Origin of the sequence: Spongiactinospora sp. 9N601 (assembly GCF_044326295.1) — a bacterium.
GTDB lineage: Bacteria > Actinomycetota > Actinomycetes > Streptosporangiales > Streptosporangiaceae > Spongiactinospora > Spongiactinospora gelatinilytica.
Genome location: NZ_JBIRBB010000032.1, coordinates 1 through 50,893, shown reverse-complemented (window position 1 = coordinate 50,893; position 50,893 = coordinate 1). Strand labels below are relative to the sequence as shown.

Here is a 50,893-nt window from a genome sequence, read left to right as displayed (position 1 = left end):
GGCCGGGTGGGCCGGGTGGTCGGGATCGGATGGGTCCGGGCCGGGTGGGGTCGGGCCGGGTGGGCCGGGCCAGATGGGTCGGGCCGGGTGGGGCCGACCGGTCGGGTGGGCCGGGTGGTCGGGATCGGGTGGGGCCGGGTGGTCGGGATCGGATGGGTCCGGGGCGGGTGGGTCGGGCGCGTTGTTTTAGATGCGGCTCAGTGTCAGCATCGCGTCCTTTTCGATGCGGGCGAGGTTGAGCAGGAGATCGCCGGCCTGGTTCAGGTAGGCGTCGTCGCCAGCCTCGCCGGTCTCGCCGGCCTTTGCGATCAGGGCGGCGACGTCGGTCCACAGGGCGGCGGCCTCGCCGTACAGGCGGTGGGCGGTGCGGATTTCGCTGCTTTCCCCATGGTCGGTGCATTCGCCGAGGAAATCGCGGTAGAGATTGCGGAAAAGCGCGCCGCCGGTGCCGCCCCGTTCCATGAGCAGTGCGGCGTGCGGCAGGTGCCGCCGAGGATCGTCGGTGCGCAGCAGCCATTTCCGTACCTGGCCCGCGGCCTTTTCGATGCCGCGATGCCCCAGGTTGGCGATGGGGGCGGCGAGAAAGGCGGTGGCGCACGAACGGATCGCGGGCACGATGCCCGCCTGCCAGGAAACGGCGGCGGCGGGGCTGTTCGGGGCGGTTATGGTGAACGACCGGTTCTTCGCGGTCATCGGGCCGCGCTCGGATCTGGCCAGGGCGAGATTGTCCAGGGTGGTACGGACCGCGCCGCCCTGCTGGTCGGTGTCCACCAGGTAGGCGTGGTCGTCGTCGTAGCCGTACATGGCGACGACGTGGCCGCCGAAATGAATCCTGGTCGTGAAGTAATCCAGGTGATAACTGTCGAGTTGCAGGCCCACCGGCCAGCCGGAATCGATGGGGGCGGCCACGTTGTGCCATGCCTTGCGGGCGGAGGAGGTCTCCGCGACCGAAAGGTCCAGGCCCAGGGTGGTGGACAGGTTCTTGGTCAGTTCGAAAGGCTTCACCCGGCCCCCGAGAAGGGGGAGGTCCATGCCCTTGGCGTCCCAGTAGATGAACGAAAGTCCGGAGCCGAGGCCGAAGAGCATCGGCTCGGAAAGGTCGAGCCCGGCGTGCCTCAGCAGCACGCCGAGCGTTGTGGTCTCGCAGTGCCGCATTCCGCGGGCGTCGATGTTCTCAACAATGGTCATGCGAGATCTCTTCTTCAGGTACTTCTGGTGCTTGTGGCGCTTCAGGTACGGCGGGCGCGGTGCAGGATGTCGGCCTGCTCGGCGAGCGCGGCCACCAGATCGTCTCCGGTGAGGCGGGCGAGTTGGTGGTGTACGCCGAGCGCCCGCTCCACCGTGTCCGGCGGACGGTGCCGGGTCGCGAACCACACGCCCTTGAGGACGGTGATCCGCCAGCCGGGATAGGTCTGCCGGATGACCTCCAGCCGCCGATCGTCCGGCATCATGCGGCTGCCCCCCAGGCTGTGGGCGTGGCCAGGCATAACGCGGGCAGCGCGGGCAGCGCGGGCAGCGCGGGGAATGCTGGTAGTGCGGCACCAGCCTGCGATGACACCCGCAGCGGGCCCGCGTCCGTCGGGGGGAACACCGGCCGGAACATCAGCGGGGACATCAGCGGGGACATCGGCTCACCGGGGCGGGAGGCTCGGCCGCACCGGTGCCGCAGTACGCCGGGGGGCCTGTCCTGCGGCAGCGGAGGGGCGTTGCACAGCACTCCGGCAGTGTAGGTCAACTGACCGACGGTGGACGGCCCGCCGGGCGGACGAGCATGGGCCCAGGTGGTGCGGCGAGTCGATATGTGTCATCGATGCCTTACTCTCCGTAGCTGAAACTGCTAGGGTCATGCTCGTATCCCCAAAGCGTTTTTGCAAGACGGAGCCCCACGTAATACCTCAATCGCAAGGCAAGCACATTGCTCCCGCGCTACGACCCCCTCAACAGGAGATCCCGTGCCCTACAGCCCGACGGTGCGCCGCCGCCGACTGTCCTCGCTGCTGCGCCGGCTCCGCCAGGACGCCGGGCTCCACGCCGACGAGGTGGCCCGGCGGCTCGAATGGACGGCGTCCAAGCTCACCCGGATGGAACGCAACGAGTGGAAGCTGCCGAGCGTCCGTGACGTGCGCGATCTCCTCGACGTCTACGGTGTCACCGACCCATCCCTGCGGGAGTCCGTAATCGCCCTCGCCCGGGAGGCGCGCCAGCGCGGGTGGTGGGAGGAGTACAAGGACGTGTTCCTGGTCGGCGCGCTGCCCGAGTTCGAGACGGAGGCGAGCGAGATCCGCACCTTCCAGGCACTGCTCGTCCCCGGCCTGCTCCAGACGGCCGACTACGCCGCCGCGGTGTTCCGCGGGGGCGGCCGGGTGACCGACGACGCCAAGGTCGCGCGGCGGGTGGAGGCCCGCATGGCCCGTCGGCAGATCTTCGACCGGCATGATCCTCCGGCGTTCAAGGTGGTGATCGACGAGGCGGCGCTCGCCAAGCACGTGGGCGGGGCCGATGTGATGCGCAGGCAGATCCTGCACATCACCGAAATGGCCGCCCGGCCGCACATCGACCTCCAGGTGGTCTCGAACGGCACAGGCGCACACGCCGCCCTCGACAATCCCTTCACGATCCTGCGATTCGCCGCGCCGGAGGACCCGAGCCTGGTCCACGTCGGGACGGTCGCCGGTGACCTGTTTCTGGAGAAGCCGGAAGACGTGCGGAGTTATACGCTGGCATATGACCATGTGCGCGCGTCGGCATTGAGCCCGGAGGCGTCGCTGACGTATCTGGCCGAGCTGGCGGAGCGATTTCGATAGAGGCGAGGGACGGTCATGGCTTTCGTGGAGTGCGGCGCGCTTTCCTGGCGCAAGAGCTCATACAGCGGGGCCAACAATTCCGACTGCGTCGAAGTCGCGACCTTGCCTGGCGGAGGGCGAGCGATTCGCGACAGTAAGGACGTGCGGGGGGCGGTTTTGCGGTTCTCCGCCGCGGAATGGGCGTGGTTCGTCGGCAATATCAAGACCGGCGAGTTCGACTGACCACCTGAAGTACGACAAGTCCCGCCAAGCCGCGACAACGGTGGCCGTCGGAGCTACCGCCCGCCCCTGGAAGGCGGGCGGACGCGGCGCCCGTTCCGGGTCATCGAGGATGGCGTGCGTGGCGGCGCGTTCGGCCTCGGAGTTGACCGATCCCACAGAACCGGGCTTGTTGGCCGGGCCGGAACGGCGGGCGGCGAGAGTGGGCTTGCCGTACCGGCCCCGGCCAACAGATCGCGGGGGTCGGACGCCAGGCCCTGGCCGCTGGACCTGGTTGGGTAGTTTTTCAACGTGAGAAATGCGAGCGACGCGACGATCGTCAATCAGAAGCGATGGGATGCGCTGGCCGAGCGGCATGGGCGTGGGGATGATGAGTACTACGACGTGGCCGGGTTCTTGGCCGGCGGGTCGTCGCTGACCGACCGGGAGCGGGCGGAGGTGAACGCCGCCGTCGGGGATGTCGCCGGGCTGGAGCTGCTGCACCTGCAGTGTCACTTCGGGCTGGACACGTTGTCGTGGGCGCGGGCCGGGGCCAACGTCACGGGGGTGGACTTCTCGGCGGTCGCGGTGGAGCGGGCGCGGCGGCTCGCGGCGGAGGCCGGGCTGGCGACGGAGGTCCGGCCGGCCACACTGCCGCAGACGAACGCACAAGCTGGGCCAGACGCGCAAGCCGGGCTGGCGGAAGAGGCTCAACCGGCCGCCCAGGTGCGATCGGGGGCACAAGCCCGGCCGACCGTGGGGTTCGTGCAGGCCGATGTGCTGGCGCTGCCGGCCGGCTTGGCCGGGCGGTTTGATGTGGTGTTCGCCTCCTATGGGGTGCTGTGCTGGATTCGGTCGGCCGCTGAGTGGATGGCGTCGGCGGCGGCGTGTCTGCGGCCCGGTGGGGTGTTGGTGCTGATCGACATGCATCCGCTGGTGAACATGATCGACTCGGCGCAGCCCCTGGTCGTGGACTTCCCGTACGCGGGGGAGAAGCCCGTCCGCTTCGACAGCGGTACTTCCTACGCCGTGGCCGGGCTGGACGCCGAGGTGAGCGAGACCGTCCAGTACGCCCACGGCCTGGGTGAGGTGGTGAGTGCGGCGGCGGGGGCAGGGCTGCGGGTGGAGTCGCTGACCGAGTGGTTCGATGAGGAGATCGACCCCAAGCTGGTCCGGAGCCCGGACGGGCGCATGCGGTTCCCGCTGGGCGACCAGTGGGCCCCGACCTCATACGGCCTGCGCGCCCGCCGTCCCTGAGATCAGGTCGCGCACAGTACGGACTCGGCGGACTTGACCATCGCCGGGCCGATCGCCGCCGTGTCCGCGACGCTGTGTGTCGTGGACACGGCGTACTGGGTGCGCCCGTCGAACGACGCGAAGGTCATGGCGGTGAACCCCGCCGTGCCGCCGAACACCAGCGCCCCCTTGAGCGCGCCCCCGCACAGGCCGCCGCCCCCGCCATTCTGCGCGGGGCCGCCGGGCCGTTCGGTGAGCACCTGCCGCAGTTCCGGTGGCAACAGCCCGTCCTGGTGGAACGCCCGGAAGAACGCGCTGACGTCACGCGTGGTGGAGACCACACCGCCCGGCGCGCCTGCCGTCCACGTAATGTCCGGCGATCGCGCCGACCACGCCGGGGGTCCGGGCCAGTTCGTCCATGGCCCGCCGTACGTCGCCCGCCGGGCGTCCGTCGTGAGCGGCGGCGGGCGTGCCGCCGAGGAGGGTGAGCATCGCGCAGGCCAGCCCGGCGGCTCCAGTCCCTTTCCGCAACTTCATCCGCATGGTCCTCTCATCGCGGTCATGGTTCGAGGACCTTTGTAGGAGTATCGCCGTTTCCTCCGTGTTACCGGCCCGGTTTGTCCCATACCAGCAGGTAGCGGCGTAGCAGCAGGCGGCGCCAGTGGCAGCCGGGCAGGGTGGCGCGGGCCGCTCTGCCCACATCGCCCCAGCTCATGGTGGGGTCCATGACGGGCATGCCCGCTCCGCTCTTGGGGCCGTGCCGCAACTGGTGCAGGCGGGTGACGACCTGGGCGGTGCCGCTGATGATCCAGTCGAGGGGGGAGCGGTTCTGGGCGAGGCCGATCACCACGAGCCGCCCGCCCGGAGCGAGCAGGCGGGTCAGGGCGGCCGTGGCCTGGCCGAAGTCGGCGTGGTGGACGACGGCGACCGCGCTGACGAAATCGAACTTGCCCTCCGGCAGCAGCCCCGCCGGGTCGTCGAGGTAGTCGGCCTGGACGAAGGACAGGCCGGGGACGTCGCCGTGCTGGGCGCGGGCGGTCTCGATGGCGCCGGGATGCCGATCCGCCCCGGTGACCGTGCCCGCCCTGGCGGTCAGCTTGCCGGCCAGCAGGCCGTCACCGCAGCCGACGTCCAGGGCGTGCGCGCAGCCTTCCGGCACGAGCTTCAGGACGAGCCGCTGGTAGTGAACGTTGTGATTCCAGTACGGATCGGCCATCCGATCACAATAGGGGCGGCCCTTGGCCGGTGTGGCGGAGTACGACGTCGGCCTGCTCAGGCTCCTCCCCCGACAGGCGCTCATCCCACCAGGTGATGCCCGCGTCGGCGAGCGGCCCGACAACGCCACGCCCCGCCGGACCGGCCGGGCTACGACGTCGATCAGCCGGACGGCCAGACTGCACTCCGCACGACACACCCGACACACGTCGCGAGCACGGATCGGCCATCCGGTCACAACAGGGGCGGGCCTTCATCGATGCGGCGGAACACGGCGTCGGCTTGCTCGGCCTCTTCCCAGGGGAGGCGCTCGTCCCACCAGGTGATGCCCGCGTCGGCGAGCGGCCCGACGACGTCATGCCCGGCAGGGCCGGACGGGCTGCGCCCGCCGGTCACGATGTCGAACGGCCGGTCGGCCAACCCGTATTCGGCGCGGCATGCCCGCAGGAAGGTGACCAGCTCGGTCACCTCGGTGAGGGTCGGTGTGCGCGCCACGTCGGCGCCGGCCATGGTGGGCATCGCGCCGTCCCAGCGGGCCGCGCGGCGCATCGGGGCCTTGTTGGGCCAGAAGCCGCCCACCCAGATCGGCACTCTGGGCCGCTGCACCGGGGTCGGCAGGAAGGTGACGTCGTCGATGGTGACCTGGTTGCCGTGGTAGCTGACCGGCTCGCCGGACCACAGGAGGTCGAGCGCGTGCAGGCCCTCGTCCAGCCGTTCGGCCAGCACCTTGGCATCGGTCGTGTCACCGAACGAGCCGTACTCGTCGTCGAGCGGCGCGCCCAGCCCCACCCCCAGGGTCACCCGGCCGTCGGTGAGCCGGTCGAGCGTGGTGACCTCCCTGGCCAGCTTGGACGGCCTACGCCGGGCCACCGGCGTGATCGAGGTGCCCAGCCGGATGCGCGAGGTGGCCAGGGCGGCGGCGGTGAGCAGGATCCACGGGTCGGCGATCATGCGATGCAGCGCCTTGGTCTCCACCACGTGGTCCCAGACGAAGAGCGCGTCCCAGCCGGCCTGCTCCGCCCGGCGCGCGAGGTCGGCGAAGACCCGCGGCGATGCGAAATCTCCGAAGTTGGGGACGTTGAACGAGTAACGCATGGCCCGCACTATGCCCTTTCCAACGACCCTAGGTGCCCGCGGAACCACTCGGTGGCCAGCGCGTCCACCTCCTTGGCGTGCGTGGTCTGTGGCGCGGGCTCGATGCCGGGCTCGTCGGCGAGCGCGTGGCCCATGCCGGGGATGGTCGCCACCTCGGCGCTCTCGCCCCGTGCGGCACGCAGCTCCGCCGCCGGGCCCTGGAACCCCTCCTGGTCGTCGAGCTCGCCGACGACGGCCAGGATCGGCGTGTCGCCGAACTCGCCCGCGCGGGCCACGAAGTCGAGCCGCCGCGCGACCTCGTCGGACTCCGGCGACCATGCGTACGTCATGCCGTACTGCCGGGCCAGGCCGGTGATGGTGGCCCGCAGCCGGATGACCGGGCTGATCAGCACGGCCGCGCCGACCTCCAGCCCGAGCGCGGGCGCGCTCTCCAGCGCGGCGAGCTGGGCCGCCGCCGCGCCCGCCGACCCGCCCATGACGCCGATCCGCGTGCCGGTGAAACCGAGCTGGTCGCGCAGCTCCGGCCAGGCCGCGCGGAACTCCTCGGCCGCGCCGTACGCGACCGGGCGATGGACGTTGAGCACGGCGTCTTCGGCCGCCAGCCGGCCCAGCTCCTCGAACCCGCCCTCCGGCAGCCGCGATCCGCTGAGCGGCAGCCCGAGGTAGATCCGCCACGCGTCGAGCCCGTCGAGCGGCACGGCGGCGGCGAAGGCGGCCTCGGTGCGGGGCGAGTCGAGCAGGTGCCAGCCCACCACCACGGGAGCGCCGGGCGTCGAGGCGGGCAGCGCGAGGTAGGGCACGCCGGCCGCGATGCCGGTGATGGCCATTGCGGATCTCCTTTGTCATTGGACAATGTCCAAAAGCCATTGAACACTGCCCCACCGACAGAAGCGCTGGTCACGCGCCAGCCACGGCGATATACCCGGATATGCCTGTGATGCCAGGGAGGATGCATGAGTCGCACGGTGATCGACCCGGACGATCAGTTGCCGGCCGATGTCGCCAAGGCCCTGGGCACGACCACCAAGAGGGAGACCGTCAACAGCGCCCTCCGCGAAGCGCTGGAGAACCGGCGTCGTGCGCTGGCGCTGACCCGGCTGCGCGAGGCCGCCGAGGGCGCGTTCGACCTCGGGTTGCTTGAGGACAAGCGAAACTACCGCCGCTGAACGCGGCCGAGTTCCGCGGCCTAGTTCCTGATCGACACGAGCGCGCCGGCCAGGCTGTTGCCCGACGACCCCGATCGGTTCGGCTGGGACCGCGCGGCGGCGGCCGGGCCGCGGGCGCGGCATCGACCGGCTACGGGAGCTGTTCGGCCGGGTGCCGGTGGACGATCGCGCGTACGCGCGTGCCTGGGAGGTCCAGGACGCGCGCACCCGGCGTGGCCGGCACCGCAGTGCGGGGCCCGTCGATCTGATCATCGCCGCGACCGCCGAGCTTCAGGGGTTGACCCTCCTGCACCGCGACCACGACTTCAAGTGCATCGCGGAGGTCACCGGGCAGGCCGTCCAGTGGTACGGCCCCCCGCCCGGCAAAACGGCCTGAAGGGTCAATGGGTGGTGAACCAGGCGCAGGCGAGGGCGGCGACGGCTTCCAGGGCGCCGGGCTCCTCGAAGAGGTGAGTGGCACCGGGGACGATCTCCAGGTGGGCTTCGGCGTGTTCCAGGCGGCGCAGCGCGGCGCCGTTCAGTTCGACGACCTCGGGGTCGTCGCCGCCGACGATGAGCAGGGTCGGGGCGCGCACCCGGCCGAGCCATTCGGCGGCGAGGTCGGGACGGCCGCCCCGGGAGACGACGGCGGCGATGTCGGTGCCGCGCTCACCGGCGGCCTGGAGCGCGGCGGCGGCCCCCGTACTCGCGCCGAAGTAGCCGACCCGCAGGTCGGGGGCCTGTGCGCGGAGCCAGTCGGTGACCAGGTCGAGCCGGTAGGCCAGGAGCTGGATGTTGAAGACGTTCAGCCGGTCGGCGCTCTCCTCCGTGGTGAGCAGGTCGAACAGCAGGGTGCCGAGGCCGGCTTCGTTCAGCGCCTCGGCGACGTACTGGTTGCGCGGGCTGTTCCGGCCGCTGCCGCTGCCGTGCGCGAAGGCGACGACCATGCTGGAATCCGGCGGCAGGGCGAGCTGCCCGGGGAGCCTGAGCCGCATTCCGGGTAGCGCGATCTGGACATTGTCCTCCACGGGCCTCCCCTTCCCCACATATGAGAGGTGACACGGCGTTTGCCGAGGCAGTACGGGGCAGAGGGGACGTACCTAGCCGAGAAGGGGGGTGTCCAGGTCATGACCGAGAAGCACTGGAACATCGAGGTCAACGTGGTCGAGGACGAGGTCAACACGACCGCGCAGGCCATCTTGACCATGCCGACCGGCGAGGAGCACATCGGCATCGGCAACGCCCGCCGCAACCCGTCCGACCGGCCGGTCGCCGTGATCGGCGACGAGCTGGCCGTCGGGCGTGCGCTCGCGGACCTGTCCGGCCGGCTGCTCGGGCAGGGCGCGCGCGACGTGGCACGGGTGTCCGGGCACGGCTCGGGAACCACCGACCGGGGCTGGTGAGCAGCCCGGATGGCGGTCGCGCGGGTGACGGTGGTGGTGGTGAGCCGGGATCGGCGGGCGGATCTCGCGCGGTCGCTGGCCTGCCACGAAGGGCCGGTGATCTTGGTGGACAACGGCTCGTCGGACGGCACGCCGGGCTTCGTGCGGGAGCGGTTCCCGCACGTCACGGTGATCGAGGCGGGCCGCAACCTGGGCGCGCCCGCGCGCAATCTGGGCGTACGGCTGGCCACCACGCCGTACGTGGCCTTCGCCGACGACGACTCCTGGTGGGCCCCCGGGGCGCTGGAACGCGCCGCGGACCTGCTCGACGCCCATCCCCGCCTGGCGCTGCTCGCCGGGCGGCTGCTCGTCGGCCCCGCCGAACGGGTGGACCCGATCTGCGCGGAGATGGCACGGGCGCCCATCGGCCGCGAGTCCGACCTGCCCGGACCGAACGTGCTGGGCTTTCTGGCCTGTGGCGCGGTGGTGCGCCGCGCGCCGTTCCTGACCGTGGGCGGGTTCGACGACGTGGTGTTCTTCTTCGGTGAGGAGGAACGCCTCGCGCTGGACCTGGCGGCGGCCGGCTGGGGCCTGGCCTACGTCCCCGGCGTGGTGGCCCATCACCATCCGTCGCCCTCCCGCGATCCGGCCGGACGACGGGCGCTCGCCGCCCGCAACGCGGTGCTGACCGCCGTGCTGCGGCGTCCGTGGAGGGTGGTCGCCCAGGTGACCGCCACGACGGCGCTGCGCGGCGGCCGGGCCGGCCGGCGCGGGCTGCGGGACGCGGTGGCCCGGCTGCCCCGGGCCCTGGCCGCGCGGCGGCGGCTGCCACCGGCGGTGGAGGCCGCCCGCCGTACGCTCGACCCGCGCTTCACCTGAAGACTCAGCGGGCCGTACGACGGGCGAACAACACACCCGACAAGACCACCGACACCACCAGAATCCCGGCACACCACGCGAGTGCCACCATGGGCCGCGTACCGACCGCCTCGCCCAGCATCAGGCCGCGCACACTGTCGATGATCGGCGTCACCGGCTGGTGCGTGGCGAACCCGTGAATGGCCTCCGGCATCGTCTCGATGGGCACGAACCCACTGCTCATGTACGGCAGGAACAGCATCACGAACCCGAACCCGCCCGCCGCCTCCGGCGTCCTGGCCAGCAGCCCGATCGCCGCCGACAGCCACGACATGGCCAGCACGAACGCCAGCAGCAGCCCCACCGCCACCAGCCACCCCACCAGGTCGGCCCGGGGCCGGAACCCGATCGCGAACGCCGCCCCGAACACCAGCACCAGCGACATCGCGTTACGCGCGGTGCCCGCCAGCACATGGCCCGCCATGATGGCCGGGCCGCCGACGTCCATGGACCTGAACCGGTCGATGATCCCGTCCTTGATGTCCTGGCTGAGCCCGACCGCGGTCAGCGACGCGCCATATCCGGCACACAGGACGAGTACGGCGGGCAGCACATAGGTCACATATTCCGTGCCGGTCTCGATCGCCCCGCCGAACAGGAACACGAAGACCAGCATCAGCATCACCGGCAGCAGCAGCGCGATGATCAGCGCGTCCACGCCGCGCAGCGACAGCCGCAGGCACCGCGTGGCCATCACCGGCCAATGCGCGCGAGCGGGGCGGATGGCGAGGTCAGACATGCGCGGGCTCCTTCTCACGAGCAGAGCGGCCGGTCAGGGTCAGGAAAACGTCGTCAAGGGTGGCGCTGTGCACACCGAAGGTCCGTACCGCGCCCCGCTCCGGGTCCACTTCGTCGAGTACGGCGCGTACGTGCGCGGCGCTGCCGTCCGTCGCCACCGACAGGGTCAGTTTGGCCGGATCGCCGTGCGCGACCCGCCCGCCGAGCACCCCCGCGGCGGCCGAGTACGCGGCCGGGTCGGCCATGACCAGGTCCAGCCGCTGGGCGGAGACCTGCCGCTTGAGGTCGTCGGCCGTGCCGTCGGCGATCACCGTGCCCCCGTCGATGACGCTGATCCGATCCGCCAGCTTGTCGGCCTCCTCCAGGTACTGGGTGGTGAGGAAGACGGTCACCCCGGTGCCGACCAGGTCGGTGATGACCTGCCACATGGCCTGCCTGCTGCGCGGGTCGAGGCCGGTGGTCGGTTCGTCCAGGAAGATCACCGAGGGCGGGACGACCAGGCCGGCCGCGAGGTCCAGGCGGCGGCGCATGCCGCCGGAGTACGTGGCGACCCGCCGGCCGCCCGCGTCGGTGAGGTCGAAGCGGTCGAGCAGTTCGGCGGCGCGGCGGCGCGCGGCCGATCCGGACATACCGCGCAGCCTGGCCATCATGCGCAGGTTCTCCGCGCCGGTCTGCAACTCGTCCACGGCGGCGTACTGGCCGGTCAGGGTGATGCCGCGGCGAACCTCGGCGCGCTGCCGGACCACGTCGAACCCGGCCACCCGCGCCTCGCCACGATCCGCCCTGATCAGCGTGGTCAGGATGCGGATCGTCGTGGTCTTTCCAGCGCCGTTGGGCCCAAGCAGGGCGAACACGGTGCCCGCCGCCACCTCCAGGTCGACTCCGGCGAGCACGCTCACCTCGCCGAACGATTTCTCCAGGCCGCGCGCTTCGACCGCAGGCCGCATGTCGTCCCCCTAACTGCGTATTGAGTACGCGCTACTGCGTATGGCGTATATCTCTTTGCGTAGGATATACACAGAAGGAGTGCGACGGTCAAGGAGAGCAATGGTCGACGAGAACGGCGGCACCGGGCTCCCGGCGAGCATCGAGGCGGCCTGGGGCATCCGCAGACGTCCCGGCAAAGGCCCCCGGCCAGGGCTGACGCTGTCCCGGATCGTCCAGGCCGCGATGGACGTGGCCGAGACCGAAGGGCTGCCCGCCGTCTCGATGAGCAGGGTCGCCGCCGAGCTGGGCGTCTCCACCATGTCGCTCTACCGCTACGTCGCCGCCAAGGACGAACTGCTCATGCTCATGCTGGACGCGGCTGCGGGCCCCCCGCCGGAGCCGCCGCCGGGGCTGGACTGGCGGGGCGGCCTGACCTGGTGGAGCCGGCAGATGATGGCCGCCCACCGGCGCAGTCCGTGGACGGTCCAGATCCCGGTGTTCGGGCCGCCCACCACGCCCAACCAGTTGCGCTGGATGGAGCAGGGGCTGCGCGCGCTGGCCGGCACCCCGCTGCGCGAGGACGAGAAGCTGGGCGTGATGCTGATGCTCTCGATCTTCCTGCGCGGCCAGGCGGCGCTGCTCATCGAGCTGGAGACGGCCTTCCACGGCAAACAGGACGACACCGAGGTCGGCGCGCTGGCCGGCTACAGCGCGCTGCTGCGCAGGCTCCTCGACCCGCGCGACTTCCCCGCGATGCACGCGGTGATCGACGCCGGGGTCTTCGACTCCGGCGAGTCGGACGAGGAGGACTTCCGCTGGGCGCTGGACCGCATCCTGGACGGCGTGGCGCGGCTCTTCGACGAGTGAGTCACCGCGTCCACAGGGCCTCCTGCACCGCCCCGACCAGCGCCATCACCTCCGGCGACACGCGCTCGGGGGACCAGGCCACACCGTAGGACAAACGCAGCCCGCCCGCCTCGAACGGGACGAACACCACATCGGCCCGGCGTACCGACCGCACCAGCAGGTGCGGCGTGGGCAGCAGCCCGGCCCCCGCCGCGACCAGGTCGAGCAGCGCGGCGAAGTCGTCGATGTCGTCGGCCACCACGCGGTACTGGTGCGGGCCGCGCAGCCGTACGGCCAGCCGCGCCCACATGCCGCCGGGCGGCCGGTCACCGGGCATCAGGATCTTGTGCCGGCCCAGCCGGTCCGGGCGCAACTCGGACGAACCGGCCAGCGGGTCACCGGCCGGGACGGCGATGTGATCGACCGGCACATGGAAGCGCGCCGCCGTGGTGAACTCCCGGGGAAACGGCGCGCCGACGATCGCCACGGCCGCCTCGCCCGCCGCCAGCGCCGCCGTGGCCGCCGCCCAGCCGGCGGGCCGCAACTCGACCTCGATCGGCGGGGTGCGGCGGGCGAGCCGCCGGGCGACCTGGGCGGCCAGCTCGCCGAGCAGCGATGGATAAGCAAGCCGAATGACCGGACCGGCCTGCGCGGCCAGCCGCTGGGCCTCGGCGGTGAACGCGGCGGCCCCGTCGAGCAACGCCTCGGCGTACGGAAGCAGCGCCGCGCCCGCCGCGGTCAGCCGCACCTCGCGGCTGGTGCGCTCGAAGAGCCGCAGGCCAAGGGCCCGCTCCAGGCGGCCGACCGCCTGGCTCGCGGCGGGCTGGGAGATGCCCAGCTCGGCCGCCGCGCGGGAGAAGCCGAGGTGCCTGGCGACCGCGGCGAAACAACCGACCTCCCGCAACGGCGGCGCGGGATCGATTCGGGACACCAATAGATGTTACGCGAGCCCGCCGGCGCTCGGCAGGATGCGCAGGACTTGCAGATACGGCCGGAAGTGGAAGGAACACATCGTGACCGCAGTGTCGTTTCCCGGCACCTCGACCGTGCTCGGATACCCGCGGATCGGCCCGCGCCGCGAGCTGAAGCGGGCGCTGGAGTCCTACTGGGAGGGCACGGCGAGCGCCGCCGACCTGCGCGCCGCCGGAGCCGGGCTGCGCGAGCAGACCTGGCGGCGGCTCGCCGGGCTCGGCCTGGCCGCGCTGCCGTCCAACACGTTCTCCTACTACGACCAGATGCTGGACACCGCGGTCGCGCTCGGCGCGGTCCCCGAGCGGTACCGCAGCGACACCCCGGAACAGACCTACTTCGCGATGGCCCGCGGCACCTCCGGACTCGCGCCGCTGCGGATGACGAAGTGGTTCGACACGAACTACCACTACATCGTCCCGGAGATCGGCCCCGGCACCGCGTTCGGCCCGGCCGACGCGGGCAAGCCGCTGGCGGAGGTGCGCGAGGCTCGCGCGCTCGGGTACGAGACCCGGCCGGTCCTGGTCGGCCCGATCACGTTCCTGCTGCTGTCACAGGGCACGGCGCCGCTGGACCGGCTGGACGACGCGCTCGGCGGCTATGCCGCGCTGCTGGCGGCGCTGGCCGACGAGGGCGTCGCGTGGGTGCAGCTCGACGAGCCCGCCCTGGTCGCCGACCGCACCCCCGCCGAGCTGGCCGCCGTCCGCGCCGCCTACGACCGGCTGGGCGCGCTGACCCGGCGGCCCGCGCTGCTGGTCGCGGCCTACTTCGGCGACCTCGGCGAGGCGCTGCCCGCGCTCGCCGAGTCCCCGGTCGAGGGCATCGCGGTGGACCTGGTGCGCGGCGGGGTGCCCCGGCATCCGGCGCTGGCCGGGAAGGTCGTCGTGGCCGGGGTGGTGTCCGGGCGCGAGGTGTGGCGTACCGACCGGGACCGGGCGCTCGCGTCGCTGCACGCCGTCCAGGCCGGGCAGGTCGTGGTGGGCACGGCGGGTTCGCTGCTGCACGTACCGTACGACGTGAACGCCGAGACCGGCCTGGACCCCGCGCTGCGCGACCGGCTGGCCTTCGCCGAGCAGAAGGTGTCCGAGGTGGTCGAGCTGGCCGCCCTGTTCGGGTCGGGGGCACGCCCGCAGCGCGCCGCCGTACCGTCGCGCCCCCGCGAGAGCGCGCCGGCGGCCGAGCCGGAGGGCCGCGGCCCCTATCCGGTGCGCGCCGCCGCCCAGGCCGGACGCCTGTCGCTGCCCGTCCTGCCGGTCACCACGATCGGCTCGTTCCCGCAGACCGGCGAGCTGCGCGCGGCCCGCGCCCAGGTCGCGGCGGGCACGCTGGCCGAGGCCGACTACGAGGCGCTGGTCCGCGCCGAGATCGAGCACGCCATCGGCGTGCAGGAACGGCTGGGCCTGGACGTCCTGGTACACGGCGAGCCCGAGCGCAACGACATGGTCCAGTACTTCGCCGAGCACCTGGACGGCTTCGCGGTCACCCGGCACGGCTGGGTCCAGTCCTACGGCTCGCGCTGCACCCGTCCGCCGATCCTGCACGGCGACGTGAGCCGCCCCGAGCCGATCACCGTCCGCTGGGCGACCTACGCGCAGTCGCTCACCGCCAAGCCGGTCAAGGGCATGCTGACCGGCCCGGTGACGATCACCGCCTGGTCGTTCCGCCGCGACGACCTGCCGCTGCGCGAGGTGATGTACCAGGTCGCCGACGCGATCCGGGCCGAGGTGGCCGACCTGGAGGCGGCCGGGATCGGCATCGTCCAGGTGGACGAGCCCGCGCTGCGCGAACTGCTGCCGCTGCGCCGCGCCGACCAGGACGCCTACCTGGCGGGGGCGGTCGGGGCGTACCGGCGGGCCACCTCGGGGGCGGGCGACGCCACGCAGATCCACACCCACCTGTGCTATTCGGACGCCGACCAGATCGCCGCCGCCATCGACGGCCTGGACGCCGACGTGACCAGCGTCGAGTCGGCCAGGTCGGACGGGCGCATCCTGGCGGAGTCGGCCGTCGGCGCGTTCACCCGCGGGCTGGGGCCGGGGGTTTACGACATCCACTCACCGCGGGTGCCGTCCGTGGCCGAGGTCGAGAAGCTGCTCGGGGCGGCGCTCGCCGTACTGCCCGCCGGGCGGGTCTGGGTCAACCCGGACTGCGGGCTCAAGACCCGTACCTATCCGCAGGTGGAGGCCGCGCTGGCGAACCTGGTCACGGCCGCCGCGAACGCGCGCCAGGCGCTCTGAGCTACCAGCGCACCAGCGTCATGCGGTGTCCGATCTGCGCCCCGGTGCGTGGATCGACGCGGAACCTGCCGAACAGCGTGGCGGTGTCGAGGGACACGGCGGCCTCCCAGACGTCCTGCCGGGCCGTGCTCGCGGCCTGGTGGGCGCAGTGGACGGCCAGGATTCCGGCGGCGACGGCCTGCACCGCCGGGTAGTCCGGGTACTCGGCGGCGCGGGCGAGGAAGCCGGGCACGACCACTCCGGCGGCCAGGAAGTCGGAGAGGTCGGCGTACACCGAAAGGAAGTCCGCCTCCCGCGGCCCGAGAACGTCGCCGTCCGGCCGCCGGTTCGGCGCCCACTGGGCGACGCCGAACACGCCTTGCGGGTGCGGCGCCGCCGTGCCGAACGCGGACACCCCGGCCGCCGTCGTGCACATGTGCCGGGGCGGGCGGCTCGCCGCCCCGGCCCGCTCGACGGTCGCGATGTCCTCGTCGAAGCCGCCGGCCGACAGCAGGTCCCATTCCCCGTCGGTCGGCATGTCGCCGTGCGCCACCGGCACGCCCAGTTCTCGTGCGGCCTCCTCGGCCCCGGCCTTGACGTGCTGCGCGAACGAGCCCTTGCCCGCGCCGATCCACAGCGGCGCGAGCGGCCGGGCCTTCGCCAGCCATTCGAGGTACGGCCGGGCGTACTCGCTCGCGGGCGACAGCACCGACACCAGATACCCGGGAAAGGCGGCCTGCACGTCGTCGCCGGAGCCGCCGTGGTTCCACAGGACCCGTTCGGCGTCGGCCGCGATCGGCCCGGCGGCCCGTACGAGGTCGGTCGCGTACGGGCCGAGCATGATGTCGCATCCGCCGAGCACACCGGGCATGACTGCCTCAAGTGTCCGCGGATCGCTCTGGTCGTCCTCCACGATCAGGTCCACCGAACTCTCCAGCCGCCGCCATGCCGCAAGGGCGGCCGCCGTCTGACGGCCGAACCGGGCATATCGCCCGCTCAGTGACAAGCACACCCCAACACGCACGACGGTCCCCTACCCCAGACAGCCTGGTGAATCATGCCTCTTCGGCGAGCGGCAGGGTCAGGACCATGCTGAGGCCGCCGCCAGGGGTCTCGTCGGGGGTCAGCGTGCCGCCCATCGCCTCGGCCAGGCCGCGCGACAGGGCCAGGCCGAGCCCGACGCCGGTGTGGGTGTCGCGGTCGCCGAGCCGCTGGAACGGCAGGAAGACGTGTTCATGACGGTCGCGGGGGATGCCGGGGCCGCGATCGATGACCCGGATCTCGGCCCGCCCGCCGTACCGGCCGGCCGTGACCACGACGGGCCGGTCGGGCGGGCTGTAGCGGACCGCGTTGGAGACCAGGTTGGCCAGGATGCGTTCGAGCAGCGCGGGGTCGGCCAGCAGGTCGGGGAAGTCGGCGGGGACGTCGAGGCGCACCCGGCCCGCGAGCGGGCCCAGTTCGTCCAGCGCGCCCGGCAGGATCTCCCCCAGCGCGACCGGCTCCGCCGACACGCCGAGCACACCTGCCTGGAGTCTGCTCATGTCCAGGAGGTTGGCGACCAGGCGGTCCAGGCGGGCGAGGGATTCGTGGGCGGTGTCGAGGAGTTCGGCGCGGTCGGCGGGACTCCAGTGGACGTCGGTGGCGCGCAGGCCGTCGACGGCGGCGGTGGCGGAGGCGAGGGGGGTGCGCAGGTCGTGGCTGACGGCGGCGAGCAGGGCGGTGCGCATGCGGTCGGCTTCGGCGAGGGGGCGGGCTTTTTCGGCTTCGGCGCGCAGGCGTTCTTGGCGGAGGGCGACGGCGGCTTCGGCGGCGAAGGCTTCCAGGACGCGGCGGTCGGCGGCGTGCAGGAGGCGGCCTCTGGCGGCGAGGATGAGGTGGTCGTCGATGTGGACGTCGGTGCCGGCGTCGCCGGGGGTGGTGGCGGGGGGTCCGCCGGCGGTGGCGGCGATGCGCCAGGGGGTGGTGGGGGTGGTGCGTTCGAGGAGGGTGACCGATTCCAGGGCGAAGGTTTCGCGGAGGCGGGCGAGGAGGGAGGGGAGGGCGGCTTCGCCGCGCAGGACGTGTCCGGCGAGGGTGGAGAGTACTTCGGCGTCGGCTCCGGCGCGGGCGGCTTCGCGGGTGCGGCGGGCGGCGAGGTCGACGATGGCGCTGACGGCCATCGCGACCACCACGAACACCACCAGCGCGAGCACGTTGTCGGGGTCGGCGATGGTCAGGTCGCGGACGGGCGGCGTGAAGTACCAGTTGATCAGCAGGAACGCCCCCACCGCCGCGGTGATCGCGGGCCACCGGCCACCGGCCAGCGCGACCGCCACCACCAGCAGCAGGAAGATCAGGATCACGCTGGGCAGGGACAGGTGCTCGCGTACCGCGGACATGGCGAGGGTGAGCACCGGCAGGCCGAGCAGGGCCAGCGCCCAGCCGGCCACCCGCCGGGTCACCGTCAGCCCGGTATCAGGCCAGGGGACCGGCCGCCGGCCGCGCCGGGCCTGGTCGTGCGGGATCATGTGGACGTCGATCGAGCCGGACCGCGCGGTGGTCTCCACTCCGACACCCCGGGCCCACAACTGCGCCAGCCGCCCCCGCCGGGACGCCCCCAGCACGAGCTGCGTCGCGTTCACCCCACGGGCGAAGTCGAGCAGTGCGCCCGGAATGTCGTCGCCGACCACCTGGTGGTAGCTGCCGCCGAGGTCCTCGACGAGGGTCCGCTGCCTGGACAAGTGGGCCGGGTCGGCCCCGCTGAGGCCGTCTCCCCTGGTGACGTGGACGGCCATCAGGTCCGCGCCCTTGGACCGCGCGGCGATCCGCGCCGCCCGGCGTACCAGCGTGTCCCCCTCCGGGCCACCCGTCAGCGCCACCACCACCCGCTCACGCGCCTCCCACGTCGCCGCGATCCCGTGCTCGGCCCGGTACCGATCAAGCTGCTCGTCCACCTTCCCCGCCACCCACAACAGCGCCAGCTCCCGCAACGCCGTCAGATTCCCCACCCGGAAATAGTTCGCCAGCGCCGCGTCCACCTTCTCCGGCGCGTACACGTTCCCGTGCGCCAGCCGCCGCCGCAACGCCTCCGGCGACATGTCCACCAGCTCAACCTGATCGGCCCGCCGCACCACCTCATCGGGCACCGTCTCCCGCTGCACCACCCCCGTGATCCGCTCCACCACATCGTTGACCGACTCCAGATGCTGCACGTTCACCGTCGTGACCACATCGATCCCGGCCGCCACGATCTCCAGCACGTCCTGCCACCGCTTGGCATTACCCGAACCCGGCACATTCGTATGCGCCAGCTCATCCACCAGCACCACCCGCGGACGACGAGCCAGCACCGCCGCCACATCCAACTCGGTGAACGACGCCCCCCGATGCACCACCGTGCGCCGCGGGACGATCTCCAGCCCCTCCAACAGCGCGGCGATCTGGGCCCGGCCATGGGTCTCCACCAGCCCGACGACCACATCCCGGCCCCGGGCCAGCGCCCGCCGCCCCTCGCACAACATCGCGTAGGTCTTCCCGACCCCGGGGGCCGCCCCGAGATACACCCGCAATCGGCCCCGCCCCATCAGCGTCCGCCTCCCCCTGGCTTTCTGACCTATCCGCATCATCCCTCGCGGTGCCGATCGCCCGCATGTCATACTCGCCGGGCTGATCATTCGACAGAGGAGGCGCACATGGAATTAGCCGGGTTCGGGATGGGTCTCGGGTTCTTATGGTGGATCGTCGGGATGCTCGTGCAGTTCGCCATCATCTACGGCGCGGTACGGCTCGCACTGCGGCACGAGCGTCCGTACCGTTAGCGGGGCTCGTTCCGCTTTCCCTACCCGGGAGGTAGGGAAGATTCAGGGTTGTGCGATGGTAGGGAGCATGACAAATCCCGATCGGTCCGCAACCGCCGGCCGTCCGGCCGTCGATTTCTACTTCGACCCCGTCTGTCCCTTCGCCTGGATCACCTCGCGCTGGATCCTCGAAGTCGAGCGGCTCCGGGACATCGACCTGCGATTTCGCGTGATGAGCCTGTACGAGCTGAACAAGGACCGCGACATCGACGACGACTATCGCGCCCGGCTCGACCGGGGCAGGGGCATCGGCCGGGTGCTCGCCGCCGCCGCCCAGGGGCATGGCGAACCGGTGCTGCGCGACCTCTACACGGCGCTCGGCACCCGCATCCACAACCAGCAGAACAAGGACTACCCGCAGGTCGTCCGGGAGGCCCTGGCCGAAGTTGGGCTCCCGGACGACCTGGCGGACGCCGCCGGGGTCACCGACTACGACGAGGCGCTGCGCAAGAGCCACCACGAGGGCATGGACCCGGTGGGCGAGGACGTCGGCACCCCCACGATCCACATCGACGGGGTGGCGTTCTTCGGGCCGGTGCTGTCGGCGATCCCACGCGGCGAGGACGCGCTGCGGATCTTCGACGGGGCCCGGCTGCTGGCCGGATATCCGAAGTTCTTCGAGCTGAAGCGCACCCGTACCGGCAAGCTGGACTTCACCTGACCTCCGCGGCGGGCCGCCCGGCCACGCCCAGTTCCCGGCGCAGGAACCGGAGCTGGTGGGTGAGCATGTTCGCGGCCACCGCCTCGTCGGACGGCAGGTGGGTGGTCCGGGGCAGTGGCAGCACCTCGTGCGGGCGGCCCGCGGCGAGCAGCGCGGCCGACAGGCGCAGCGTGTGCGCGGCCACCACGTTGTCGTCGGCCAGGCCGTGGATCAGCAGCAGCGGGCGGCTCAGCCCGGCGGCCTCGCGGATCGGCGAGCACCGGTCGTACGCGTCCGGGTGCTCGGCGGGCAGGCCGAGGTGGCGTTCGCGCCAGTGCGTGTCGTACAGGCGCTGGTCGGTGACCGGCGCCCCGGCGACGGCGGCGTGGAAGACGTCGGGGCGGCGCAGTACCGCGAGCACCGCCAGGTAGCCACCGAACGACCAGCCCCGGATGCCCACCCGGGTCAGGTCCAGGGCGGGGAAGCGCCGGGCGGCCTCGTGCAGGCCCTCCACCTGGTCCTCCAGCACTGGTCCGGCGATGTCCAAGTGGATCGCGCGCTCCCAGGCCGGGCCGCGCCCGGGTGTGCCCCGGCCGTCCACCGCCAGCACCGCGAACCCCTGCTCGGCGAACCACTGCGACATGTAGCCCCACCACCCCCGCTCGGCGGTCACCTTGCGCAGCGCGGGACCGCCGTAGGGGTCCATCAGCACCGGCAGCGGTCCCTCGCGGTGCCAGGAGGGCAGGAACAGCGCGGCACGCAGCCGCTTCGGCCCGAGCGTGAGCATCTCGACCCGCGGTTCCAGCACGGGCGTCTCGGCGCGGGAGGCGATCTCGACCGGCGGGTGTCCCCCGCCCCGTACGGCGGTGCGCGTGCCGTGCCGGTCCAGGGTGCGGGAGACCAGCACGACGCTGCCCGCCCGGCCGGTCCCGGTGTGGACGCCGGGCTCCTCGCTCAGCCGCCGCGTCCCCGCCGCCGGGTCGTAGGCCCAAAGATGCGTCTCGGTCGGCTCCTCCGACGCCGTGAACAGCACCGTCTCGCCGTCCACCGCGACCACCGCCGACAGGTTCAGCCCCGGCGGGGTGACCGGCCGCCCGGCCACCACCAGCCTGCGGGTGTCGTCCAGGTCGGCGGAGGTCACCAGCGCGCCCGCCGCCGTACGCGCGGGCAGGCCGGGCACCAGCTCGACCCACGCGTCGTCGTGCTGGTCGGCCAGCACCTCGGCGGCCCCGGTGTCCGGGTCCACACCGAGCACCCGGACGTGCCGCTGGCTCCTGTCCTGCACCGCCGCGTACGGCCCGCGCGCGTCCCACCCGGCGCGCGCCAGGTACTCGAACGCCGTGACGTCCCACTCCACCGGGGTCAGCGGGCCGCCCGAGACGTCGGCGATCCACAGCGTCACCTCGGCGTTGGCCGTGCCCGCCGCCGGATACCGGATCGTGGCGGGCGGGAGGGAGGGATCCGTGGGGTCGGCGATGTACCAGCGGGGCACGGGCGTGGTGTCCACCCTGGCGACCAGCAGCCGATCGCCACCGGGGGACCACCAGTATCCGCGGTGCCGGCCCATCTCCTCGGAGGCGACGTGCTCGGCCAGGCCGTAGCTCACCTCGGGGTCGTCCGGCGCGGCGACCGGGCGGTCGTCACGGCCGTCGGCCTCGATGACGCGCAGCGTCCCGCCGCTGACGTAGGCGATCCGCCGTCCGGTGGGGTCGGGGCGGGGATCGATCACCGGCTCGGTGGCGGGCAGCGCGCGCGGCTCGCCGTCCGTGGTCCGGTATGTCCACAGCCTCCCGGACAGCGCGAAGACCAGCAGTGCGCAGGCGTCGTCGGCGGCGTAGGAGACGATGCCGGACGACAGCTCGAAGGTCCGGTTGCGGCGGGTGCGTTCCTGCGGGGACAGTACTTCGGCGGCGTCGGCGAGCAGGGTCGGCGGGTCCGCCAGCAGGCGTTCCGCGCCGGTCGCGCGGTCCAGCGCCCACAGGCAGGACACCGGGTCGTCGCCGGCCCGGCCGCGCAGGAAGTACACCGTGCCGCCGTCGGGGGAGAGGGTGACGTGGGCGGGGACTCCGAGGGAGAAACGCCGGGTGCGGGCGAACTGGCGGGGGAAGTCGGACATACGGCTCCTTCGGCGCGGGAAACCGGGGTGGAAAGGCCCCTGGAAACGCAAAAAACCGCTATCCGATGAAGTCGGACAGCGGTTCGCGGTCAAGGGTCATTATACCGCATTTCACGCGGCTCAGTTGCAGGCTCAGTTGCAGGCTCAGTTGCAGGCTCAGTTGCGGCTCGGCTGCGGCTCGGCTGCGGCTCGGCTGCGGCTCGGCTGCGGCTCGGCTGCGGATCAGTTGCGGATCAGGACCACCATGTCGTCCGGGACGATCTCGCCGCGCGCCCGTTCCTCAAGGGCGGTCACGCCGCAGGCCAGGTTGATGAAGACCACGCGCGCGTCCTCGTGGTCGGCGTACGCGGCGGCCAGCGCCATCGCGCCGAACCGCAGGCAGGTGGCGATCTCCGCGGTGACCGGCACGGCCCGGGTGAGCACCTTGTCCAGCAGGTGGACCAGGTTGTCGGCGATCACCGCGGTCAGCACGCGCATCGGCTCGTCGCCCGGCATCGCCGGAGGCACCAGCGCGCGTTCGGCCATGCCCGCCGCCCGGCCCGGCGAGACGTAGAAGGTCGGCCCCATGCCGCGCAGGTGCCGGGCCCAGTACGCGTTCAGGCGGACCTCCGCGTCGCGCCTGCGGTCCAGCGGCCGGTCGGCCTGGAGCCAGCGGAAGAGCACGACCGGGTAGCTCAGCGAGAGGATCTCGTACGCCCGCGACCGCAGGGCCGGGGAGGGCAGCAGGTCCAGCCGCCAGCGCTCCCGCGAGTGATCCTTGGCGAAGCGCTCGCCGGACTGGACGAAGTCCGCGTCGAGCAGCCCCACGAACCGGCGCAGACCGTCGTCGCGGGCGGCGGCGGACGCGGGCAGGAAGTCCGGCAGCGCGCCGGTGAACAGCGTGAGACGGGCGTCGGCCAGGTGCGGGCGCGGGTCGGGGCAGTAGTCGAGGGCGACGCGTACCGGCAGCCAGTCGTACGCCTCGATCCAGCCGGGCGTCGGCCCCACGGAGAACTGCCGGAACAGCGCCCGCGCCAGCTCCGGCACGAACGGCGTGTTCTTGGACGCCATCGCGAACATCGCGGCCGGCACCCGATCCGCCTGGAGCCTGCGCTGCAAGGTCGGCACCGAGATCCCGAAGGGGTGCGGCACGCCGGCCGCCGTCGCCGGCTTCGGCCGGTGCCCGGTCGCCTCGCCCCTGGCCCACACGGGCCGCTTGCGGATGTCGGCCACCGGGTGCATCACCGGGTCGTTCAGCTCGGCCACCGTCGGCAGCCGGTACGGCTGGTCGCGCTGGTGCTCGCCGATCCAGGTCAGGAACGGCTCCAGGTCCACGTCCCACAGGCCGGAGATCGGGTCGTCGTCCTCGGGCCACGCGTCGCCCGGCAGGTCGGGCCGCCGCGACTCGCCCCGCCAGGCGGAGTCCTCCACGAACAGGCGGTACAGGCCGGCGGACACCGGCGTCGCGCACGCCTCGGCCGTGTTGCCCAGCGTGATCGTACGGCGCAGCGCCCGGGTGACCCTGACCTGGACCATGAGCGCCCGCCGCTCGTCGTCCACCGAGGAGGACAGCAGGTCGTCCAGCCGGTCGCGCAGCCCCGGGGCAAGCTCCAGGGCGTCGTCCTGGCAGTCGAACGCGAGGGCCAGCGCCCGTGCCGAACCGGACCGCAGGCACGCCTCCACCAGCGGCCCTGCGTCCGAGCCCGCCGCCCACAGCAGCGCCGTCTCCCGCCACCAGGGGTCGTCCACGGTCTCGGCCAGGATGTCGGGGCGGTTCTTCTCCCTGATCTCCTCGGCCGCCAGGTACTCCTGGAGGGTGAGGTGCGCGAACGCGTAGCTGCCCGCCTCCCGCTGCACCAGCAGCCCGCTGCGCTCCACCATGCTCAGGAACTCGGCCGCGTCGGCCCGCCTGACCACCCTGGCCAGCGCGGGCGTGATCACCTTGTGCAGGTCGCGGGTCGGCAGGTCGCGCACCTTGTGCCGCATCATGTAGAGGGCCAGCTCGCGCAGCACCAGCTTCTTCTGCGCGCCGGTCGGCCCGGGCGGCGGGTCGGTCAGCCGCTTGGCCTCCTGCCGCCGGTACAACAGCACCTCGCACATCTCGCCGTACAACTCGGCCCGGCTGCCGGGCAGCGCGCCCCGGTAGCGGTGCACGTTGCAGATCATCGTCAGCAGCAGCGGGTTGGCCGCGAGGTCGAACAGCGCCGGTTGCGCGCGGACCCGCACCAGCAGGTCATCGGCCGCCTCCCGGGCGTGCTCGGCCACGTCGGGGCCGTCCGCGTTGCGGCTGCGCCGCTCCATCGCCAGGTACCACCCGTGCACGAACCTGGTGGCCTGCTCGGGTGTGAACCGCCACACCTGGAGCACGGTCGCCCCGGTCAGCGGGGCCGTCTCGTATCCGTAGGGGCGGGACGTGATCACGAAGTCGTTGCGCGGATAGCGGATGATCTGGGCCGACACCCAGTCCACGATCGCCCGGCGGTGGTCCTCGCCGGCCACCTCGTCCAGCCCGTCGAGCAGTACCAGGCAGCGCCCGCGCTCCAGCCGCCGCTCGAACCACGCCGCCGGCACGTCGCCGTGCAGCCAGCGCAGCGAGGCCACCGCCGCGGCCAGGGTCAGCGAGGGGTCGTCCAGGATCGCGCCCACATGGTCGCGCAGGATCAGCAGGACCGGCAGCCCGCCGCGCCGCCGTTGCCAGTCCAGCGCGGTACGCCGGAGCAGCGTGGACTTCCCCGCCCCCGGCCCGGCCACCACCGCCAGCCGTACCGGCTCGGGCACCTCCAGGAACTTCCGCAGCCCGACCCGCTCCCCGACCGCGGCCATCGTCCCGAGGTACGGCTCCCGCACGGCGTCGTGCAGGGGGCGGGGGGCGACGCCGACATCGACGTAGACCTCGTGCAGGTCGAGGTGGTACTCACTCTGGGTGGGCACGCCCTCGAGATCGACATAGCTGACCCCGGCGATCAGGCTCTTGGCGTACCGGCCGCGGTAGGACGTGCGGCGCATCACGGCCCGATCGAGCACATCGGCCACCCGCTGCGCCCACATCCCCCCGAGCACCCCCGCCACCTGCCCGGCGAACCGCCCGACGGCCACCAGCGCCCACCACCCGAGCAGCGCGCCGAACGCGAGCCCGGGATCGCTCCGTAGCGCGGGCCACACCTGCACGACCACGGCAGGAGGGCCGAACGCGACGCAGAGCAGCAGCACTCTGCCGAGAATGCCGGAGGGGCCCGTGCCCGGCGGGGTGGATGCCGCCGTCATGTCAGATCACCGACCTGGTGGGAGATGCTTAGCCAGGATTATCGGTCCTATTCTCACTGGAGATGGGGGCGTTCACCATGGGTGGCGTCGGATGACCGTGGTCGATAATCACTTCTGCCCCATTTCTCCCAAACATTACCCAGCAGCCACCGAGCCCGGCCCGAACGGCAGGACAAGGGCTGACCTGGGGTGCGACGGCGGGGTGTCACAAGGGGGCGACTTGCCGGGCCATTTCCTGAAATAGGTTTAGTGGCAGACGATTCCCAAATAAATCACCATCCCCAATCCCGCTACTCCGAACCCGAAAACCCGAGCCGGACTCCCAATTGCCGACTGAAGAACGAAATCGACCTCCGCCACGCACGAACGCACACCGCTCGCCCCTTCCCCGCAGCCCGGCGGCCCGGCCGGTCGGCTCCCCGGACGTCCAGGAGCACCGGTGGAACCGCCGGCGGGAAGGCGGCCTTCGCGGGCGAGGCCGCGCAGCGGGCCGGGAGCCCGGTCGGGTCCGACCAGGTCTGTGCCCCGCCCTTCGGTCGGCTCCCCGGCCGCGTCCTCGAAGGCATCGGCCGGTGCCGAGTACGACGCCCGCGCCGACACCCCACCTGCCGGCTAGCCGCGGTTGTTGTCGCGCCATTCGGTGATGATCTGTTCGACGTCGAAGGGCATCAGGTTGAGCGGCGGGCCGGAGAGGCCCTTTCTGATCGCCTGGTCGATCTTCTGGTTGATCTCTTCGACGATCTTTCTGGCCTGGTTCTCGGTACGGGCGCCGCGGGCCGCCGCCAGGGCCTCTTCGGCCTCCTTGCGGAGGGCCAGGGTGGGCGGAAGGGGGAGGGTCAGGCCCTCGCTCTGGGCCTTCTGTTTGACCCACCACAGCTCGTCGGCCAACTCGTTCCGGTTGGGGAGCGGTTTGCCCGCGCCAGGCAGATCGTCGAACTCGCCGCGTTCCATCGCCTCGCGGATCTGCTGGTCGATCCACGACTCGAAGCCCATCGAGTCGGGTTTGCGGTTCGTCATACTTCTTTTCTACCCACCAAATTGTCGGCGCCGTCCGCGATGATCTGCGGCATGACCGACGACACCGACGACCCGTTCGAGGGTCTCGACGACATCCGCTGGGGCCGCATGCGGCACGCGTATGGCCCCGCCGTCGAGGTGCCCGAGCTGTTACGCGGCCTCGCCGACCCCGACCCCGCCATCCGCGAGCAGGCGCTCGACGCGATGTACGGCGGCGTGTTCCACCAGGGCGACGTCTACCCCTGCACGATCGCCACGATCCCGTTCCTGGTGCGCCTCGCGACCCGGCCCGGCCTGCCCGGCAGGCCCGAGGTGATCAGGCTGCTCGCCGACTTCGCCTCGGCCGACGACCCGCTCGGTCTCACCGCGCTCTACCGCCAGGCCAACGAGCGGGTGACCGCCGCCTACCCGCTGTGGTCGGCGCTGCTGGAAGACCCCGACCCCGACGTGCGCGCCGCCACGGCGGCGCTGCTCCCCGCCTGCCTGGATCAGGCACGGGCCGCCGTCGCCCGGCTGCTGGCCCGGCTGCCTGCGGAGGAGCATCCGGCGGTGCTGGCGGAGATCGTGCGCTCGGCCGCCGCGATGGCCCGGCGCGGCGAGAGCGTCGCGGAGGTCACCGGCAGACTGGCCCGGATGGTCGCCGCGGAGTCCGACCCGGTGATCCAGCTCACCGTGGCCGCCGAGCTGGTCGCGCTGCCCGGCACTGACGGCACGGCGCCCGCCGTCGCGGTGGCCGACGTACTCCCGCTGATCGCCGAGGTCTACCAGACCGGCACGCCCGGCACCCCGCCCGCCGGGTTCGACACGCCTACCCTGGTGGGCGCGCTCCGGCGGATGCGCGAGGAGGCCGATGAGGGCCGGCGCGCCCCCAGGGCCGCCGCGCTGGTCAGGTCCCTGAGCGCGGCGTACGGCGAGCGGGTGGCCGACCGCCTGTCCCTGCTCACGCCGCTGCTCCGCTCCCCCAACTGGGAGTGCCGGCTCGACGCCCTGATGCCCGCGCTCAACCTGATCAACGGCTGGCGCGGCGACTATGGCGAGCTGATCGCCCTGGTCGGCGAGCAGGTCCGTGGCGGCGACCCGCGGTTGCTGTGGAGCGCCGTGCACGTCCTGCAAGATCTCGGCATGCTCGCCGCGCCCGCGGCGGGCGCGCTCGCCGAGGCGCTGACCGCCGCCGGGCGGGTGGCCCATCACCCCGCCACGCAGGAGGGTCACATCGCGTGGGTCGTCGAGTGGCCCGACGCGACGTCCAGCGTCGGCCCGGCGCTGCACGCGCTGGCCGGAGCCGCAGACGAACGCGCGCTGCCCATGCTGGCGTGGGCGCTCGACCGCGAGGACATGCCGAAGGACATCGGCGGACCGATCGGCCGATACGGCGAGCGGGCCGCCCCGCTGCTGCCGATCCTCCGCCGCCGGCTGCACGACCTGCCCACCGGAGACCCGCGCGACCACCGCCGCGACGGCCTGATGTACGCACTCGCCCAGATGGGCCCGGCCGCCGCCGGAGTCATGCCCGACCTGCTCGTTCTGCTTGAGTCGGGCGAGGCGACGACCGCTCCGCTGCTCGGCGCGCTGGGCGCGATCGGCCCGGCCGCCCGCGAGAGCCTGCCGTACGTTCGCATGGCCGCCGTCGATTCCGACCGGTCGGTATCCTTGGCCGCCGCCAAGGCGCTGTGGCGGATCGACGGTGACGCCGCAGGCGCGTACGCCGTCGCCGAACGCCACCTCGGCGGCGACCGGTACGCGGTCACCGGCGCGATCGGCGTCCTCGCCGAGCTGGGGCCCGCGGCGAGCGCCGCCACCGACCGGCTGCGCCGGCTGCTGCGCCGCGGCGACGAGCACCACTGGCTGCCGCTGGGGGCGGCACAGGCGTTGTGGCAGGTCACCGGCGAGGCCGACCCCCTGCTGCCGGTGCTCGAACGCGCCTGGCTGGCCAACGCCCACACCCGCCGCGACGTCGCGGCCCTGTGGGCCGACCTGGGCCCGGCCGCCAAGAGCGCCCACGACCTGCTGCATGCGGAGCTGGGCCGGGTACGCAGGCACAACGCGTCCGACCACGGCTACAGCAGTTCGCAGGTCCCCGACGATGAGGCACTGGTCCGCCTGTGCCGGGCGGCCCTGACGACCTGATCAGGGGCCGGGGATGGCCGGCACGGTCCGGATGAACCTGTCCGCCGACTGGCCGAGGCAGGCTCTGATGATCTTCTCCCAGGTGCCGTCCCGGATCATCTCCACCGCGTCCACCTTGCCGTCGCGCAGCATCTGCACGCACGCGCCGTGCCCACGCTGCCTGACCATGTGCTTCTCGGTGTCCCACCCGGCGGGGAAGCGGTTGATCACGCGCTGGGTGGATTGGGAGCCGGTGACACCACAGAACTTCTTGTCCTTCATATCGGCCCGCCGGCCCTCCCCACCGGGAACGGCAGAACCCCCCGGCTCCACATCCAGCCGGAACAAGCCGGGAAACCCCGGTCAGGCCGGGAAGCCCGGTTCGGGTGGGTCGCCGGCCGTGGTGGTGCGGTGCAGGATGCGCGGGACGCCCGGCCGCAGCCGTCCGGCCCGGTGGAGTACCCGGCAGTTGTCCCAGATCACGACGTCGTCGCGACGCCAGGTGTGCCGGTAGACGTACCGCTCGCCGGTCGCGAAGGCGTGCAGCTCGCCCAGCGACAGATCGTCCACCGGCGTCCCGTCCGCCGATTCGATCCTGTCCAGGCACAGCTCACTGAGATAGAACGCCACCGTCCCGGTCTCCGGATGGACGCGGATGATCGGGTGCCGGACCGGCGGGAACCTGGTCGCGTGGTCCGGCTGGACGGGGGCCTGGTGGATCTCGGCGCGCAGGTAGGCCAGCCGGTCGTAGGAGTGTACGCCGTGCGCCTTGCGCAGCACCGCCCGCCACGGCGCGGGCGCCTCCCGGCAGGCCGCCACCATGTCGGCGAACAGCGTCTCGCTCCCCGACGGCGGGATCAGCCGGCCGTACAGGACGGTGTACCTGGTGGGCGCGGGCAGGAACGAGCGGCCTGCGTGCCACCACTGGTCGCCGACGGCGGGAGTGGAGCCGGAGTCGTCCACGACCATGACATCGGTACTGTCGGGGTGATGGTCGCAGACGTCGGACGCCGGTTCCAGCGGCCCGAGGGAGCGGGTGAACGCGGCCTGTTCCAGCGCGGACAGCGGCCGTCCGCGTATGACCACCACGGCGTACCGTAGCAGCGCCTCCCGGATGTCCGGGACCAGCCCGGTCAGCGGACCATCCGAGCCGATCTCGGCCACGAACCCCTCCCGGACAGCGGATATCCCTGCTGACATCGGCGTCTCCCCTCGCACTGCGGCCCCGCAGTCGCGGACCGTCCTGGACAGGCCCGGATGACCCGGGATGCCTCCGGGCCATGTCCCCGACGATGCGGCACCCGGCGATCCGCCGAGAAGAGAAGGGAAGTCATCCGTACAAGCCCGTACAGGCCCGTACAAGCCCCTATGGCCCCGAACGGCCGATCAGCACGGATGGCGGGGCATCCGGACCACGAACCACACAGCTAGACGACCGGTCTAATGGGAGGTAGGGTGTGGAGTATGCCAGCCGGACAGACGGATACCCGTCGGAGCATCCTTGAGGCCGCTCAGCGGATCATGGCCCACAAGGGCTTTGCCGCCGTCGGCATCAATGAGGTGCTCACCACGGCCGGCGTGCCCAAAGGGTCCTTCTACCACTACTTCAGCTCCAAGGACGCCTTCGGCGAGGCGATGATGAAGTCGTACTTCATCGACTACCTCGCCGACATGGACCGCATCCTCGCCGAGCCGGGCCTGACCTCGGCGCAGCGGCTGATGAACTACTGGCAGAGCTGGCGCGAGACACAGAGCGTCGACAACTGCCAGGGCAAGTGCCTGGCCGTCAAGCTCGGGGCCGAGGTCGCCGACCTGTCGGAGACGATGCGGATCGCGCTCAAGGACGGCACCACGGCGATCGTCGAGCGGCTCGCACGGGTCATCGCCGCCGGCGTCGAAGACGGTTCGCTTTCCATTGAGGGCGATCCCGAACAGGTGGCCCAGGTCCTGTACGAGATGTGGCTCGGGGCCAGCGTGCTGGCGAAGGTCCACCGTAGCCTCGCCCCACTCGACGGGGTCACCGCCGTCACCCGCCGGCTCCTGCACCTCTGACACAACGAACAACGACCAACAAGCCATTCGTTTACCGCGTTATAGACGACCGGTCTACTAAAGAAAGAGTAAAAATCATGAAGGTTCTGATCGTGCTCACCTCCCACGACCGGCTCGGCGACACCGGCAGGAAGACCGGCTTCTGGCTGGAGGAGCTGGCCGCGCCGTACTACCGCTTCAAGGACGCGGGCGCCGAGATCGTACTGGCCTCCCCGAAGGGCGGCCGGCCGCCGCTGGACCCGAAGAGTGAGGACCCCGCCTCCCAGACCGACGAGACCCGCCGTTTCGACAAGGACGAGGAGGCCAAGGCCGCCCTGGCCGACACCGTGCGCCTGGACTCGGTCTCGGCCGACGACTTCGACACCGTCTTCTACCCCGGCGGCCACGGCCCGCTGTGGGACCTGGCCGAGGACGCGGACTCCACGCGCCTGATCGAGACCACCCTGCGCTCGGGCAAGCCGCTCGCGCTGGTGTGCCACGCGCCCGGCGTCCTGCGGCACGCCGTCAAGGCGGACGGCGCGCCGCTCGTGCAGGGCAGGAGGGTCACCGGGTTCACCAACTCGGAGGAGGCGGCGGTACAGCTCACCAACGTCGTCCCGTTCCTGGTGGAGGACGAGCTGGTCAGGCTCGGCGGCGTCTTCTCCAAGGCGGGCGACTGGGAGCCGTACGTCCTCCAGGACGGCCTGCTGATCACCGGCCAGAACCCGGCCTCCTCCGGCCCGGCGGCCGACGCCCTGCTCAAGCTGGTCAACGAGGTCGCTCATGCGCGCAAGTAAGGTCGATGAAATGAAAGTCTTCATTGTGGGCATCGTGGGAGGCATCGGTTCCCGGCTCGCCCGCCGCCTCCACGCGGACGGCGACCAGGTGGACGGGCTCTACCGCCGCCCAGAGCAGGGCAAGGCGCTCGCGGCGGACGGCATCGAGGCCACCCACGGCGACCTGACCAGCCTCACCGCCGCCGGCCTCGCCGATCTGATACGCGGCACCGACGTGCTCGTCTTCTCCGCCGGGGCCGGCGGGGAGGGCGGGGCCGAGGCCATCACCAAGATCGACGGGGACGGGCTCACCACCGCCGTCGCCGCCGCCCGCCTCGCGGGAGTACGCCGGTTCGTGCTGGTCTCGGTCTTCCCCGAGGCCGGGCGCGACGGGCATGTGTCGGACACCTTCGAGCACTACATCGACGTCAAGAAGCGAGCCGACGTCGAGCTGGCCGCCACCGACCTCGACTGGGTGATCCTGCGCCCGGCCGCGTTGACCGACACGCCGGGCACGGGGCGGGTCAGCCTCGCGCCGGCGCTGATCCACACCGAGGTGACCCGCGACGACGTGGCCACCACCATCGCCGAACTCGTCCACACCCCCGAGATACGTCGGAGCATCCTGGAACTGACCGAAGGGCCGACGCCGATCGCCACCGCCGTCGGCCGGCTGGTGGGGTGACTCAAGGTCGGCCGGAAGTCCCGTCCGCCGCGAAGGACACGGGGGCCTTGGGGGTCGTGTCCACCAGGAGCCGGAAGACGTCCGGACGGGAGTAGTGGCCGATGACGTCGAAGTCGTACTTGGCGCGCACGATGTCGTCCAGGTCGAGATCGGCCACCAGGACGGCCTCCTCGTGGTACACCGGTCCCCGGCCAGGACGTCGCCCAGCGGCCCGATGATCGAGCTGCCGCCGTTGGACACCAGGGTGTCCGGATCGTCCCCGAAGGGGCGCGGGTGGTCGTCGGGAAAGTCGCGGACGCGCATGACCTTGTCGGCCGCGAGCACGAAGCAGCGGCCGGCCGGACCGGGGCGCTGACCAGGGCGGAGTACGTCGCCGCGCCGCACGTCATGATCTCGGCGCACGGCACGCGCGGGATCGTGGACGACGTACTTGAGGCCGAGGACCTGCGGCGGCACGTCCTGGCCTCGACGGCGCACTTCGCGATGGTCCCGCTGCTGCTGACGCGGAGCACCGCCGTGGCGACGATGCCCCGGCACGTGGCGGAGGTCCTGGCGGCGGCCTTCGGGTTGGAGATCTGCGAACCGCCGTTCCGGCTGCCCCGCTTCACCGTCAGCGTGCTGTGGCACCACATGAGCGCCAAGAACCCGGCGGTCATGTGGCTGGTCCGCACCATCGCCGAGGTTTCCGGGCACGTCGGCGGCGTCCGGCACGTCCCGGACTGACGGTGGATACGAGCGGGCGGCGTTGTGGGGCACGCCGCCCGCCCGCAGGGCGCGGCACGGCCTAGGGAAGGTGTGGAGCGGCCGCCGCGCGTCTCAGGTGGTGGCGCGGGCGGGGGGCCGGCCTTGTACCCGCCCGCGCCGTACGGCACGGCGGCGCCCCTCACCCGCACCACGCCGCCGTGCCCGCTCAAGAAAGGCCCTCCCACGCGTCCCCGGGCACCGTGACGGTCACGCCGTCCTTACGGTGCGCGGTCAGCCGGGTCGGCCCGTACACGTACCCGATCCCGACCCACGACAGCCGCGCGTACCGCACCCGCCCCCGGCCCGACGGGCAGGCGTCCAAGACCTCGAACATGGCGTCCTCGGCGGCGGCCGGGCAATCGCTCACCCCGCCCGCACCACGCCCTCCCGCCTGGACCTCCCATACCGCCAGCAGCGGGCGTACCGTGCAGCCGACCAGGAAGCCTTCAGGCCAGCGCAGTGTCATCGGGGTTGCTCGCCGATCGCAGGAGCGCGTGGTCAGCGGCCAGGGCCTCGGCCGCGCCGGCCACGGTGCAGCGGTGGACGTACAGCGGGATGCCGGGGTGCAGCATGCGGGGGCTGTGCCACCAGATCCCGTCGTCCTGTACGACCGCGACCAGACCGGGGGCTAGCGACAACCGCACCCGGCCCTGATCATTGACCAAGTCCGAGTGGATGCCGCGCAGGGCGAGCACGTACTGCAATGCGCGTGCGGTCTCGGGCGGAGTGGCGATCGCCGGAGAGATCGGGCGTATCTGCCAGAATGCGAGCATAAAGGAATTCATCCGCGATCACCGAATACGTTCCCCTCGTTAGCCGGCGACGCCGTACGATCGTGCATCGTGGTCGCACCTCCTGCGTGCGATCTAGGGGCCCGCCGAACTCTTGGCCGTTGTTCGGCGGGTTCCGCTGTTTCAGCGGCCCTCAGTCTCCTCGGTACGCGAGGCGCGGGTAATCCCAGATCGGCACGCGGATTCACCCTGCGTGAACGACGAACGGGGGATACATTAAGCATGCTTTAGGTCAGCGATGGTCATCCCGGAGGGCCTGGAACATGGCGAAGCGGACGGCAGACCCGGACAAGCTGAACCACGCACTGCACAAGGCTCGCATACAGAAGGAATCTCCTACCTGGTCCGGGACCGAGCTTTCCCGGCAGGAGCTGGCAGAGCTGGTCAACAAGTGGATTCACCAGCATTCGGGGCAGGTCTCTGCACTGGACGCCGGCTACATCGGCAAGCTGGAACGCGGCGAGATCCGGTGGCCCAGCGCCTCTTATCGATCCGGGTTGCGGGCGGTACTAGAGGTGCAAACCGACGCAGAATTGGGCTTTTCTCCTCCTCGTAGGACTTTGCAGCCTATTGATACCGTAGACGACGTGGATCGCAAACAGTTTCTCTCAGCCGCCGCACTCGGCCTCGGGGCCTCCTTCGCCCCATCCGCACTTTCCGAACTCATCGAACCCACCAAACCCACCCCAATCCCCGCAAAAATCGGAGCGACCGAAATTCAGGGGATTCGGACGGTCGCCCAGACTTTCTCGCAATGGGACGAGCAGTACGGCGGCGGTCTCCTCCGCCAAGCTGTCACCGCACAACTCCGGCACGCCGTCGCCCTGCTGGACGCGCGCTGCCCGGACAAACTGCACGACGAGCTGTACTCCGCAGTGGCGCATTTGAGCGGTGTGGCAGGTTTCATGGCGTTCGACGTCTACGACCACGAGACGGCGAGCCGCCAGTATCGGCTGGCGCTGACGTGCGCCGAGGAGGCCGGTGACTTCCAGCAGCGGGCCATCATCCTGGCCTCGATGGCCCGGCAGGCCCTGTGGCGGAACGACCCCGACACCACGCTCACGCGCATCGAAATGGCACAGGTCCGCTCGGACCGCCTCACCCCCGCCGCCCGCTCCATGCTCTCGGCGGTCCGTTCCCGCGCGCTGGCCCAGCTCGGCCGGGATCAGGAGGCCATCGCGGCGGTCGGGCTGGCCGACGACCTGTTCGCCGACATCACGGCGATCGACGCCTCCGGCCCGCTGCACTGGTACGACGCGGCCGAACACGCCGGAGAGACCGGGCACACCCTGGCCGAACTCTCCCACGCGCCCTCGCGCCAGGAGGGGATACGGCGGCTCACTACTGCCGCCGCCACCCATAAGGACACTTCCGCCAGGGCGCGGGCCTTCACCCAGCTTCTGGTCGCCCGGCTGCACCTAGCGGGAGCCGACCCGCGCGAGGGTGCCGCGATCGGCGCAGACATAGTGACCAGCGCCGCCTCCGTGCGCTCCCACCGTATTCGCGACTACTTGATCGACCTTCGGAAGACCACCCGCCAACACCCGAAGATCAGCGAAGTGGCCGACCTCCGCGACCGCATCAACGTGGCCCTGGCATCAGCCTGACCGATTAAGGTGATGGTCAGAACTTGGTGACATCGCCGAGCGTGGCGTCCGCAACGCACCGGTTGATGAACTCTCTTTCGTACTCGAATCCACTACCGCGCCAGAATCCGTCGACGTTGACAACCACCGGGTCGATGACATGGGGGCAGGGGCGGTGGATGGGCTGGATTCTGCCGAAGTCGCCGCCCGCCTTGCGCAGCACGTCACAGGCCGGCTTCGGGTTGGGGTGGGTGCGGTTGTCGGGGTCACAGCTCAGGCTTGTCGAAACGACCCTGCCGCTAATCGTGTAGGTGACGGTGATCTCCATGTACGTGAAGAACCGCGTCCCCGATTCCGTATGCGCGGCGGCTGGATGGGCCGCCATCAACGGCGCCCACAGGGTCACGCCCAGCGCGAGCGCGGCCACTCTGCGAACAAGGGGCAGTACAGGAACCATGAACTCTCCCCTTCCATCGGGCTTACGGAACCATTGCTCCTCCAGCCGGTGAGGGCTTGCTCGTCGGTGAAGGCCGACAACCTCCGCCAGCACATGGCCGCCCACCTCACGGCCGAACAACGCCTCGGCCGTCTCGACCCCGGCATGGACGCCGACGCGGCGGCCACCCTGCTCGTCGGCGCCTGCTACGACCGGGTACTGCCCATCCTGCTCCAGCCCTGGTCACAGGAGCCGCTGGAGTCCCCCGAGCAATTCACCGAATCGCTCGTCCGAACCCTGCTGAACGGCGTCCGCAACAACACTCCCTGACCACGAGGAGCAGGATGCCCCTCGCACGGACGAGGGGCCGACGAAAGCCCACCGCCGACCTCCGGCCCCTCGATCCACCGACCGCACCATGCCGCGGAATGACCTACCCCACGGAGGATGATCACAGGCTGAGCATGGTGTGCGGCAGCCGGACAGCGACGGAGTGTGAGACTGCTGTACCAGAACGGTAAGATGAGTCCAGCCACCAAGATCCCTGCCATGCTGATCACGTCCGGCTAGCGTTCGGGGCATGACGTCACCGGCCTACGTGCCTCCCAAGCAGGGCCCCTCCAAGTTATGGGTCCAGACCGGCCCGCTCGACCTCAACCAAGCCCTCACCCCCACCTATACGCAGATCCACCCGGCGGGCCTGACGATCACGATCCCCTTCCCCGGCGTGTGGGAGATCTCCTACCACGCCCGTTCGGTGATCAACGTGGGCGCCGCGAACTCCCACCAGTGGGCCGGCACGGTCCTTTACAAGGGGCAGAGCCCCATCGAGGGCAGTCAAGCGCTGGCCGGTGGCGGCGGCCCCGCGAATCTGGTAGGCCAGGCCACCGCCGGACAGACGATCTTTGCGGAACTCGACGTGAACGACGTCGTAAGCCTTTACGCGAAGTCCATCGGCACGGCGGGCAACAACGCCTCCATCCTCAGCAACGCCGACGGCCGCACGGCGATCGCAGCCCGCTGGGTCAGCGCGGTTTGAGCCCAGCGGTGTGAGCTTCGGGACCTGTGTGCGGCGTGCCCGCGGTCGCGCCCTCCCGTACAGGGCGCGGTACCGTGCCCTCCGGTGCGCAGTCAGCCGATACAGCCCGATCGGTTGGCGGGTGCGGGCCTGATGCCATCACATATCCGTGATCCCCGCCTCAGCCGGCCACGGCGGTGAGCGGGCGGAGGCGGGTGTGCCTCGGCAGGGCGGTGCGGTGGCCGGTCAGGCGGTGTTCGTCCCACCACCAGGCGAAGGTGGCGATGTCGGTGGGGCCGAGGGGCACGGGGGGCGGGGTGCGGGTGACGGTGTACGGGGGCAGAGCGGCCTCGCCGCCGCGGTAGCGGGCGGCCGAGCGGCCGAACTCCAGGTTGCCCGCGATCATCTCCTCCACCGCCCTGGTGTAGTGCGTCAGGTCGGGTGAGCCGAGGGCGCGCAGGCGGGAACCGAGGCACACGACGCGGTCCATGGCCTGGTTGTGCAGGGTGATGACCCGCCGGAAGGCGGTGTCGAGCGCCCCGTCGTGCTCCCGGACGGCGGCGGCCAGGACATTGACGTCGTGGGGTGCCTCGGCCTGCTCCTTGGCGTAGGAGAACAGGTCGTTGTAGAGCGAGAGCACCAGGACCGCGGCCTCGGTGTAGGCCCGGAAGACGCCCCGGCAGGCCACCTCGTCACTGATCCACAGATCGTGCGTGATGGGCAGGATGCCGATGATGCCGCCGCACCCGGCGGTGTAGAAGCGGCACGCGGCGGCCTCGCCCATGTCGGCGCGCACGGCGTCGTCCTGCCCCGCGAACTCCCAGCCGAGACTGCTGATGAACCCCTTCACCGCCTCCGCGAAGCGGCGGTACTGGACGGGCGTGCCGATCGCGGCGGCGCGGCGCAGCACGTCGACCATGGGCGCGTTGACGGGGTGCCCGCAGGGCTCGGCGAAGCAGGGGTCGTCGAGCAGGCGCTGCCATCGACCGGCCCAGGCCACCGCCTGCGCCGGGGTGGCTTGCGCGTACTTGCCCGAGTAGGCGTCGTCGAAGGGGAACAGCACGGTGATCAGATCGACGCCCAGGCGGTAGCGCTCGTAGTCGGCCGCGCCCGGATCGAACAGGCCCCACCAGTAGCCCGCGCGCTCGCTCTCGATCTCCGCCCACTGGCCGGGCGGCCACTCGATGTCGAACGCCCGCAGCCAGGCGATCGACTCGTCCGCCGCACGCTCGGCCGCCGGGTGCCGGCGGTGGGCGAAGGGCTGGAACAGGGTGGGGGGCCGCGCGGGCGCATCGGTGAGGTCGGCCAGGACACCGACCGGCGCGCCCGCGCCCGCGCCGCAGGCCGACGGGTGCCCCGCAGCCGCGGCAAAGATAGGCGAGTGGACCGCAGCCATGCCAAGGGCGGGCGAGTGATCCACACCCGCGCCGCAGTCCCACGAGTGACCCCCAGTCGGGCCACAGGCAGGCGAGTGGTCCACGCCCGGGTCGGAGACCGGTGAGTGATCCACGCCCGGGTCGGAGACCGGTGAGTGATCCACGCCCGGGTCGGAGACCGGTGAGTGATCCACGCCCGGGTCGGAGACCGGTGAGTGATCCACGCCCGGGTCGGAGACCGGTGAGTGGGCCGCGGCCGGGCCGCAGGCGTACAGGTGGGCCCCGGCCGTGCCCAGGCCGGTCGGCCGACCGGTGAATCGCGTCATCAGAGGCCCTTTCGCAGCGGCCGAAGGAAGAACCCAGGGAGCGGGATGTTTCGGTCGCCGTCATTCTTTCACAATCCGTATCCGATTATCTACTTAGGGTTACGAAATGGCAGGAAGATCGCGATCAGTGCCGCCGCCGCCAGCGGTACGGCCGCGTTGGCCAGCAGGCCGGCGTGGATTCCGGGCAGTACGCCCGCCGCGGACGGGCCGGTCGCGGCGGCCACGACGGCGCTGATCACCGGGATGCCCAGGGTCATCGCGACCTGCTGCGTCATCGTGGCGATGCCGGTGGCCAGCCCCTGTTCGTGGTCGGGGATGCGGGAGGTCGCGGTGACCGTGAAGGCGACGACCGCGGCCATGTTGCCTGCGAAGCACGCCCCGACCACCACGACCACGAGCGTGATCGCGCCCCGGTCGGTGCCGGTGAGCAGGAGCAACGCGGTCATGATCCCCTGTATGGCGAGCCCCGCGGATAGTACGGCGTGCGGGCCGTACCGGCCGATCAGGGCCGGGGCCGCGACGGACCCGGCGAAGGCGGCGAGCCCGGGAATCCCGAGCGCCAGGCCGGTCACCGTGGCGGAGTACCCGAGCACGTCCTGAAGGTAGATCGTCATCAGGAACGTCGTCGCCGTGGCCATCCCCACGGTGGCCAGGCCGCCCAGATTGCCCCACTTCACCGTGGGCCGCCGGAGTATCCCGGCGGGCACCAGCGGCCGGGGGCTGCGCCGTTCGATCCACAGGAACGCCGCGAGCAGGACGGCCGCCAGCAGCAGCGCGGCGGGCTCGGTGGTCACGCCGTACACGAGGGCGACCATCCCGCCGGTCACGGTCAAAGCGCCGGGCGCGTCGAGCGCGCCCCCGGCCTCGCCGCGCCCGCGCGGCAGCAGTCCCGGAGCGGCGGCGAGTACGGCCAGCGCCACCGGTACGTTGATCAGGAACGCCCAGCGCCAGCTCAGCGCGCCGGTGAGCACGCCGCCGAGCAGCGAGCCCGCGGTGAACCCGGTCGCCATCAGCGCCCCGCTGAGGCCGAGCGCGCGTTCCCGCAACGGCCCTTCGGCGAAGGAGGTGGTGATCAGGGACAGCGCGGCGGGCATGGTGATCGCGGTGGCCAGGCCCTGCGCGACCCGGGCGGCGAGCAGCGAGACGGGATCGCCCGACAGCCCGCCCGCGGCCGAGGAGACCGCGAGGATCACCATGCCGGTGAGCAGCAGCCGCCGCCTGCCGTACAGGTCGGCGACCCGGCCGAACAGCAGCGTCAGCCCGGCCGCGGGCAGCGCGTAGGCGGTGGCGACCCATTGCAGCGCGCCGAGGTCCAGGCCGACCGCGCCGCCGATGGCGGGCAGCGCGACGGTGAAGATGGAGAAGTCGGCGGCCAGCATGAACTGCGCGCCGAGAAGAATCACCAGGATCATCCGTTCGCGACCGGTCATCCTGGTGCGGGTGTCGACGGTCATGCGGCCCACCCTGGACGGCCCACGCGGGCTTACCCAGCCACCGGCTTTTCCTACCACCGGCAGGGTCAGGCTGAGCGGCAGCGAATCGCCCATACTGCTACATATGGAACTAAGTGCCGAGCTGGCGGCCTTCCTACGTTCCCGGCGTGACGCGATACTGCCGCAGGAGGCGGGCGTCAGGCCGTACGGCGGGCGGCGCCGTGTCCCCGGCCTGCGCCGCGAGGAGCTGGCCCAGATCGCCGGGCTGAGCGTCGCTTACTACACGCGCTTGGAACAGGGCCACGGCGGCAACGTCTCCGACGCCGTACTCGCCGCCATCGCCCGCGCGCTGCGCCTCAACGCCGACGAGCGGGCGCACCTGTTCCGCATCTCCCACCCGGTACGGCACGCGCTGCCGCCCGGCCCCGAGCACCTGCCGCCGGGCAAGCGCGCGCTGATCGACGCGATCGAGGCCGTCCCCGCCATGATCGTCGGCCGTCGCGCCGACGTACTCGCCTGGAACCGCCTGGCCCACGCCCTGCTCGCCTGGCACCTGGACTTCGATCGGCCGTACCGGGAGGACCGGCGGCCCAACCTGAGCCGGATGGTCTTCCTGGACCCCGCGCACCGCGCCCTGTACGCCGCCTGGCCCGCCAAGGCCCGCGACCACGCGGCGTTCCTGCGGGTCGTTGCCGGGCGCTATCCCAACGACCCCGACCTGACCCGCCTGATCGGCGAACTGACGATGAAGAGCGAGGAGTTCGCCGGGCTGTGGGCCGAGCACCCGGTACGCACCTGCGCCTCGGTGACGGCCCGGTTCGAGCATCCGCGCGCGGGCCGGATGACGCTCGCCGAGGAGGTGTTCGAGCTTCCGGAGGACCCGGGGCAGCGGCTGGTGATGTTCACCGCCGAGCCCGGCTCCCCCTCAGCCGCGGCCGTGCGCCGGCTGCTGCCATAAGCCGGCCGGAAAGCCCGTGATTCACGGGCCCCGGCCCTTCGCGGCCTACTGCGTGAGTATCGTTGTTGCATATTATTCGCAACAAGGGGAGCCTACGTATGGGCCAGTACTCACTTCCGGACATGCCCTACGACTACGCGGCCCTGGAGCCGGCGATCACCGGGGAGATCCTGGAGCTGCACCACGCCAAGCACCACGCCGCGTACGTGAAGGGCGCGAACGACACGCTGGAAAAGCTCGCCGACGCCCGCGACAAGGGCGAGTTCGGGGGGCTCGTCGGCCTGGAGAAGACCTTCGCCTTCAACCTCTCCGGCCACGTGCTGCACACCATCTTCTGGGAGAACCTCTCCCCGGACGGCGGCGACCGTCCCGACGGGGCCCTCGGTGACGCCATCACCGAGCACTTCGGCTCCTTCGACAACTTCAAGAAGCAGCTCACCACCGCGACCAGCACCGTCCAGGGCTCCGGCTGGGGCGTGCTGGCGTGGGAGCCGCTGGGCCGCCGCCTGGTGGTGGAGCAGGTCTACGACCACCACGGCAACGTGGGGATGAACACGACGCCGCTGCTGGTGTTCGACGCCTGGGAGCACGCGTACTACCTCCAGTACCGCAACGTCCGCCCGGACTATGTGGAAAAGCTGTGGGGTCTCATCAACTGGGACGACGTGATCCGCCGCTTCGAGGCCGCCAAGGGCGTCTGAGCGCCACCGCGGGGTGCCCTGGCCGTTTCCGGTCAGGGCACCCCTGTTGACAGACCGCCGCGCCCCAGAGTTATCTTGCTCATATGAATAGGTCTTCAGACGTCAAGGGTCTGATCGACATCGACGGCTGTTCGGTGCGCGTCGTGGACGCGCCCCGGGTCGCCACGGTGCGCGAACGGATGCCCGCCACCCAAGACCTCGACGACACCGCCGACGTCTTCGGGCTGCTGTCCGACCCGGGCCGGCTGCGCCTGCTGGTCTCGCTGCTGGACGGGGAGCTGTGCGTGTGCGACCTCGCGGCGGTGACCGGCCAGAGCGAGTCGGCGGTGTCACATGCGCTGCGCCTGTTGCGGGCGCACCGCATCGTCGCCGTCCGCCGCTCCGGCCGGATGGCCTATTACCGCCTTGAGGACCCCCACGTGCGGATGCTGCTCGACCTGGCGCTCGCCCACACCGAGCACAGCGAACTCATCCATCCCGAGCGCGGCGAGCAGAGCTGATGGGCACCGGACACGGACATGGGCACGGGCACGGCCATGTGAGCGGCCACGCAGGCGCCAAGCACCGCTGGCGGCTGGCGGTCTCCTTCGGCCTGATCGGCTCGTTCTTCGTGGTCGAGCTGGTGTACGGCCTCCTCTCCGGCTCCCTGGCGCTGCTGTCGGACGCCGGTCACATGGCCGCCGACGTGGTCACCCTCGGCGCGGCCCTGGTCGCGACGCGGATCGCGACCCGCCCCGACACCACCGGACGCCGCAGCTACGGCTCCTACCGGGCCGAGGTGTTCGCCTCGCTGCTGGCCGTGGTGATGATGCTCGGCGTCGCGCTCTACGTGGTCATCGAGGCGATCAGCCGGATCGGCGGCCCCGCCGAGGTGTCCGCCGGGCCGATGCTCATCGTGGGTGCGATCGGCCTGGCGGTCAACGTCGCCGCCCTGCTGCTGCTCCGGTCCGGAGCCAGCGAAAGCCTCAACGTGAAGGGCGCGTACCTGGAGGTCATGGCCGACACGGCGGGCTCGGTCGGCGTGATCGTGGCGGGCTGGCTGATCACCACGACCGGTCAGGCGTACTGGGACACCATCGTCGCCCTGGCCATCGGCGCGTTCGTCGCCTTCCGCGCGGTCTCGCTGGGCCGGCAGGTGTTCGCCGTACTCGGCCAGCACGTGCCCGAGGGCATGGACGCCGCCGCGGTGGCCCGTGACCTGGCCGGCATCGATGGCGTGTGCGACGTCCATGACCTGCACCTGTGGACGCTGACCTCGGGCATGAACGTGGCGACCGTCCACCTGGTCACCGGCGAACCGGGCGACAGCCACGCCATACTGGACCGGGCCCGGCACCTGCTACGCGAGCACCACGGCGTGGCGCACGCCACCCTCCAGGTCGAGCCGCGCGACCACACCGGCTGCGACGAACTGGGCTGGTGACTCAGCTACCGGCGGGCGGGGTGGCGTCACCGATCTCGTAGGCGTAGGGGTCGTCCTCGACCTTGCACGGCGCGATCGGGCCCTCCACCAGGCGGCCGGAGAACGACCAGACGACGCCCGGCTTCGCAGCGCTGACCTGCTCCGCGTTCTCCGCGGCCTCGATCAGCACCTGCTGGCCCGGCTTGATGTGCTTCGGATAGATCGTGATGCCCTCGTGCGGAGTGATGGCCTTGGCCGAAGGCGTGTTGTCCAGCAGATCACGGGCCTTCTTCTTGACGGCGGGGTCCTTGCTCCCCAACTGCTCTGGGGTGATCTTGACATCGTCGCCCGCGAGCGGCTTGGCCCGGCCGGAGGCACAGCGCTTGCCCAGCGGCAGATAGGTGATGTCGGCGCTGATCCCGAAGCGGGCGAGGTCCTTCTCGACCTGGTCGGCGTCGCGCAGCTCGCGGATCTTGAGGTTGATCGAGCCGTCCGCGCCCTTGGTGAGCGCGTACGCGGGCGACTCCTGGCCGGTCACCAGGGGTACCGTCAGCGCCGCCGCCGCGGCCACCCCGACGACCCCGGCCCCCGCCAGGAATCGGCGGCCCGGACTCCAGCGCAGCACCGGGGACCGCCGCCGCGCCGCTCGTTCGGCGACCTCCGCCTTCAGCTCCATGAGCAACTTGTCCTTGAAACCGCTGTTCATTTCGTTCCTCCGATCGCGGGCATGATGCCGGGAACCTGTTGAATCGAGCGTCTGGCCCGGTGCAGCCGTACCCGGGCCGTGCCCTGCCGGATGCCGAGCGCCGCCGCGGCCTCGGCGGTGCTGAGGCCGTCGATGGCCACCAGTTCGAGCAGGGCCCGGTCCTTGTCCGGCAGTTCGGCCATCCGGTCGATGGCCAGGCGGGCCGAAGCCTCGGCGTCGATGCGTTCTTCGAGACGGGCGATGTCGTCCCCGTCGAGCAGCCGGCGGCCCGCTATCTTGCGGTTGGCCCGCTGCTCCCTGACGGACCTGCGGCGTTCGGCGAGCAGGGTGTTGCGGGCCACGCCGTACAGCCAGGCGATCTCGCTGCCCCGGCCGGGCCGGTAGGTGTGCGCCGAGTCGAGCGCGGCGAGGAACACCTCCGCGGTGAGATCCGCGACGGAATGCGGGTCGATCACCCGCCTGGCCAGGAACTTCGTCACGTCGTCGAAGTGGCGCTCGTAGAATGCCTCGAAGGCGGCGGGATCACAGGCGATGTCCGCCAATCCCGTCTGTCTCAACTTCACCAAAGCTCCTTTGCCGAGCGTCCCAACACACCCCCTCCTTTGCCGCTGGCCGGCGGTCGTTACAAAAGAGGTGGATGTTCGCCCGCGGGACGCCGGGGGAGCTTAGACGAAGTCGGCGTAGGTGGGCGGGCAGAGTTCCCAGGCCCCGTCGATCATGATGTCGGCCAGGTCCTCGGACTGCGCGGTGTAGACGATGTCGCGGATCGGGTCGCGCATGAGGAGCACCCATCAGACATGATGGACATGACTCTGTCCGCGCTCGTATACGAAAGCTATACAGCGGCGGGATTCAATCTTCTCTGGGGCAATCGCTCGCGAGAGCGCCCGCTACGGTCACGGCCTTCCGTCCCTGTGGCCGTGGCGTCATCCAAGGCGATGCCCCCGGCCGTTCTGGCCGCAGCGGAAGGGGATGGGGGCGGCAACGGGGGCGCGCCCCCATCCGGGAACATGTCGGGCATGCGTGATCACTTCATCACCTGGGCGGCCTCGGCGCGACACCCCTCCGCCGCGTCGATGTCGCCCACGGCGGCGTACGCGTCGGCCAGCACGAGCAGCGTCCGCCCCAGGTACGAACTCCACCCCCGCACCCGCCACAACCCGACGGACTCCTCCAGCCGGCGCACCGCCGACGCCGCCCGCCCTTCGGCCAGGTCCAGCCCGCCCAGCACGGCGAGGGAGTCGGCCAGGTGGTGCGACAGGTTGTACTGCCTGCTCATCGACTCGGCGGTCTCGGCGGTCCGGCGTGCCCGCTCGTCTCCGGTGCGCGCGTACAGACCGGCCAGTACGACGAGGGTCAGCGTCTCCGACGACGGGTCCGGGGAGGCGTTGCAGATCTCCAGCGAGCCCATCAGGCACTCGTGCGCCTCCTCGAACTCCCCCGCCACGGTGTGCGAGATGCCGAGGAACTGCAACGCGGTCGCCTCGAAGCGGCGGTTGCCGATCTCCTTGGCCAGCGCGAGCGCCTGCCGCAGGTGCGGGGTGGCCTGCTCGGTACGCGTCTCGCCGTGTGCGACGGCCATCGCCAGGTGCGCCCGCGCCTCGCCGCCGGTGTGCCCGGTCTCCGCGGCCAGGCGCAGCGCCTCGCGGCCGTGCTCCAGGGCGCGCTCGCTCTCCCCTGCCGCGGCCAGGCCCCACGCGCGCATCGCGTACGCGTCGGAAAGCCCGCGGCGCTCGCCGATGTCGCGGAACATCTCCACGAGCAGCGCGGCGTTGCGGTCGAGGGCGGCCATCGCCTCCCCGTCGTAGCCGGTGCCGATCCAGGTCGTGACGTCCAGCAGGCCGCGCAGCATCACCGCCTCGCCGAGCCGGTTGCCGGTCTTGCGGCACAGCTCCAGCACGGGTTCGTTGACCCGGCGGCAGTCCTCGAAGTAGCCCCTGACGTCGAAGTAGCGTTCCATCGAGGCGGCGAGGTCCCAGGCGAGGTCGTCCAGGGAGCGGGCGCACGCCTGGCGTACCGCGGCGATCAGCGCCCGGCGTTCGTCGGCGAACCACGCCATCGGATCGGCCAGGTACTCGCGCACGACGGCGGCCGGCGGCTCCCACCGGGCGGCCGGGCCGTGGATGATCGCGTAGCAGGCTCCCGGCACGTGGACCATCGCCCGCTCGGCCAGCGCGAGCCAGCCGCCGAGGGCGCGGGCGAGGGCGTCGTCGTCCTCGGGGGAGGTGTGCTCTCTGGCGTACAGGCGGACCAGATCATGAAACCGGTAACGCAGATTGCCCGAACTGTCGGTGCCGAACGCGGTCAGCAGTTGCGCGTCGACCAGCTCGTCCACCAGCGCCTCGCCCTCGTGGATCGAGCAGTCCAGCAGCGCGGCGGCCACCCAGGCGGCGAAGTCGGGGCAGTCGAGCATACCGAGCAGCCGGAAGGCGCGCCGCGCCGGTTCGGTCAGCCCGAGGTAGCTCAGCGCCAGGCTCGCGCGCACCGCCTGGTCGCCCGCCACGAGCTGGTCGAGCCGGCTGTGCTCGTCGCTCAGCCGCCGGGCCAGCCAGGCCACGGTACGTCGGGGCCGCGCCACCAGCCTGGCCCCCGCGATGCGGACCGCCAGCGGCATCTGCCCGCACAGATCGACGATCTCCGTCACGGCGGCGGGCTCCGCCGCCACCCGCTCCTCCCCGACCACCCGGGCGAACAGCTCGACCGCCTTGACCCTGGGCAGCACGTCGAGGTCCACCAGGTGGGCGCCCGCAAGGCCGGACAGCCGGGTCCGGCTCGTGGCCAGCATCGCGCACGTCGGGCTGCCCGGCAGCAGCAAGCGGACCTGCTGCTCGGTGCTGACGTTGTCCAGCAGGATCAGCGCCCTGCGCCGGGCCAGGTGGCTGCGGAACAGCGCCGCCCTGGCCTGGACGTCCTCCGGCACGCTCAGCCCGGAGATCCCGAGCGCCCCCAGGAAGGCGCTCAGCACGGACGCGGGGTCGGCGTTGCCCAGGTTGGCGTAGAGCTGGCCGTCCGGGAAGCAGTCGATCATCTGGTGCGCGACGTGTACGGCCAGTGCGGACTTGCCCACCCCGCCCATCCCGGAGATCACCACGACGGGCACCGCGGTGTCGTCCTTCAGGCGCTCGATCAGCGCCGTCACCTCGCCCTCCCGGCCGGTGAAGTCGGCGATGTTCAGCGGGAGCTGCGCGGGCGAGGGGGCGCCGCCGTGGGCGACCTCGCCGCGGAGGATGGTCAGGTGGAGTTCGCGCAGCTCGGGGCCGGGTTCGACGCCCAGCTCGTCGGCCAGCAGCCGCCGGGTCTCGGCGTACAGGGTCAGCGCCTCGGCCCGCCGGCCGTTCCTGGCCAGCGCGAGCATGAGCTGGCCGCGCAGCCGTTCGCGCAGCGGGTGCGCGGCCACCTCGCCGACCAGCTCGGCCACCAGGTCAGGGCCGCGGCCGAGCGCGAGGTCGGCTTCGATGCGGTTCTCCAAGGTGGTCAGCCGCCACTCCTCCAGGCGCGGGGCGTCGTCTCCGGCTTCCAGCTCGGCGTACGCGGGGCCGCGCCACAGCGCGAGCGCCTCCCGCAACAGGCCCGCCGCCTTGTCGTGGTCGCCGCGCCGCAGCGCCGCCGCCCCGCCGTCGGCGAGCGACGCGAACCGGTGCAGGTCCAGCTCGCCCTGCCGTACGGCGAGCAGGTAGCCGCCGTGCCGCCGCACGATCCGGTCGGCGCCGAGCACCCGGCGCAGCCTGCTGGCGTAAAGCCGCAGGTTGTCACCGGCGGTGCGGGGCGGCGCGCTGCCCCACAACGCCTCGATCAGCACATGGTCGGCGACCGGCCGGTTGGCGTCCGCGATCAGCGCGACCAGCATGGCCCGTTGTTTGGTGCTTCCCAGTGGTATCCGGGCTCCGTCCTGCCAGACTTCGACCGGTCCTAATATCGCGAAATCCATGTCGCTCCCAACCGGAAGACGTCATCAATCTGCACGAACACCCTAGGAGCGTCAAGCACACCGGATGTGCGCTAACCTGCGAGGGACGTGAGTTCGCCGACCGGCGTCAGCACAGACCGTTGACGACCATTTCCGCGTACGTGCCACCGATCTCTGCCGGCGAGATCGCGCCCTCCCCGTCGAGCCAGGCATGCGTCCAGGCGCCCATCCCGATGATCCCGAACGCCACGATGCGCGGCGGCCCGACCTGCCGGAAGACGCGTTCGCGCATGCCGGCCTCGATCACCTCCACGAAATGGCGCTCGAACTCCTCGCGCTTTCGCTTGATCCCGCCGAAGACCTCCCCGGAAAGAAACCGGCGCTCCTGAAGGAACACGGTCATCTCCGACTTGTAGATGACCATCGGCTCCAGCAGCGCCTCCACGATCAGCCGGCGCAGTTTGGCGTCGGCGCGCAGCTTGGCGTCGGCGACCACCTTGCGGGCGCGGTAGAGCTGGTAGTCGATGAACCGGTCGTGTACGTGGAAGAGCAGGTCTTCCTTGCTCTTGAAGTGGTGGTAGAAGGCGCCTTTGGTGAGGTTGGCGGCGGCGGTGATGCTCTGCACGGACGTCGCCGCGTAGCCGTTCTTCTCGAAGAGCTGGATGGCGCTGGCGAGCAGGGCGCGGCGCGCCCCCTCAGGGTCGCGCACGATCGTGCGCCGACCCTGATCGCTCCGGCTCCTGGGACTGAGATCCGCCACGTCGCCTCTCCACATCGGCCCGCCGCGCCCAACCCTACTCTTCAGACCGATCGGTATCTAAATCGCGGAGCGCACGTCGTGTTCCGGCCTGCTAAAGACCGACCGGTCGGTACGCCATCAGGCCACCCGCTCGCGAAGCACCCGCCGCAGTACCTCGGCGAACTCCTTCGTCTTGTCGACGAACCCGACGTGCTCCCCGGGGAACTCCACCGGCTCGACGTCGAGCCGCGCGCTCAGCGCGGTCGAGGTGTCGTAGGTCATCAGCGGCCGTGATTCCGCGCCGATCCCCACCACGATCCGCGCCGGCCCCGCCCGCAACGCCGCGACATCCGGCACATACCCACTCGTCGTCCGCAGCTCATGGAGGAAGAACCGCCTGCTGTTCTCCAGCAGCTTCTCCGGAAACTCCTCCGGTGCTTCCTCGTCATCGCCGCCGCTCCCGAACGCCTCGATGAACGCCTGCCAGGCCGCCATGGCGCCCTCCTGCCGGTACGTCTCGACGATGCCGTCCACCATCACCCGCTGCTCATCGGCATCGGGCAACAGCTCCAGCACCGGCGGCTCGTGCGCCACCAGCGTCCGCACCCGATCCGGGTACAGCGTGGCCAGCGCGAGCCCGGTCACGGCCCCGCCACTGCTCCCGAACACGTCCGCCGTCTCGGCCCCGATCGCGTCCAGCAACGCGACGACATCCCCGGCCCGCAGCTCAGGCGTGGAATCCTGCTCCGGGTCCGCCAGCACACTGCCCGAGATCCCACGCGGGTCGTGCGTCACAACGGTGTACTCCCCGGCCATCGCCTCCGCCAGCGGCCCGAAGTCCGCCGCCGCCATCGGCGACCCCATCACCATCAACACCGGCCCCTCACCACGCACCTCGTAGTACAGCCGCACGCCGTCGGCCTCCAGGGTGTGAGCAGTGGTCGTCATGAGCGTCATCCTCTCTTCGGCTCTTCGGCCATCACCAACAGGACTCCGTCGATCGGTGGAACTCATCACCGAGCATCCCACCGCCTTCCCCACCCGCCCGGCCCGCCCGAGTGTCACTCCATCACAACGCGATAATCCGGAATTCGCTCCCACTCGCCCACCGAACCCCCACCCCTGCTCGGCCCGGCCACCACGGTTTCCCCACCCTCCGGCACGACGAACGTGCACAACGCCGGCCCAAGATCGCAACCATCACACCAGAAGGCCGGAGTTCCCCTTACGTCATTCACGTCCTCCACCACGAAGACCAAATTCAGCCCCCGCCCCCCACACTCCGGACACCCCATCTCCCCCACCCGCACCGGGTCCTGGTACGCCCGCGAATACGCACTATGCCAGTCATCAAGCCTCGCCACCCCATACGCACCCCGATCCAAGAAGAATCAGCCTTCCGGCACATAACACACCGGCGAGCCCTCAAACCCGTCCCAGTAGACCCACAGCCGACCACAGCCGGGACACCGGAACATCGAGGTACATGCCAGGTAGACGCCCTCAGCGTCAACGGCCCCCTGGAAGCGATCGAAATCGCCGTCCGAGATGATTTTCCATTCAAGCGGATTGGGAATCTCCCCGGAAACCCTGATCAGCCCACCACACGCACACTCGAACTTGGTCACCCGGCACCGGTCCACCCGTCCAACCGGTCGAGCCGCCACACTTCATCAAGCCCCTGCCGGTCCCACCCGGAACCGGCCAGCGTAATGCATAACTTGATGGTGAAATCATCCAACGGCAGAGTCGCAAGCGCCATGCCCGTCTGTCTCCTACCAGCCGTGGTGTTCAACCAGACGCCGACCTCACACGAACTACGCCACTACGTTATCGCCCCGCCTCACGATTCACCGGATAATTCACATCAAACCCACAATGAGGGGGCCAGCCGGCGATCCACCACTCCCCGCCCGCCGAAGGCGTTGGGGTGGCGGACGGGCGCGATGGCCGGTTCGGCCGGTGCTCGGTACGGCGCGCAGGCACATCGCCCGCGAAACACCGAACGCCAGGACGGTACCGGGCACGGACAGCGCCGAATAGGAGGCTCCGCCGTACCGATACACGGCACACGACCTCAGCAGGCGCTTCGGCACACCGAAGACCGCCTCCCGAACCAGCCAGCCCGCACCACCAGGACCGTACCCAGCACGAGCGGCGGCGGGCAGGGGGCTCCGCCATACCCGCACGCGGCACACGATCCCGGCAAACGCTTCAGCACACCCGAAGACCGCCTTCCGGGCGAGTCCAGCCCGCGACACCAGGACCGTACCGAGCACCCGCAGCGGCGAGTAGGAGGCACCGCCGTACCGATACACGGCAAACGCTTCGGCACAGCCGAAGACCGCCTCCCGAACCAGCCAGCCCGCACCACCAGGACCGTACCGAGCACCCGCAGCGGCGAGTAGGAGGCACCGCCGTACCCATACGCGGCAGACGCTTCAGCACACCCGAAGACCGCCTCCCGGGCGAGTTCTGCCCGCGCGGGAGGGCAGGAGGCGGCGGAGGTTGTCACTTCAAGTGTGTAAAGATCGCTTCCGGTAGCCAGAGAGCCGCCTTTACCTGATCCGTCCTGGATAAGCGATGTCGAGTTCGGTGAGCGCCTCACGCCAGCCGATGGTGCGCTGTCCC

At 71.3% G+C, this 50,893-nt stretch carries 55 protein-coding genes; 23 read left to right on the top strand and 32 right to left on the bottom strand.

What is annotated here, in order from left to right:
* Positions 1–186 precede the first annotated feature (186 nt).
* The 3 genes from ACH34R_RS42395 to ACH34R_RS42385 are packed head-to-tail and all read right to left on the bottom strand — an operon-like array spanning position 187 to position 1,735.
* Entirely contained in the window at positions 187–1,188 is a 1,002-nt protein-coding gene (locus ACH34R_RS42395; RefSeq protein ID WP_397567274.1) for a BtrH N-terminal domain-containing protein, read from the bottom strand.
* 41 nt (positions 1,189–1,229) lie between these two features.
* Positions 1,230–1,451 carry a hypothetical protein gene (locus tag ACH34R_RS42390; protein WP_111169356.1) on the bottom strand — a complete coding sequence of 74 codons (222 nt, stop codon included), beginning with the start codon at positions 1,449–1,451 and terminating at the stop codon, positions 1,230–1,232.
* On the bottom strand, positions 1,448–1,735 hold the full coding sequence (locus ACH34R_RS42385) for a hypothetical protein (protein WP_397567273.1): 288 nt from the start codon (positions 1,733–1,735) through the stop codon (positions 1,448–1,450). Before ACH34R_RS42385 ends, ACH34R_RS42390 begins: the two co-directional genes overlap by 4 nt.
* Positions 1,736–1,952: 217 nt before the next feature.
* Here ACH34R_RS42385 and ACH34R_RS42380 point away from each other — a divergent pair, with 217 nt between their 5' ends.
* From ACH34R_RS42380 to ACH34R_RS42370, 3 genes are all read left to right on the top strand, one after another.
* Positions 1,953–2,804, top strand: a complete 852-nt coding sequence (locus ACH34R_RS42380; RefSeq protein WP_397567272.1) for a helix-turn-helix domain-containing protein — start codon at positions 1,953–1,955, stop codon at positions 2,802–2,804.
* Positions 2,805–2,819: 15 nt separating this feature from the next.
* A complete protein-coding gene (locus ACH34R_RS42375) occupies positions 2,820–3,026 on the top strand; it encodes a DUF397 domain-containing protein (protein ID WP_111169354.1) in 207 nt (68 codons plus the stop codon).
* 288 nt (positions 3,027–3,314) lie between these two features.
* Entirely contained in the window at positions 3,315–4,259 is a 945-nt protein-coding gene (locus ACH34R_RS42370; protein WP_397567271.1) for a class I SAM-dependent methyltransferase, read from the top strand.
* A gap of 2 nt (positions 4,260–4,261) precedes the next feature.
* On the opposite strand, the gene ACH34R_RS42365 is transcribed toward ACH34R_RS42370, so the two are convergent.
* The 5 genes from ACH34R_RS42365 to ACH34R_RS42345 form a co-directional block, all read right to left on the bottom strand.
* On the bottom strand, positions 4,262–4,579 hold the full coding sequence (locus tag ACH34R_RS42365; protein ID WP_397567270.1) for a hypothetical protein: 318 nt from the start codon (positions 4,577–4,579) through the stop codon (positions 4,262–4,264).
* Positions 4,560–4,775, bottom strand: a complete 216-nt coding sequence (locus ACH34R_RS42360) for a hypothetical protein (protein ID WP_397567269.1) — start codon at positions 4,773–4,775, stop codon at positions 4,560–4,562. Before ACH34R_RS42360 ends, ACH34R_RS42365 begins: the two co-directional genes overlap by 20 nt.
* 67 nt (positions 4,776–4,842) lie before the next feature.
* Positions 4,843–5,454, bottom strand: a complete 612-nt coding sequence (locus ACH34R_RS42355; protein ID WP_397567268.1) for a class I SAM-dependent methyltransferase — start codon at positions 5,452–5,454, stop codon at positions 4,843–4,845.
* Positions 5,455–5,687: 233 nt separating this feature from the next.
* Positions 5,688–6,548 (bottom strand): LLM class flavin-dependent oxidoreductase, encoded by an 861-nt coding sequence (locus ACH34R_RS42350; protein ID WP_397567267.1) that lies wholly within the window; start codon positions 6,546–6,548, stop codon positions 5,688–5,690.
* A gap of 8 nt (positions 6,549–6,556) precedes the next feature.
* A complete protein-coding gene (locus ACH34R_RS42345) occupies positions 6,557–7,375 on the bottom strand; it encodes a prolyl oligopeptidase family serine peptidase (protein ID WP_397567266.1) in 819 nt (272 codons plus the stop codon).
* 126 nt (positions 7,376–7,501) lie between these two features.
* Between ACH34R_RS42345 and ACH34R_RS42340 the strand changes: the two genes are divergently transcribed.
* Positions 7,502–7,714 (top strand): type II toxin-antitoxin system VapB family antitoxin, encoded by a 213-nt coding sequence (locus tag ACH34R_RS42340; RefSeq protein ID WP_397567265.1) that lies wholly within the window; start codon positions 7,502–7,504, stop codon positions 7,712–7,714.
* A gap of 73 nt (positions 7,715–7,787) precedes the next feature.
* Complete coding sequence (locus ACH34R_RS42335) at positions 7,788–8,090, top strand: PIN domain-containing protein (protein ID WP_397567275.1); 303 nt, start codon at positions 7,788–7,790, stop codon at positions 8,088–8,090.
* Positions 8,091–8,094: 4 nt separating this feature from the next.
* Here ACH34R_RS42335 and ACH34R_RS42330 read toward each other — a convergent pair whose 3' ends face one another.
* Entirely contained in the window at positions 8,095–8,721 is a 627-nt protein-coding gene (locus ACH34R_RS42330) for a dienelactone hydrolase family protein (RefSeq protein WP_397567264.1), read from the bottom strand.
* A 99-nt stretch (positions 8,722–8,820) separates the two neighbouring features.
* Here ACH34R_RS42330 and ACH34R_RS42325 point away from each other — a divergent pair, with 99 nt between their 5' ends.
* A complete protein-coding gene (locus tag ACH34R_RS42325) occupies positions 8,821–9,096 on the top strand; it encodes a DUF1876 domain-containing protein (RefSeq protein ID WP_111169348.1) in 276 nt (91 codons plus the stop codon).
* Positions 9,097–9,105: 9 nt separating this feature from the next.
* Positions 9,106–9,954, top strand: coding sequence for a glycosyltransferase family 2 protein (locus ACH34R_RS42320; RefSeq protein WP_397567263.1), 849 nt, complete (start codon positions 9,106–9,108; stop codon positions 9,952–9,954).
* 4 nt (positions 9,955–9,958) lie between these two features.
* Here ACH34R_RS42320 and ACH34R_RS42315 read toward each other — a convergent pair whose 3' ends face one another.
* On the bottom strand, positions 9,959–10,732 hold the full coding sequence (locus ACH34R_RS42315; protein ID WP_397567262.1) for an ABC transporter permease: 774 nt from the start codon (positions 10,730–10,732) through the stop codon (positions 9,959–9,961).
* Positions 10,725–11,678: an ATP-binding cassette domain-containing protein gene (locus ACH34R_RS42310; RefSeq protein ID WP_397567261.1), complete on the bottom strand. Its 954-nt coding sequence runs from the start codon at positions 11,676–11,678 to the stop codon at positions 10,725–10,727. Before ACH34R_RS42310 ends, ACH34R_RS42315 begins: the two co-directional genes overlap by 8 nt.
* A 100-nt stretch (positions 11,679–11,778) precedes the next feature.
* On the opposite strand from ACH34R_RS42310, the gene ACH34R_RS42305 reads away from it, so the two are divergent.
* Entirely contained in the window at positions 11,779–12,525 is a 747-nt protein-coding gene (locus ACH34R_RS42305) for a TetR/AcrR family transcriptional regulator (RefSeq protein ID WP_397567260.1), read from the top strand.
* A gap of 1 nt (position 12,526) precedes the next feature.
* On the opposite strand, the gene ACH34R_RS42300 is transcribed toward ACH34R_RS42305, so the two are convergent.
* A complete protein-coding gene (locus ACH34R_RS42300) occupies positions 12,527–13,435 on the bottom strand; it encodes a LysR family transcriptional regulator (RefSeq protein WP_397567259.1) in 909 nt (302 codons plus the stop codon).
* A gap of 82 nt (positions 13,436–13,517) precedes the next feature.
* Here ACH34R_RS42300 and metE point away from each other — a divergent pair, with 82 nt between their 5' ends.
* A complete protein-coding gene (metE, locus tag ACH34R_RS42295) occupies positions 13,518–15,710 on the top strand; it encodes a 5-methyltetrahydropteroyltriglutamate--homocysteine S-methyltransferase (protein WP_397567258.1) in 2,193 nt (730 codons plus the stop codon).
* A 1-nt stretch (position 15,711) separates the two neighbouring features.
* On the opposite strand, the gene ACH34R_RS42290 is transcribed toward metE, so the two are convergent.
* Positions 15,712–16,713 (bottom strand): ABC transporter substrate-binding protein, encoded by a 1,002-nt coding sequence (locus ACH34R_RS42290; protein WP_397567257.1) that lies wholly within the window; start codon positions 16,711–16,713, stop codon positions 15,712–15,714.
* A gap of 31 nt (positions 16,714–16,744) precedes the next feature.
* Positions 16,745–19,252: a DUF4118 domain-containing protein gene (locus tag ACH34R_RS42285; protein WP_397567256.1), complete on the bottom strand. Its 2,508-nt coding sequence runs from the start codon at positions 19,250–19,252 to the stop codon at positions 16,745–16,747.
* A gap of 108 nt (positions 19,253–19,360) precedes the next feature.
* Between ACH34R_RS42285 and ACH34R_RS42280 the strand changes: the two genes are divergently transcribed.
* The gene (locus ACH34R_RS42280) at positions 19,361–19,486 is read left to right on the top strand and encodes a hypothetical protein (protein ID WP_397567255.1); all 126 of its coding nucleotides are present in this window, start codon (positions 19,361–19,363) and stop codon (positions 19,484–19,486) included.
* A 67-nt stretch (positions 19,487–19,553) separates the two neighbouring features.
* A complete protein-coding gene (locus tag ACH34R_RS42275) occupies positions 19,554–20,186 on the top strand; it encodes a disulfide bond formation protein DsbA (RefSeq protein WP_397567254.1) in 633 nt (210 codons plus the stop codon).
* On the opposite strand, the gene ACH34R_RS42270 is transcribed toward ACH34R_RS42275, so the two are convergent.
* The 3 genes from ACH34R_RS42270 to ACH34R_RS42260 all read right to left on the bottom strand — a co-directional run bounded on the left by ACH34R_RS42270 (position 20,179) and on the right by ACH34R_RS42260 (position 26,541).
* Positions 20,179–22,281: a prolyl oligopeptidase family serine peptidase gene (locus ACH34R_RS42270; protein WP_397567253.1), complete on the bottom strand. Its 2,103-nt coding sequence runs from the start codon at positions 22,279–22,281 to the stop codon at positions 20,179–20,181. The genes ACH34R_RS42275 and ACH34R_RS42270 overlap by 8 nt on opposite strands.
* A gap of 222 nt (positions 22,282–22,503) precedes the next feature.
* Complete coding sequence (locus tag ACH34R_RS42265; protein WP_397567252.1) at positions 22,504–25,524, bottom strand: NACHT domain-containing protein; 3,021 nt, start codon at positions 25,522–25,524, stop codon at positions 22,504–22,506.
* A gap of 612 nt (positions 25,525–26,136) precedes the next feature.
* Positions 26,137–26,541 (bottom strand): DUF1992 domain-containing protein, encoded by a 405-nt coding sequence (locus ACH34R_RS42260; protein ID WP_397567251.1) that lies wholly within the window; start codon positions 26,539–26,541, stop codon positions 26,137–26,139.
* A 51-nt stretch (positions 26,542–26,592) separates the two neighbouring features.
* Here ACH34R_RS42260 and ACH34R_RS42255 point away from each other — a divergent pair, with 51 nt between their 5' ends.
* Entirely contained in the window at positions 26,593–28,668 is a 2,076-nt protein-coding gene (locus ACH34R_RS42255) for a hypothetical protein (protein ID WP_397567250.1), read from the top strand.
* On the opposite strand, the gene ACH34R_RS42250 is transcribed toward ACH34R_RS42255, so the two are convergent.
* Positions 28,669–28,929, bottom strand: a complete 261-nt coding sequence (locus ACH34R_RS42250; protein ID WP_397567249.1) for a hypothetical protein — start codon at positions 28,927–28,929, stop codon at positions 28,669–28,671.
* A gap of 81 nt (positions 28,930–29,010) precedes the next feature.
* Positions 29,011–29,847 (bottom strand): TauD/TfdA dioxygenase family protein, encoded by an 837-nt coding sequence (locus ACH34R_RS42245; RefSeq protein ID WP_397567248.1) that lies wholly within the window; start codon positions 29,845–29,847, stop codon positions 29,011–29,013.
* A 264-nt stretch (positions 29,848–30,111) separates the two neighbouring features.
* Here ACH34R_RS42245 and ACH34R_RS42240 point away from each other — a divergent pair, with 264 nt between their 5' ends.
* The 3 genes from ACH34R_RS42240 (at position 30,112) to ACH34R_RS42230 (ending at position 32,139) form a co-directional block, all read left to right on the top strand.
* Positions 30,112–30,699 carry a TetR/AcrR family transcriptional regulator gene (locus tag ACH34R_RS42240; RefSeq protein WP_397567247.1) on the top strand — a complete coding sequence of 196 codons (588 nt, stop codon included), beginning with the start codon at positions 30,112–30,114 and terminating at the stop codon, positions 30,697–30,699.
* Positions 30,700–30,776: 77 nt separating this feature from the next.
* Entirely contained in the window at positions 30,777–31,475 is a 699-nt protein-coding gene (locus ACH34R_RS42235; protein ID WP_397567246.1) for a type 1 glutamine amidotransferase domain-containing protein, read from the top strand.
* Between the two features lie 10 nt (positions 31,476–31,485).
* Positions 31,486–32,139 carry an NAD(P)H-binding protein gene (locus ACH34R_RS42230; RefSeq protein ID WP_397567245.1) on the top strand — a complete coding sequence of 218 codons (654 nt, stop codon included), beginning with the start codon at positions 31,486–31,488 and terminating at the stop codon, positions 32,137–32,139.
* A gap of 1 nt (position 32,140) precedes the next feature.
* Here the strand turns inward: ACH34R_RS42230 and ACH34R_RS42225 are convergent, their stop codons facing one another.
* Entirely contained in the window at positions 32,141–32,320 is a 180-nt protein-coding gene (locus ACH34R_RS42225; protein WP_397567244.1) for a hypothetical protein, read from the bottom strand.
* A 92-nt stretch (positions 32,321–32,412) separates the two neighbouring features.
* On the opposite strand from ACH34R_RS42225, the gene ACH34R_RS42220 reads away from it, so the two are divergent.
* Positions 32,413–32,862 carry a LysR substrate-binding domain-containing protein gene (locus tag ACH34R_RS42220; protein ID WP_397567243.1) on the top strand — a complete coding sequence of 150 codons (450 nt, stop codon included), beginning with the start codon at positions 32,413–32,415 and terminating at the stop codon, positions 32,860–32,862.
* Positions 32,863–33,049: 187 nt separating this feature from the next.
* On the opposite strand, the gene ACH34R_RS42215 is transcribed toward ACH34R_RS42220, so the two are convergent.
* A complete protein-coding gene (locus ACH34R_RS42215; RefSeq protein WP_397567242.1) occupies positions 33,050–33,349 on the bottom strand; it encodes a hypothetical protein in 300 nt (99 codons plus the stop codon).
* Positions 33,330–33,656: a hypothetical protein gene (locus ACH34R_RS42210; protein ID WP_397567241.1), complete on the bottom strand. Its 327-nt coding sequence runs from the start codon at positions 33,654–33,656 to the stop codon at positions 33,330–33,332. Before ACH34R_RS42210 ends, ACH34R_RS42215 begins: the two co-directional genes overlap by 20 nt.
* A gap of 281 nt (positions 33,657–33,937) precedes the next feature.
* On the opposite strand from ACH34R_RS42210, the gene ACH34R_RS42205 reads away from it, so the two are divergent.
* Positions 33,938–35,281 carry a hypothetical protein gene (locus ACH34R_RS42205; protein WP_397567240.1) on the top strand — a complete coding sequence of 448 codons (1,344 nt, stop codon included), beginning with the start codon at positions 33,938–33,940 and terminating at the stop codon, positions 35,279–35,281.
* Between the two features lie 16 nt (positions 35,282–35,297).
* Here the strand turns inward: ACH34R_RS42205 and ACH34R_RS42200 are convergent, their stop codons facing one another.
* Positions 35,298–35,717, bottom strand: coding sequence for an SSI family serine proteinase inhibitor (locus ACH34R_RS42200; protein ID WP_397567239.1), 420 nt, complete (start codon positions 35,715–35,717; stop codon positions 35,298–35,300).
* A 66-nt stretch (positions 35,718–35,783) separates the two neighbouring features.
* On the opposite strand from ACH34R_RS42200, the gene ACH34R_RS42195 reads away from it, so the two are divergent.
* Both ACH34R_RS42195 and ACH34R_RS42190 read left to right on the top strand, forming a co-directional pair.
* Positions 35,784–36,026 (top strand): hypothetical protein, encoded by a 243-nt coding sequence (locus tag ACH34R_RS42195; protein ID WP_397567238.1) that lies wholly within the window; start codon positions 35,784–35,786, stop codon positions 36,024–36,026.
* Between the two features lie 250 nt (positions 36,027–36,276).
* Positions 36,277–36,735: a hypothetical protein gene (locus tag ACH34R_RS42190; RefSeq protein ID WP_397567237.1), complete on the top strand. Its 459-nt coding sequence runs from the start codon at positions 36,277–36,279 to the stop codon at positions 36,733–36,735.
* Between the two features lie 160 nt (positions 36,736–36,895).
* Here ACH34R_RS42190 and ACH34R_RS42185 read toward each other — a convergent pair whose 3' ends face one another.
* Both ACH34R_RS42185 and ACH34R_RS42180 read right to left on the bottom strand, forming a co-directional pair.
* Positions 36,896–38,416, bottom strand: a complete 1,521-nt coding sequence (locus ACH34R_RS42185) for a hypothetical protein (RefSeq protein ID WP_397567236.1) — start codon at positions 38,414–38,416, stop codon at positions 36,896–36,898.
* An 89-nt stretch (positions 38,417–38,505) separates the two neighbouring features.
* The gene (locus ACH34R_RS42180; RefSeq protein WP_397567235.1) at positions 38,506–39,870 is read right to left on the bottom strand and encodes an MFS transporter; all 1,365 of its coding nucleotides are present in this window, start codon (positions 39,868–39,870) and stop codon (positions 38,506–38,508) included.
* A 103-nt stretch (positions 39,871–39,973) separates the two neighbouring features.
* Here ACH34R_RS42180 and ACH34R_RS42175 point away from each other — a divergent pair, with 103 nt between their 5' ends.
* From ACH34R_RS42175 to ACH34R_RS42160, 4 genes are all read left to right on the top strand, one after another.
* Complete coding sequence (locus ACH34R_RS42175) at positions 39,974–40,807, top strand: helix-turn-helix domain-containing protein (RefSeq protein ID WP_397567234.1); 834 nt, start codon at positions 39,974–39,976, stop codon at positions 40,805–40,807.
* A 98-nt stretch (positions 40,808–40,905) separates the two neighbouring features.
* Positions 40,906–41,508, top strand: a complete 603-nt coding sequence (locus ACH34R_RS42170; protein ID WP_397567233.1) for a superoxide dismutase — start codon at positions 40,906–40,908, stop codon at positions 41,506–41,508.
* A gap of 83 nt (positions 41,509–41,591) precedes the next feature.
* Positions 41,592–42,008 carry a helix-turn-helix transcriptional regulator gene (locus tag ACH34R_RS42165; protein ID WP_111167412.1) on the top strand — a complete coding sequence of 139 codons (417 nt, stop codon included), beginning with the start codon at positions 41,592–41,594 and terminating at the stop codon, positions 42,006–42,008.
* Entirely contained in the window at positions 42,008–42,931 is a 924-nt protein-coding gene (locus ACH34R_RS42160; RefSeq protein ID WP_397567232.1) for a cation diffusion facilitator family transporter, read from the top strand. The genes ACH34R_RS42165 and ACH34R_RS42160 overlap by 1 nt, the downstream gene beginning before the upstream one ends.
* Before the next feature lies 1 nt (position 42,932).
* Here the strand turns inward: ACH34R_RS42160 and ACH34R_RS42155 are convergent, their stop codons facing one another.
* From ACH34R_RS42155 to ACH34R_RS42125, 7 genes are all read right to left on the bottom strand, one after another.
* Entirely contained in the window at positions 42,933–43,616 is a 684-nt protein-coding gene (locus tag ACH34R_RS42155; RefSeq protein WP_397567231.1) for a hypothetical protein, read from the bottom strand.
* Positions 43,613–44,179: an RNA polymerase sigma factor gene (locus ACH34R_RS42150; RefSeq protein WP_397567230.1), complete on the bottom strand. Its 567-nt coding sequence runs from the start codon at positions 44,177–44,179 to the stop codon at positions 43,613–43,615. The genes ACH34R_RS42155 and ACH34R_RS42150 overlap by 4 nt, the downstream gene beginning before the upstream one ends.
* A 464-nt stretch (positions 44,180–44,643) precedes the next feature.
* Positions 44,644–47,463 carry a BTAD domain-containing putative transcriptional regulator gene (locus ACH34R_RS42145; RefSeq protein ID WP_397567229.1) on the bottom strand — a complete coding sequence of 940 codons (2,820 nt, stop codon included), beginning with the start codon at positions 47,461–47,463 and terminating at the stop codon, positions 44,644–44,646.
* A 187-nt stretch (positions 47,464–47,650) separates the two neighbouring features.
* On the bottom strand, positions 47,651–48,283 hold the full coding sequence (locus tag ACH34R_RS42140; protein ID WP_397567228.1) for a TetR family transcriptional regulator: 633 nt from the start codon (positions 48,281–48,283) through the stop codon (positions 47,651–47,653).
* A 117-nt stretch (positions 48,284–48,400) separates the two neighbouring features.
* Positions 48,401–49,210 carry an alpha/beta fold hydrolase gene (locus tag ACH34R_RS42135; protein WP_397567227.1) on the bottom strand — a complete coding sequence of 270 codons (810 nt, stop codon included), beginning with the start codon at positions 49,208–49,210 and terminating at the stop codon, positions 48,401–48,403.
* Positions 49,211–49,653: 443 nt separating this feature from the next.
* A complete protein-coding gene (locus ACH34R_RS42130; RefSeq protein ID WP_397567226.1) occupies positions 49,654–49,890 on the bottom strand; it encodes a hypothetical protein in 237 nt (78 codons plus the stop codon).
* The gene (locus tag ACH34R_RS42125; protein ID WP_397567225.1) at positions 49,887–50,024 is read right to left on the bottom strand and encodes a hypothetical protein; all 138 of its coding nucleotides are present in this window, start codon (positions 50,022–50,024) and stop codon (positions 49,887–49,889) included. Before ACH34R_RS42125 ends, ACH34R_RS42130 begins: the two co-directional genes overlap by 4 nt.
* Positions 50,025–50,893 lie beyond the last annotated feature (869 nt).

Excerpts from the sequence above, each read along its gene's own strand:
- ACH34R_RS42255 (WP_397567250.1), top strand. The coding sequence starts at position 26,593 with ATGACCGACGACACCGACGACCCGTTCGAGGGTCTCGACGACATCCGC.
- ACH34R_RS42355 (WP_397567268.1), bottom strand. The coding sequence starts at position 5,454 with ATGGCCGATCCGTACTGGAATCACAACGTTCACTACCAGCGGCTCGTC.
- ACH34R_RS42360 (WP_397567269.1), bottom strand. The coding sequence starts at position 4,775 with ATGAAGTTGCGGAAAGGGACTGGAGCCGCCGGGCTGGCCTGCGCGATG.
- ACH34R_RS42145 (WP_397567229.1), bottom strand. The coding sequence starts at position 47,463 with ATGCTGGTCGCGCTGATCGCGGACGCCAACCGGCCGGTCGCCGACCAT.
- ACH34R_RS42200 (WP_397567239.1), bottom strand. The coding sequence starts at position 35,717 with ATGGTTCCTGTACTGCCCCTTGTTCGCAGAGTGGCCGCGCTCGCGCTG.
- ACH34R_RS42165 (WP_111167412.1), top strand. The coding sequence starts at position 41,592 with ATGAATAGGTCTTCAGACGTCAAGGGTCTGATCGACATCGACGGCTGT.
- ACH34R_RS42275 (WP_397567254.1), top strand. The coding sequence starts at position 19,554 with ATGACAAATCCCGATCGGTCCGCAACCGCCGGCCGTCCGGCCGTCGAT.
- ACH34R_RS42345 (WP_397567266.1), bottom strand. The coding sequence starts at position 7,375 with ATGGCCATCACCGGCATCGCGGCCGGCGTGCCCTACCTCGCGCTGCCC.
- ACH34R_RS42155 (WP_397567231.1), bottom strand. The coding sequence starts at position 43,616 with ATGAACAGCGGTTTCAAGGACAAGTTGCTCATGGAGCTGAAGGCGGAG.
- ACH34R_RS42185 (WP_397567236.1), bottom strand. The coding sequence starts at position 38,416 with ATGACGCGATTCACCGGTCGGCCGACCGGCCTGGGCACGGCCGGGGCC.
- ACH34R_RS42270 (WP_397567253.1), bottom strand. The coding sequence starts at position 22,281 with ATGTCCGACTTCCCCCGCCAGTTCGCCCGCACCCGGCGTTTCTCCCTC.
- ACH34R_RS42310 (WP_397567261.1), bottom strand. The coding sequence starts at position 11,678 with ATGCGGCCTGCGGTCGAAGCGCGCGGCCTGGAGAAATCGTTCGGCGAG.
- ACH34R_RS42375 (WP_111169354.1), top strand. The coding sequence starts at position 2,820 with ATGGCTTTCGTGGAGTGCGGCGCGCTTTCCTGGCGCAAGAGCTCATAC.
- ACH34R_RS42230 (WP_397567245.1), top strand. The coding sequence starts at position 31,486 with ATGAAAGTCTTCATTGTGGGCATCGTGGGAGGCATCGGTTCCCGGCTC.
- ACH34R_RS42325 (WP_111169348.1), top strand. The coding sequence starts at position 8,821 with ATGACCGAGAAGCACTGGAACATCGAGGTCAACGTGGTCGAGGACGAG.
- ACH34R_RS42190 (WP_397567237.1), top strand. The coding sequence starts at position 36,277 with ATGACGTCACCGGCCTACGTGCCTCCCAAGCAGGGCCCCTCCAAGTTA.
- ACH34R_RS42175 (WP_397567234.1), top strand. The coding sequence starts at position 39,974 with ATGGAACTAAGTGCCGAGCTGGCGGCCTTCCTACGTTCCCGGCGTGAC.
- ACH34R_RS42135 (WP_397567227.1), bottom strand. The coding sequence starts at position 49,210 with ATGACGACCACTGCTCACACCCTGGAGGCCGACGGCGTGCGGCTGTAC.
- ACH34R_RS42205 (WP_397567240.1), top strand. The coding sequence starts at position 33,938 with ATGGCGAAGCGGACGGCAGACCCGGACAAGCTGAACCACGCACTGCAC.
- ACH34R_RS42305 (WP_397567260.1), top strand. The coding sequence starts at position 11,779 with ATGGTCGACGAGAACGGCGGCACCGGGCTCCCGGCGAGCATCGAGGCG.
- ACH34R_RS42125 (WP_397567225.1), bottom strand. The coding sequence starts at position 50,024 with ATGGCGCTTGCGACTCTGCCGTTGGATGATTTCACCATCAAGTTATGC.
- ACH34R_RS42285 (WP_397567256.1), bottom strand. The coding sequence starts at position 19,252 with ATGGGGCGGGGCCGATTGCGGGTGTATCTCGGGGCGGCCCCCGGGGTC.
- ACH34R_RS42260 (WP_397567251.1), bottom strand. The coding sequence starts at position 26,541 with ATGACGAACCGCAAACCCGACTCGATGGGCTTCGAGTCGTGGATCGAC.
- ACH34R_RS42265 (WP_397567252.1), bottom strand. The coding sequence starts at position 25,524 with ATGACGGCGGCATCCACCCCGCCGGGCACGGGCCCCTCCGGCATTCTC.
- ACH34R_RS42320 (WP_397567263.1), top strand. The coding sequence starts at position 9,106 with ATGGCGGTCGCGCGGGTGACGGTGGTGGTGGTGAGCCGGGATCGGCGG.
- ACH34R_RS42240 (WP_397567247.1), top strand. The coding sequence starts at position 30,112 with ATGCCAGCCGGACAGACGGATACCCGTCGGAGCATCCTTGAGGCCGCT.
- ACH34R_RS42180 (WP_397567235.1), bottom strand. The coding sequence starts at position 39,870 with ATGACCGTCGACACCCGCACCAGGATGACCGGTCGCGAACGGATGATC.
- ACH34R_RS42215 (WP_397567242.1), bottom strand. The coding sequence starts at position 33,349 with ATGACACTGCGCTGGCCTGAAGGCTTCCTGGTCGGCTGCACGGTACGC.
- ACH34R_RS42280 (WP_397567255.1), top strand. The coding sequence starts at position 19,361 with ATGGAATTAGCCGGGTTCGGGATGGGTCTCGGGTTCTTATGGTGGATC.
- ACH34R_RS42390 (WP_111169356.1), bottom strand. The coding sequence starts at position 1,451 with ATGATGCCGGACGATCGGCGGCTGGAGGTCATCCGGCAGACCTATCCC.
- ACH34R_RS42315 (WP_397567262.1), bottom strand. The coding sequence starts at position 10,732 with ATGTCTGACCTCGCCATCCGCCCCGCTCGCGCGCATTGGCCGGTGATG.
- ACH34R_RS42395 (WP_397567274.1), bottom strand. The coding sequence starts at position 1,188 with ATGACCATTGTTGAGAACATCGACGCCCGCGGAATGCGGCACTGCGAG.
- ACH34R_RS42340 (WP_397567265.1), top strand. The coding sequence starts at position 7,502 with ATGAGTCGCACGGTGATCGACCCGGACGATCAGTTGCCGGCCGATGTC.
- ACH34R_RS42350 (WP_397567267.1), bottom strand. The coding sequence starts at position 6,548 with ATGCGTTACTCGTTCAACGTCCCCAACTTCGGAGATTTCGCATCGCCG.
- ACH34R_RS42170 (WP_397567233.1), top strand. The coding sequence starts at position 40,906 with ATGGGCCAGTACTCACTTCCGGACATGCCCTACGACTACGCGGCCCTG.
- ACH34R_RS42245 (WP_397567248.1), bottom strand. The coding sequence starts at position 29,847 with ATGTCAGCAGGGATATCCGCTGTCCGGGAGGGGTTCGTGGCCGAGATC.
- ACH34R_RS42235 (WP_397567246.1), top strand. The coding sequence starts at position 30,777 with ATGAAGGTTCTGATCGTGCTCACCTCCCACGACCGGCTCGGCGACACC.
- ACH34R_RS42160 (WP_397567232.1), top strand. The coding sequence starts at position 42,008 with ATGGGCACCGGACACGGACATGGGCACGGGCACGGCCATGTGAGCGGC.
- ACH34R_RS42210 (WP_397567241.1), bottom strand. The coding sequence starts at position 33,656 with ATGCTCGCATTCTGGCAGATACGCCCGATCTCTCCGGCGATCGCCACT.
- ACH34R_RS42250 (WP_397567249.1), bottom strand. The coding sequence starts at position 28,929 with ATGAAGGACAAGAAGTTCTGTGGTGTCACCGGCTCCCAATCCACCCAG.